This is a genomic window from Allobosea sp. WAO (assembly GCF_001509835.1).
Classification (GTDB): domain Bacteria; phylum Pseudomonadota; class Alphaproteobacteria; order Rhizobiales; family Beijerinckiaceae; genus Allobosea.
In genome coordinates this window covers 111,489-154,300 of the sequence record NZ_JXTJ01000011.1, presented here as the reverse complement: position 1 = coordinate 154,300, position 42,812 = coordinate 111,489, and the positions used below count along the sequence as shown (strand labels likewise).

Annotated in this window: 40 protein-coding genes (1 of these 40 only partly in view); 20 read left to right on the top strand and 20 right to left on the bottom strand. The window is 66.8% G+C overall.

Annotated elements, in window-relative coordinates:
• Positions 1-189: 189 nt before the first annotated feature.
• The 7 genes from DK26_RS21555 to DK26_RS21525 form a co-directional block, all read right to left on the bottom strand.
• Positions 190-1,005 carry an ABC transporter permease gene (locus DK26_RS21555; RefSeq protein WP_066476847.1) on the bottom strand — a complete coding sequence of 272 codons (816 nt, stop codon included), beginning with the start codon at positions 1,003-1,005 and terminating at the stop codon, positions 190-192.
• A 2-nt stretch (positions 1,006-1,007) separates the two neighbouring features.
• Positions 1,008-1,922, bottom strand: coding sequence for an ABC transporter permease (locus DK26_RS21550; protein WP_083533437.1), 915 nt, complete (start codon positions 1,920-1,922; stop codon positions 1,008-1,010).
• On the bottom strand, positions 1,919-3,010 hold the full coding sequence (locus DK26_RS21545; RefSeq protein ID WP_066476845.1) for an ABC transporter ATP-binding protein: 1,092 nt from the start codon (positions 3,008-3,010) through the stop codon (positions 1,919-1,921). Before DK26_RS21545 ends, DK26_RS21550 begins: the two co-directional genes overlap by 4 nt.
• A 44-nt stretch (positions 3,011-3,054) precedes the next feature.
• On the bottom strand, positions 3,055-4,110 hold the full coding sequence (locus tag DK26_RS21540; RefSeq protein ID WP_157089776.1) for an ABC transporter substrate-binding protein: 1,056 nt from the start codon (positions 4,108-4,110) through the stop codon (positions 3,055-3,057).
• 157 nt (positions 4,111-4,267) lie between these two features.
• Entirely contained in the window at positions 4,268-5,566 is a 1,299-nt protein-coding gene (locus DK26_RS21535; RefSeq protein ID WP_066476836.1) for an FAD-binding oxidoreductase, read from the bottom strand.
• A gap of 23 nt (positions 5,567-5,589) precedes the next feature.
• Complete coding sequence (locus tag DK26_RS21530) at positions 5,590-7,083, bottom strand: aldehyde dehydrogenase family protein (protein WP_083533436.1); 1,494 nt, start codon at positions 7,081-7,083, stop codon at positions 5,590-5,592.
• Complete coding sequence (locus tag DK26_RS21525) at positions 7,080-8,186, bottom strand: mandelate racemase/muconate lactonizing enzyme family protein (protein WP_066476829.1); 1,107 nt, start codon at positions 8,184-8,186, stop codon at positions 7,080-7,082. Before DK26_RS21525 ends, DK26_RS21530 begins: the two co-directional genes overlap by 4 nt.
• 169 nt (positions 8,187-8,355) lie before the next feature.
• Between DK26_RS21525 and DK26_RS21520 the strand changes: the two genes are divergently transcribed.
• The 6 genes from DK26_RS21520 to DK26_RS21495 all read left to right on the top strand — a co-directional run bounded on the left by DK26_RS21520 (position 8,356) and on the right by DK26_RS21495 (position 15,978).
• Positions 8,356-9,873: a PLP-dependent aminotransferase family protein gene (locus tag DK26_RS21520; protein ID WP_248310066.1), complete on the top strand. Its 1,518-nt coding sequence runs from the start codon at positions 8,356-8,358 to the stop codon at positions 9,871-9,873.
• A 62-nt stretch (positions 9,874-9,935) separates the two neighbouring features.
• Positions 9,936-11,546 carry a GMC family oxidoreductase N-terminal domain-containing protein gene (locus DK26_RS21515; protein ID WP_066476824.1) on the top strand — a complete coding sequence of 537 codons (1,611 nt, stop codon included), beginning with the start codon at positions 9,936-9,938 and terminating at the stop codon, positions 11,544-11,546.
• Between the two features lie 51 nt (positions 11,547-11,597).
• On the top strand, positions 11,598-11,942 hold the full coding sequence (locus DK26_RS21510) for a RidA family protein (RefSeq protein WP_066476822.1): 345 nt from the start codon (positions 11,598-11,600) through the stop codon (positions 11,940-11,942).
• 91 nt (positions 11,943-12,033) lie between these two features.
• Positions 12,034-13,404: a glutamine synthetase family protein gene (locus DK26_RS21505; RefSeq protein WP_066476818.1), complete on the top strand. Its 1,371-nt coding sequence runs from the start codon at positions 12,034-12,036 to the stop codon at positions 13,402-13,404.
• A 46-nt stretch (positions 13,405-13,450) separates the two neighbouring features.
• Entirely contained in the window at positions 13,451-14,833 is a 1,383-nt protein-coding gene (locus DK26_RS21500) for an aldehyde dehydrogenase family protein (RefSeq protein WP_066476815.1), read from the top strand.
• On the top strand, positions 14,833-15,978 hold the full coding sequence (locus DK26_RS21495; protein WP_066476808.1) for an iron-containing alcohol dehydrogenase: 1,146 nt from the start codon (positions 14,833-14,835) through the stop codon (positions 15,976-15,978). Before DK26_RS21500 ends, DK26_RS21495 begins: the two co-directional genes overlap by 1 nt.
• A 156-nt stretch (positions 15,979-16,134) precedes the next feature.
• Here DK26_RS21495 and DK26_RS21490 read toward each other — a convergent pair whose 3' ends face one another.
• Genes DK26_RS21490 through ccoN form a run of 9 tightly spaced genes read right to left on the bottom strand, consistent with a single transcriptional unit; the run spans position 16,135 to position 24,188 of the window.
• Positions 16,135-16,575 (bottom strand): hypothetical protein, encoded by a 441-nt coding sequence (locus tag DK26_RS21490; RefSeq protein WP_066476807.1) that lies wholly within the window; start codon positions 16,573-16,575, stop codon positions 16,135-16,137.
• Positions 16,565-16,729 (bottom strand): cbb3-type cytochrome oxidase assembly protein CcoS, encoded by a 165-nt coding sequence (gene ccoS / locus DK26_RS21485; RefSeq protein ID WP_066476805.1) that lies wholly within the window; start codon positions 16,727-16,729, stop codon positions 16,565-16,567. The genes DK26_RS21490 and ccoS overlap by 11 nt, the downstream gene beginning before the upstream one ends.
• Positions 16,726-18,948, bottom strand: a complete 2,223-nt coding sequence (locus DK26_RS21480; protein ID WP_066476803.1) for a cation-translocating P-type ATPase — start codon at positions 18,946-18,948, stop codon at positions 16,726-16,728. The genes ccoS and DK26_RS21480 overlap by 4 nt, the downstream gene beginning before the upstream one ends.
• On the bottom strand, positions 18,945-19,442 hold the full coding sequence (locus DK26_RS21475; RefSeq protein ID WP_066476800.1) for a FixH family protein: 498 nt from the start codon (positions 19,440-19,442) through the stop codon (positions 18,945-18,947). The genes DK26_RS21480 and DK26_RS21475 overlap by 4 nt, the downstream gene beginning before the upstream one ends.
• Complete coding sequence (gene ccoG, locus DK26_RS21470) at positions 19,439-20,884, bottom strand: cytochrome c oxidase accessory protein CcoG (protein WP_066476797.1); 1,446 nt, start codon at positions 20,882-20,884, stop codon at positions 19,439-19,441. Before ccoG ends, DK26_RS21475 begins: the two co-directional genes overlap by 4 nt.
• Positions 20,884-21,753: a cytochrome-c oxidase, cbb3-type subunit III gene (ccoP, locus tag DK26_RS21465; RefSeq protein WP_066476790.1), complete on the bottom strand. Its 870-nt coding sequence runs from the start codon at positions 21,751-21,753 to the stop codon at positions 20,884-20,886. Before ccoP ends, ccoG begins: the two co-directional genes overlap by 1 nt.
• Positions 21,750-21,908, bottom strand: a complete 159-nt coding sequence (locus DK26_RS28690) for a cbb3-type cytochrome c oxidase subunit 3 (protein WP_083533434.1) — start codon at positions 21,906-21,908, stop codon at positions 21,750-21,752. The genes ccoP and DK26_RS28690 overlap by 4 nt, the downstream gene beginning before the upstream one ends.
• A 3-nt stretch (positions 21,909-21,911) precedes the next feature.
• Positions 21,912-22,652 carry a cytochrome-c oxidase, cbb3-type subunit II gene (gene ccoO, locus DK26_RS21460; protein ID WP_066476788.1) on the bottom strand — a complete coding sequence of 247 codons (741 nt, stop codon included), beginning with the start codon at positions 22,650-22,652 and terminating at the stop codon, positions 21,912-21,914.
• Between the two features lie 39 nt (positions 22,653-22,691).
• A complete protein-coding gene (gene ccoN, locus DK26_RS21455; protein ID WP_066476786.1) occupies positions 22,692-24,188 on the bottom strand; it encodes a cytochrome-c oxidase, cbb3-type subunit I in 1,497 nt (498 codons plus the stop codon).
• Between the two features lie 361 nt (positions 24,189-24,549).
• Between ccoN and DK26_RS21450 the strand changes: the two genes are divergently transcribed.
• From DK26_RS21450 to DK26_RS21440, 3 genes are all read left to right on the top strand, one after another.
• Positions 24,550-26,007 carry an MFS transporter gene (locus DK26_RS21450; RefSeq protein ID WP_066476783.1) on the top strand — a complete coding sequence of 486 codons (1,458 nt, stop codon included), beginning with the start codon at positions 24,550-24,552 and terminating at the stop codon, positions 26,005-26,007.
• 167 nt (positions 26,008-26,174) lie between these two features.
• Complete coding sequence (locus DK26_RS21445; RefSeq protein WP_066476782.1) at positions 26,175-27,071, top strand: hypothetical protein; 897 nt, start codon at positions 26,175-26,177, stop codon at positions 27,069-27,071.
• 109 nt (positions 27,072-27,180) lie between these two features.
• On the top strand, positions 27,181-28,560 hold the full coding sequence (locus DK26_RS21440; protein WP_066476781.1) for a PLP-dependent aminotransferase family protein: 1,380 nt from the start codon (positions 27,181-27,183) through the stop codon (positions 28,558-28,560).
• A gap of 39 nt (positions 28,561-28,599) precedes the next feature.
• On the opposite strand, the gene DK26_RS21435 is transcribed toward DK26_RS21440, so the two are convergent.
• Positions 28,600-29,502: a LysR family transcriptional regulator gene (locus tag DK26_RS21435; RefSeq protein WP_066476778.1), complete on the bottom strand. Its 903-nt coding sequence runs from the start codon at positions 29,500-29,502 to the stop codon at positions 28,600-28,602.
• A 383-nt stretch (positions 29,503-29,885) separates the two neighbouring features.
• On the opposite strand from DK26_RS21435, the gene pcaD reads away from it, so the two are divergent.
• The 7 genes from pcaD (at position 29,886) to DK26_RS21400 (ending at position 36,554) form a co-directional block, all read left to right on the top strand.
• Complete coding sequence (gene pcaD, locus DK26_RS21430; RefSeq protein WP_066476776.1) at positions 29,886-30,671, top strand: 3-oxoadipate enol-lactonase; 786 nt, start codon at positions 29,886-29,888, stop codon at positions 30,669-30,671.
• Between the two features lie 33 nt (positions 30,672-30,704).
• Entirely contained in the window at positions 30,705-32,075 is a 1,371-nt protein-coding gene (locus DK26_RS21425; RefSeq protein WP_198162388.1) for an MFS transporter, read from the top strand.
• Positions 32,076-32,321: 246 nt separating this feature from the next.
• The gene (locus tag DK26_RS21420) at positions 32,322-33,494 is read left to right on the top strand and encodes a muconate/chloromuconate family cycloisomerase (protein WP_184231772.1); all 1,173 of its coding nucleotides are present in this window, start codon (positions 32,322-32,324) and stop codon (positions 33,492-33,494) included.
• Positions 33,495-33,498: 4 nt separating this feature from the next.
• Positions 33,499-33,789: a muconolactone Delta-isomerase gene (gene catC / locus DK26_RS21415; protein WP_066476770.1), complete on the top strand. Its 291-nt coding sequence runs from the start codon at positions 33,499-33,501 to the stop codon at positions 33,787-33,789.
• Positions 33,790-33,845: 56 nt separating this feature from the next.
• Positions 33,846-34,775, top strand: coding sequence for a dioxygenase (locus tag DK26_RS21410; RefSeq protein ID WP_066476768.1), 930 nt, complete (start codon positions 33,846-33,848; stop codon positions 34,773-34,775).
• A 130-nt stretch (positions 34,776-34,905) separates the two neighbouring features.
• A complete protein-coding gene (locus DK26_RS21405) occupies positions 34,906-35,709 on the top strand; it encodes a 1,6-dihydroxycyclohexa-2,4-diene-1-carboxylate dehydrogenase (protein ID WP_066476766.1) in 804 nt (267 codons plus the stop codon).
• Between the two features lie 8 nt (positions 35,710-35,717).
• Positions 35,718-36,554 (top strand): 3-keto-5-aminohexanoate cleavage protein, encoded by an 837-nt coding sequence (locus DK26_RS21400; RefSeq protein WP_066476899.1) that lies wholly within the window; start codon positions 35,718-35,720, stop codon positions 36,552-36,554.
• A 233-nt stretch (positions 36,555-36,787) separates the two neighbouring features.
• On the opposite strand, the gene DK26_RS21395 is transcribed toward DK26_RS21400, so the two are convergent.
• On the bottom strand, positions 36,788-37,180 hold the full coding sequence (locus tag DK26_RS21395) for a methylglyoxal synthase (protein ID WP_066476764.1): 393 nt from the start codon (positions 37,178-37,180) through the stop codon (positions 36,788-36,790).
• 566 nt (positions 37,181-37,746) lie between these two features.
• Between DK26_RS21395 and DK26_RS21385 the strand changes: the two genes are divergently transcribed.
• The 4 genes from DK26_RS21385 to pqqE all read left to right on the top strand — a co-directional run bounded on the left by DK26_RS21385 (position 37,747) and on the right by pqqE (position 41,338).
• A complete protein-coding gene (locus tag DK26_RS21385) occupies positions 37,747-39,021 on the top strand; it encodes a PQQ-dependent sugar dehydrogenase (protein WP_066476758.1) in 1,275 nt (424 codons plus the stop codon).
• Positions 39,022-39,134: 113 nt separating this feature from the next.
• Complete coding sequence (locus DK26_RS21380) at positions 39,135-39,446, top strand: c-type cytochrome (protein WP_066476753.1); 312 nt, start codon at positions 39,135-39,137, stop codon at positions 39,444-39,446.
• 471 nt (positions 39,447-39,917) lie between these two features.
• Positions 39,918-40,211 carry a pyrroloquinoline quinone biosynthesis peptide chaperone PqqD gene (gene pqqD, locus DK26_RS21375; protein WP_066476751.1) on the top strand — a complete coding sequence of 98 codons (294 nt, stop codon included), beginning with the start codon at positions 39,918-39,920 and terminating at the stop codon, positions 40,209-40,211.
• 56 nt (positions 40,212-40,267) lie between these two features.
• Positions 40,268-41,338 carry a pyrroloquinoline quinone biosynthesis protein PqqE gene (gene pqqE, locus DK26_RS21370; RefSeq protein WP_066476896.1) on the top strand — a complete coding sequence of 357 codons (1,071 nt, stop codon included), beginning with the start codon at positions 40,268-40,270 and terminating at the stop codon, positions 41,336-41,338.
• A 49-nt stretch (positions 41,339-41,387) separates the two neighbouring features.
• On the opposite strand, the gene pqqC is transcribed toward pqqE, so the two are convergent.
• Both pqqC and pqqB read right to left on the bottom strand, forming a co-directional pair.
• Complete coding sequence (gene pqqC, locus DK26_RS21365; RefSeq protein ID WP_066476742.1) at positions 41,388-42,110, bottom strand: pyrroloquinoline-quinone synthase PqqC; 723 nt, start codon at positions 42,108-42,110, stop codon at positions 41,388-41,390.
• Between the two features lie 5 nt (positions 42,111-42,115).
• Positions 42,116-42,812: the 3' portion of a pyrroloquinoline quinone biosynthesis protein PqqB gene (gene pqqB / locus DK26_RS21360; RefSeq protein WP_066476738.1), read on the bottom strand. It continues 191 nt past the right edge of the window; only the last 697 of its 888 coding nucleotides appear in the window; its start codon lies beyond the right edge, outside the window; the stop codon is at positions 42,116-42,118.

Sequence of the window (42,812 nt, the reverse complement as noted above, 5' to 3'; positions counted from 1 at the left end):
CTCAGCCAGATCCTGCACTGACACAGGCCATTTCCGGCGTCGCAGCCACAGGCTCTTGGCTTCGATCGCGATGGCTTCGGATGGGCATCCCGGTGGATGTCCATCCGGTCCTGCTCCAAAGGAGACGGAGGCTTTGCAGGCGGAGCTCGCCACTCGGGAATGCATGGACATTCCATCGAAAGCTGACGGCTAACTGTCCCGCGCGCCGAAGAGCTGCGAGATCGCCAGCAGCAGCGAGGTGATCACGATCATGATCGTCGAGATCGCGGCGATGGTCGGGTCGATCTGGTCGCGCAGGGCCATGAACATCATCCGCGTCAGCGTCGAGTTCTCGCCGCCGGAGATGAACAGGGCGATCACCACCTCGTCGAACGAAGTGAGGAAAGACAGCACAGCGGAGGTGACGATGGCGAAGCGGATCTGCGGGACCGTCACCTGCAGGAAGGCCTGCGTGCGTGTCGCGCCAAGGCTGCGGGCGACACGCTCCTGATCGAGATCGAAGCTCTTCAGCGCCGAACCGACGATCATCATCACGATCGGAACGGCCAGCATCGTATGCGCCAACACGATGCCGAGGAGCGAGTTCACCATCTTCAACTGCACGAAGACATAGAACAGCGCGATGCCGGCGAGGATGACGGGAACGATCGTCGGCGTCAGCAAAGCGAGGATCGCGACCCCGGTGAAGCGCAGCCGCGAAACATGTAGGCCGTAGGCGGCGAGCACGCCGAGCGGCGTCGCCAGCAGCGACGTCAGGAAGCCAGCCTTGAACGAGGTCGCTGTCGCCGCCATCCAGCCCGAGGAGGAGAAATAGGCCTCGTACCAGCGCAGCGACCACTGCCGCGGCGGGAATTCGAGATATTGCGAATGCGAGAACGACATCGGGATCACGATCAGCGTCGGCACGGCCAGGAAGGCCAGCACCAGCACGCCGAGCGCATAGAGCCAGAGCCGCGAGCGGTGGCTGATCTGCGTGTCGCTCGCGGGACGGTCGAGCCAGCTCATCGTCAATGCCCCGATCCGAACAGGCCGGCGCCGCGCGAGAGCTTCGCGGCCAGGACGAGCACGACCAGCGTGATCGCCAGCAGCACCACGCCGAGCGCGCTCGCCGCTCCCCAGTTGAAGAACAGCTCGATGTCGTTGGCGATCCGGTTGGAAACCATCGTGACCTTGCCGCCGCCGAGCATGGCCGGTGTCACGTAGAAACCGAGGCAAAGCACGAAGACCAGCGAGGCGCCGGCCGCAAGACCGGGCAACGACAGCGGAAAGAACACGGTCCAGAAGCCGTGCACCGGCGTCGAGCCGAGGCTCGAGGCGGCGCGCAGGAGATTGCCGTCGATGGCGCGCATCGTGCCGTAGAGCGGCAGCACCAGGAAGGGCAGCATGATGTGGACCATGCCGATCAGCGTGCCCCCGGCATTGTGCACGAGCTGCAGCGGCTCGTTCCACAATCCCAGTTTGATGCCCCATGTGTTGACCAGCCCGCTGCGCTGCAGGAGCACGAGCCAGGCATAGGTGCGCACCAGCAGCGAGGTCCAGAACGGCAGCAGTACGGCGATCATGCAGAGATTGGCGGCGCGCCGCGGCAGTTGTGACAGGAAATAGGCCAGCGGATAGCCGATCAGGATGCAGATGATCGTCGTCGCCAGGCTGATCTCGAAGGTCGTCCGAAAAGTGCGGCCATAGGACGGCTCGGCCAGCATGCGCCGATAGTGTTCGAGGCTGAGCGCGCCGGCATCGTCGCGGAAGGACAGGCCGAACAGCCAGGCCATCGGGATCAGCATGGCGACGATGACCAGCAGCAGCGCCGGTGCCGCGAGACCGGCGAGGCCGAGACGTTCGCGCCATTGGTCGCGCCGCAACGCCGCCTTGTGGAAATCCCCGTCAGGACCGGCGGCCGCGGCCACGCTTTCGGCGCTCACGGTGCCTCTCCGCTTTCGTCGGCGAGCAGGACGGTATCCTCGACTGCGAGGCCGATCCGCACGGGAGCGCCGACCAGCGGCGCGGCAGCTGCCCCGCCCCGTGTTGCGAGCCTGAGCGCGACGGGGCTGCCATCGCCCAGCACCGCCTGTACCAGCAGCGTATCGCCCTGATAGATCACGCCGGTGACGCGGGCTTCGAAGCAGTTCATGCCCTCGCCTTCTCCGGCGGCGAGGAGGTGCAGCCGCTCGGGCCGCAGCACCATCGTGCACCGCCCTCCCGAGACCGGCAGCTGACGCGCGTGGATGATCGAACCGGCCGCGCGGCAGACGCCGCCCGCAACCTCAGCCCGGATGAAAGAGGATTCGCCAATGAATTCGGCGACGAAGCGGCTGCCCGGCTCGTCATAGATCGCCCGCGGCGTATCGATGCGCGCGATCCGCCCGCGATTCAGCACCGCGATCCGGTCCGACATGGTCAGCGCCTCGCGCTGGTCGTGCGTGACGTAGACGGTAGTGGTGCCCAGCCGCTCATGAAGCTGGCGCAGCTCGATCTGCATGCGCTCGCGCAACTGCTTGTCGAGTGCCGAGAGCGGCTCGTCCATCAGGATGATGCGCGGCTCGAACACGATCGCCCTCGCAAGCGCGACGCGCTGGCGCTGGCCGCCGGAGAGCTGGTCGATCCGCCGGCTGCCGAAGCCGCCGAGCTGGACCGTCTCCATCGCCGCCTCGACGCGGCGCGCGATCTCCGTCGCGGCAACCCGGCGCAGCCGCAGCGGGAAGCCGACATTGCGCGCGACATCCATATGCGGAAACAGCGCGTAGTTCTGAAAGACCATGCCGATCTCGCGCTTGTGCGGCGCGAGCCTGACGACTTCGCGCTCGCCAAAGCGGATGCTGCCCTGATCCGGCCGAAGGAAGCCGGCGATCGCCATCAGCAGCGTGGTCTTGCCGGAGCCGGAAGGCCCGAGCAGGGTCAGGAATTCGCCGGGCCGGACATCGAGGTCGATCTCGTCGAGCACGGAGACCGCACCGTAAGCCTTGCTCAGGCGGCGGACCGTGATCGGCAGAGCCGTCACGGATCCAGCCATAGCAGCGGCCGCACCATGCGGCCGCTCGTGATCGCCGCTGGGCCTCATTCGGTCAGCATGTTCTGGTAGGCGGCCGAGGCCTGGGCTTCGAACTTGATGTACCAGTCGAGGTCGATCGGCAGCTGCTTGGCGGCATTGTCGGGATGCGACGGCAGGGTCTTGGCATAGGCCGCGTCGATCGCGCCGCCCTCATAGGCCTTCTTGTTGGTCGGCCCGTAGGTGATGTATTTCGTGAATTCCGCCTGGTATTGCGGCTTGCTGATCTCGGCGAGGAACTTCATCGCCAGATCCTTGTTGGGCGCGCCCTTCGGGATCGCGAAGCAGTCATAGTCGGCGAGCCCCTGGTTGAAGGTATAGGCGACCTTGGCGCCGTCCTTGGCGGCGACGTCGAAGCGGCCGTTCCAGCCGGTGATCATGTCGACCTCGCCGTCCTTCATCAGCTGGGCATGCTGCGCGCCGGAGCTCCACCAGACCGCGATATGCGGCTTCAGCTCGCGGATCTTCTTGATTGCGCGCTCGATGCCGCCGGGTTGGGACAGGACCTTGTAGACCTTATCGGCGGGAACCCCGTCGGCCATCAGGGCCGGCTCCAGCGCCCCGGCCACGCCCTTGCGGTAGGAGCGCTTGCCCGGGAACTTCTTCACGTCCCAGAAATCCGCCCAGCTCTGCGGGCCCTTGTCGCCATAGGTCTTGGTGTTCCAGGCCAGCACGGTCGAGAAGACGTCGCCGCCGACACAGTAATCCTGGGCGGTGCCGGGCAGGAAGCTCGAGGTGTCGATCACCTTGTAGTCGAGCTTCTCGAGGATGCCCTCGGAGCCCGCCCGCGCCGCGCTGCCCGAGCCGCTGGCGACCACATCCCAGGTCACGGCACCGGCCTTCACCTTCAGGCGGAGGTCGGCGATGCTGCTATAGGTCTCTTCCTTGATCTTGATGCCGAGCGCCTTGGCGGCGGGCTGGAAGAGCGCTTTGCTCTGCCCCTCCTGATAGGAGCCGCCGAAGGAGACGACGGTCAGTTCCTGCGCCAGGGCCGGCGCGGCACTGAGCAGCCCCATGACGAGGGCAAGGGCCGTTGTTGACTTCACGATCGGCTGGCGCGGCATGTCAGTTCTCCTGATCTGGACGGTGCTTTTCCATCGGTGGCGTCGGCGCGGGCGGCTTTGTAGCCGGCCTTCGCAGTTCTCCCCGCCTGCAGAGTTTGATGAAATTGGTCTGGCGATAAGGTCCACTCTGAGAATTCGGGGTGACCAATCGGAAGGCTCAGCGTGCCAGGCGATCGCGCCAGCGGTAGTAGAGGACCGAAGGCGCGAGGAACCAGGGATTGCCGGTGTAGAATGGCCGCGTCTGGAACGGCAGCTGGTCGAAGGCAGTCGCACCTTCGGGAAGGCCGAGCACCTGCTGGCCGAGGCGCATGCCGAGATAGCTCGCCATGCCGACGCCCGAGCCGCAATAGCCCATGGCGTAGTACATCCCGTCATGGCGGCCGATATGCATCAGCTCGTCGAAGGTGTAGGCGACGAAGCCGCACCAGGAATGGCTGATCTTCGTTTCCGCCAGTTCCGGGAAGATGCCGCTCATCGCGGCGTGCAGGTCGGGCCCGCTCCGGCGCGGATCGGTCTCGCTCAGCGAGACCCGCCCGCCGAACAGGATGCGCCGCCGGTCTGGTGAAGCACGATAGTAATAGACCACCTTGCGGGTGTCGCTGACGATGCGGTTGCGCGGGATCAGCTTGTCGACGAGCGCGGGATCGAGCGCCTCCGTCGCGATGACGTAGCTGCCGATGGAGATGACGCGGCGGCGCAGCCAGCCCGTCAGCGGGCCGGTATAGCCATTGGTGGCGATGACGACGTCCCGCGCCCGGATCGTGCCGCGCGGCGTCTCGACCAGAAAATCCTTGCCGAGCCGGCTGATCCCCTGCGCCGGGCAGAACGGCACGAGCTCGGCGCCGGCGGCGACCCCTTTTGCCAGCAGGCCCTGATGGTAGCGTGCCGGATCGATGGACGCGTGGCTCTCATAGACGACGCCGCCATGATAGAGGTCCGAGCCGATCTCGCTGCGCTGCTCGGAGCGCGGCACGACATGGCAGGCGACCTCTAGCCCTTTCGGCTGGCTGTCGACGCTGCGCGCCAGCTCCTCGTACTTGCCCGGCGAATGCGCGGCGTGGAAGCGGCCGACCACGCTGAAATCGCAATCGATCTCTTCCTCGCGTACGAAATCGCCGACGAAGCGCAGCGAGTTCCGGCCCTCCTGCTGGATCGCGAAGGCGCGCTCCTTGCCATGGCGCCGGGAGAGTTCGGCAAAGCTCGGCTTCACGCTGGTGGAGATCTGCCCGCCATTGCGCGTGCTGCAGCCGAAGCCCGCCGCCTCGGCATCGAGGACGACCGTATGGCGCCCGCCGCGCGCAGTCTGGAGCGCGGCGTGCAGGCCGGTGTATCCGGAGCCGACGACCACGACATCGGCCTGTTTCGGCGGCTCGGAGAGCGGCAGCTCCGGCCTGGGCACCGCGTCCCACCAATAAGGCGCAGCCTTGAAATCGCTGGCGAACAGCGCGCTCGACATCTTTGCGTCTTCCCCCCGGCGACTCAAATCCGCGCCACCACACTCTTGAGCTTGCAGTAGCTGCGCAAGCCCGCCATGCCCTTGGCCCGGCCAAAGCCGGATTTGCGGTTGCCGCCGAAAGGCATCGCCACGCCGCCGGCGAAGAACTCGTTGATGTAGACCTGGCCGGCATCGACCGTTCGGGCGAAGCGCCAGGCCCGGGCGTGGTCGCGCGTGTAGATGCCGGCGACGAGCGCGTAGCGGGTTGCGTTGGCGGCCGCGACTGCTTCCTCGAAATCGGAAACGATCTGGACCGTAAGGACCGGGCCGAAGATCTCCTCCTGTACCAGCGGATCGTCCGGCCCTTGCGCCTGCACGATGGTCGGTTGGTAGAACCAGCCGCCACCGCAGGCTTCAGGCGGCACGATCGCGCCTCCCGTCAGGATGCGGTTGCCGGCCGCGCGCGCCCGCTCGACATGGGCCGCGACGCGCGCGAGCTGCGCCGGCGAGTTGATCGGCCCGATCCCGGCATCGCTCAGGCCATGGCTCGGCCGCAACGCCTGCGCCCGCGCCACCAGACGATCGAGCAGCTGCTCGGCTATGGCCTCTTCGACGATCAGCCGCGAGCCGGCCGAGCAGATCTGGCCGGCATTCTCGAAGATCGCCTCGATCACTCCCTCGGTTGCCGCGTCCAGATCGCAATCGGCCAGCAGGACCACCGGCGATTTGCCGCCGAGTTCCAGCACCAGACGCGTCACATGCTCGGCTGCGGAACGCATCACGCGCTGTCCTGTCGCGACCGAGCCGGTGAAGGTGACGTGGTCGATGCCGGGATGCGCGACCAGGGCAGCGCCCGCATCGCCCCCCGTGCCGACGACGACGTTGAGGACGCCTTCGGGCAAGCCGGCCTCGTGCAGCAGTTCAGCCAGCATCAGCGTGGTGAAGGGGGTCTGCTCGGCCGGCTTGACGACGAGCGTGCAGCCGGCGGCGAGCGCTGGCGCGATGCCGCGCGCAGCCGTCGACAAGGGATAATTCCAGGGCACGATCTGCGCGGCGACGCCGACCGGCTCCTCGAAGGTGACGCCGACATGGTCGGACCCGAGCGGGACATTGTCGCCATGCAGCTTGTCGGCCGCGCCGGCATAATAGGCAAAGGCCCGCACCACGCCGGCGACGTCGCCCTCGGCCTCCGCCAGCCGCTTGCCGGAATCGAGGGTCTCGACCACGGCAAAGCGCGCCGCCCGCTCGGCGATCAGCCGGCTCGCCCGCATCAGGATCTCGCCGCGCGCCGCTGGGGAAAGCCGCGACCATGGACCGGCAAGCGCGGCGCGCGCGGCCGCGACGGCGCGGTCGACATCCTCGCCGTCCCCTGCCGCGAAGGAGGCGAAGGCCGCCCCTCGACCGGGATCGAAGCTCTCCATCTCGCGCCCGGAAACCGACGGGACGAAGTGGCTAGAGATGAAATGGCCGCGCGGCAGATTGGCGAGTGTGCCCGTTCGCTGCGCCTCTTCGACGAGCCGCGCCTTTTCCACGCTCACGCCTCCAGCTCGGTGACGCGATACTGCGCCCGCTCCAGCCAGGAAGGTTCGATCTCGACGCCCCAGCCCGGGCCGTCGGGGATCGCGACCATGCCGTCGCGCGCCTGCGGTGGATTGCGCAGCAGGCCCTGCTCCCAGGGATAGTAGTCGGGGCCCTCGATCGAGAACTCGACATAGGGCCCGGCATTGGCGAGCGCGCCCATCACATGCAGGGTGAACACCGTGACCAGCGACTGGTTGGCGGAATGCGGCGTCACCGGCAGGCCCGCTTCGGCCGCCCAGCGTGCCACGGTCAGCATGCGACCCACCCCGCCGATATAGCAGATGTCGGGCTGCACCACGTCGACAGCCCGCCCGTCGATCATGGCGCGCCAGACGGCAAGATCGCAGTCCTGCTCGCCGCCGGTGACGTCGAGATCGAGGGCATCGCGGACCTCGCGCGTCCAGGCGTGTTCCCAATAGGGGCAGGGCTCCTCGAAATGGACGATCCCGTTGTCCTGCAGCATGCGCCCGACGGCGATAGCCTTGGCCGGCGAATAGCCGCTGTTGGCGTCGACCAGAAGCGTCGCCCCATCGCCGAGCGCCGCCCGGATCTGCGGCACGATCGCCTCGGTCCGGCCCGGCCATTCATCCTGGTCGCGGCCGCATTCGCGCCCGACCCGGAACTTGAAGGCGCGATAGCCATGGGCGTCGCGCAGCCGCAGGAAGCGCTCGGCCTCCGCCTCCGGCGTGATCTCGCCGCGCTTCATGCTGGAGGCATAGACCGGGAAGGGCCGCGGCGTGCCGCCGAGCAGTTCGCAGACGCTTTTGCGCTCGCGCCGGCCGCGCAGGTCCCAGAGTGCCGTGTCGAGCCCGGTCAGGGCACGGCAGAGATAGGAGCCCGGAAACTTGTGCTCGCGCTCGCAGATCGTCGCGACGAGCTCGTCGATGGCGAAACCGTCCTCGCCGATCGCCCAGCGCGCCACCTGGCGATGGAAGACGGTCGCGGTGATGTCGGCATTGTAGGGCGAGAACTGCCCCCAGCCCTGGCTGCCATCCTCGCAGGTCGCGCGGACGAAGCCGACATCCTGGGTCGAGAAGCTTTCGAGCCTGGTGATCTTCATGGCCGCCGCTGCCGCATCCGAAAATCGCCTACCGGCGGGAGTGCGGGTCGGCGTCGGCGCAAGAAGGGGCTTGAATTGGCCTGAACCCAAGGGCCATTCTGGCCAAAACGGCAGTCCACTCATAACGGACGCCGATGGGGGATGAATGGTCAAACGCGAAGAGGGAGCCTTGCTCCAGTCGATCGTTCTCGATCGCAAGGGCGCGCACGGGCTCAGCGTGCAGATCTGCGCCGGCTTGCGGGAGCTCATTCTCGGCGGAGCCTTGAAGGTCGGCGAGCGCCTGCCGGCGACGCGGACGCTGGCGCAGGAATTCGGCGTCGCCCGCACCACCATCGTCGAGAGTTTCGAGCGGCTGGCTGCCGAGGGATTGATCGAGACCCGGATCGGCTCCGGCACCTTCGTCAGCCAGGCGCTCGCCAATGAGCGTCCGGCTCCGGCCGCCGCCGCGGTCGCGGTGCCGACTGCCCGTGTCAAGCTCGCCGAGGCGATGAACACCGCCTCGAAACTGTTCGGCACCCGGCTGCCGCACCAGCCGCGCGCCTTCACCACGGCGATGCCCGCGTTCGACGCCTTCCCAATGGCGCAATGGTCGAAGCTCTCCGGGCGGCATTGGCGCAAGGCCCGCCATCAGGTCCTCGGCTATCCCGATCCGCATGGCGAGCTCGTGCTGCGGCAGGCAATCGCGGCACATCTGCGCCTCAACCGGGGCATCGCCTGCGAATGGCAGCAGATCTTCGTAGTCGCCGGCGCCCAGCAGGCCTTCCAGCTCATCGCCGCGACCCTGCTCGATCCCGGTGACAAGGTCTGGTTCGAGGATCCCGGCGCTATCGGCGCCCGCAACAGCCTGATCCAGTCGGGTGCCGATCTGGTGCCGGTCCCGGTCGATGAATCCGGGCTCGTCGTCGAGGAGGGCCTACGCCGCGCGCCGGATTTCAGGCTAGCCTTCACGACGCCGGCGCATCAGCAGCCACTCGGCGCCAAGATGAGCCTGGAGCGCCGTCTCGCTTTGCTCGAGGCGGCGGAGGCGAGCGGCGCCTGGATCATCGAGGACGATTGGGACGGCGAGTTCTGCTTCCAGGGTGCCCCCATGGCGACGCTCGCCAGCATCGACCGCAGCGGCCGCGTGATCTATGTCGGGACGTTCTCGAAGACGCTGTTCCCGTCGCTGCGGCTCGGCTTCCTCGTCGCGCCGCCGCAGCTTTCCGAACAGATCGGCATCTGCCTCGACGCCTTCTCGCCCGGCGTTCCGACCGCGTTGCAAGGCATCGTCGCCGATTTCATCGTCGAGGGGCATTTCGCGACGCATGTCCGGCGCATGCGCAAGCTCTATCAGGAGCGCTATCAGGCGCTCTTCGACGCGGCGCAGGAACATCTGTCGCCGGATCTGGAGGTGGTGCCGACCCAGACCGGCATGCACACCATCGCCTTCCCGCGCAAAGGGCTGGAGGCCGTCGCGATCGCGCAGGCCGCCGCGCGCAGAGGTGTGACGGTCGCGCCGATCAGTCGCTTCTGCCTCGAACCGCTCGCGCGCGACGGGCTCGTGCTCGGCTTCAGCGGCTTCCCGCCCTCGGAAATCCGCGCCGGCGTCACCGGCCTGCGGCGCAGCATCGACGACCTCGTCACGCAGGGCGACTGGACTGGCGTTTCGGCGGGAATGGTCCTTAGCGGCAAGCCCAATTCCCCGTAGAGGCGCAGATGAGCGGGTCCGGTTCGGAGCCCGCCAGAAAAACTGTCGGCAGGATCAGAAGCTTGACCGAGTGGGACGTCATCATCATCGGCGCGGGCTCTGCCGGCTGCGTGCTGGCCGGGCGCCTCGCCGAGGCGAGTGTTGGCTCGATCCTGGTGATCGAGGCCGGGCCGCGCGATCTCAGCCCCTGGGTTCACCTGCCAATCGGCTACGGCAAGACCTTCTACCATCCTCGGCTGAACTGGATGTACCGGACGACGGCGCAGCCTGGGCTCGCCGGGCGCGAGATCTACCAGCCGCGCGGCAAGGTCGTGGGCGGTTCGAGCGCGATCAATGCGATGGTCTATGCCCGCGGCCAGGCCGAGGACTACGAGGAATGGGAGCGGCTCGGCAATCGCGGCTGGGGCTGGTCCGAGGTGCTCGCCGCCTATCGGCGCATGGAGGATCATGCACTCGGCAACTCCACCTGGCACGGCGTCGGCGGCCCGCTTCATGTCTCGGATATCGCAGGCGAGGTGCATCCGCTCACGGCCCACTTCGTCAAGGCGACGGGCGAGGTCGGCCTGCCCTTCAATCCTGACCTGAACGGCGCAACCAGCGAAGGCGCCGGCATCTACCAGATCACCACACGCGATGGCCGGCGCGAATCCGCGGCGCGCGCCTTCCTGCATCCAGCCCGCCGACAGGGCCGGCTCAAGCTTGAAACCGACGTGCTGGTGACACGCATCCTGTTCGAGGGGCGCCGCGCCGTCGGCGTCGAGGCCCGGCGCGGCGGCGAGACCCTGCGCTTCCGCGCACGGGGCGAGATCATCCTCGCTGGCGGCGCCTTCAACACGCCCCAGCTGCTGCAGCTTTCGGGCATCGGACCGGGGGAGCTGCTGAGCCGGCATGGCATCGCGCCCGTGCACGACCTGCCGGCGGTCGGGCGCAATCTGCAGGACCATCTCTGCTACGACCATGTTTTCCGCTCGCGGCTGCCGAGCCTGAACGACGCGCTCCTGTCCTGGCCGGGTCGGATCGGCCTGGCCGCGAACTACCTGCTGCGCCGGCGCGGCCCGCTCTCGCTCAGCGTCAACCAGGGCGGCGGCTTCTTCCGCACGAGGCCGGGCCTCGCCCGCCCGGACATGCAGCTCTATTTCTCGCCGATGAGCTACGAGCGCGCCGTGCCGGGCGTTCGAGCCCTGATGAAGCCCGATCCCTTCCCCGGCTTCAGCCTCAGTGTCTCGCCCTGCCGGCCGCGCAGCCGCGGCCATGTCGCGATCCGTTCGCCCGACCCCATGCAGGTCCCGGAGATCGCGCCGAACTATCTCGCCGATCCCGAAGACCTGATCGAACTCCTGGAGGGCGTGCGCTTCCTACGCCGTCTGGCCGCGACCCCGACCTTCTCATCCTTGATCGAGGCGGAGATCAGGCCCGGCCCCGCCGTGGTCGATGATGCCGGACATGTCGATGCGATCCGCCGCAACGCCTATTCGGTCTTCCATCCCTGCGGCAGTTGCCGAATGGGCCCCGATGCGCGGGAGGCGGTCGTCGATCCGCGCCTGCGGGTGCACGGCATCGAGGGGCTGCGCGTTGCGGACGCCTCGATCTTCCCGGTGATCCCCTCCGGCAACATCAACGCTCCCGCGATGATGGTCGGCCAACGCGCCGCCGAGCTGATGCTGTCCAACTGACCCGGCCCCCCAACCGGCGAAGGCCGGCCCTGCATAACTGGAGGAAAGACCATGATCACGCGGCACGAAGTGACCGGCAGGCTGAGCAAGGTGCTCGTCGCCAACGGCTTCGCCTTCCTCTCCGGGCTGACGGCGAACGACCGCAGCGGCGGCGTCGCCGAGCAGACGACCGACATCCTGCGCCAGATCGACGGCTATCTCGCCACCGCCGGCACCGACAAGACTCGCATCGTCGTCGCCAATATCTGGCTCAAGGACATCTCGACTTTCAGCCAGATGAACGCCGCCTGGGAGGCCTGGGTCGACCCGGCACAGCCGCCGGCGCGCGCCACTGTCGAATCGCGGCTGGCAGCCGAGAATATCCTCGTCGAGATCCAGGTTCAGGCGCTGGTCTGAATACGGCGCGGCTCGGCACTATTCTGCCGGGAACCCCTTTCGCCGGATAAGATTTCGTTGAAAGATCGCGCAGCGGAAACGGATGAGCAGTATGAGCCAGCCATACACGATGGATGATCTCGCTTCGGACGTTGCGGCAGGCCGGATCGATACAGTTTTGGTCTGCCAGGTCGACATGCAGGGGCGCCTGATGGGCAAGCGCTTCCATGCCGAGTTCTTCCTCGAAAGCGGCCATGCAGAGACCCATAGCTGCAATTATCTGCTGGCGACCGACATGGAGATGGAAACCGTTGCCGGCTATGCGGCGACGAGCTGGGCCGCCGGCTATGGCGACTACACGATGAAGCCGGATCTCTCGACCCTGTGCAGGATTCCCTGGCTGGAGGGAACGGCGCTCGTCCTCTGCGACGTGCTCGACCATCACGGGCACGATGAGGTCGCGCATTCGCCGCGGGCGGTCCTGAAGAAGCAGGTGAAGCGGCTCGAAGCCATGGGGCTCAAAGCCTACATGGCCTCCGAGCTCGAATTCTTCCTGTTCGACCAGAGCTATGACGCGGCCCGCGAGAGCGGCTACCGCAATCTCAGGACGGCCAGCGGCTACAACGAGGACTACCACATCTTCCAGACGACCAAGGAGGAGGATGTGATGCGGGCGATCCGCAACGGCCTGCACGGCGCCGGCATCCCGGTCGAGAACTCCAAGGGCGAGGCCTCGGCCGGCCAGGAGGAGATCAATGTCCGCTATGCCGACGCGCTGACGATGGCGGACCGGCACGCGATCATCAAGAACGCCTGCAAGGAGATCGCCTGGTCGCGCGGCAAGGCCATCACCTTCCTCGCCAAATGGGACTATGGCGCCGCCGGCTCCTCCTCGCATATCCACCAGTCGCTCTGGAGCGCCGACGGCAGGACGCCTCTTTTTCTCGACAAGGAGGCCAAGCACGGAATGTCCGCGCTGATGCGGAGCTATGTGGCGGGGCTGCTCGCCCATGCCTCCGAGATCACCTGCTTCCTCGCGCCCTATATCAACTCCTATAAGCGCTTCGTCGCCGGCACCTTCGCACCGACCAAGGCGATCTGGAGCCGCGACAACCGTACCGCCGGCTACCGGCTCTGCGGCGAAGGGACCAAGGGTGTGCGGATCGAATGCCGTGTCGGCGGCTCCGATCTCAACCCCTACCTCGCCATGGCTGCACTCATCGCCGCCGGGATTTCTGGCATCGAGCAGAAGCTCGAGCTGGAGGAGCCCTATGTCGGCGACGCCTATGGCGGGCGCGACATCCGCGAGATTCCGAAAACCCTGCGCGACGCCACCGCCGCCCTGTCAGGCTCGAAGATGCTGCGCGAGGCGTTCGGCGACAGCGTGATCGACCACTATGTCCGCGCCGCCGCCTGGGAGCAGGAGGAGTATGATCGCCGGATCACCGACTGGGAGGTGAGACGCGGCTTCGAGCGCGCCTGAGCCGCTCGATAACAACACGCCCCTCTCGGATAGCCGGAAGCAGACGATGACGATGATCCAGTGCATTTCGCCGGTGGATGGCTCGGTCTATGCCGAACGTCCGGCATCCTCCCTCGACGAGGCCCGCGCCGCGATCGCCCGGGCAAGGGCGGCGCAGAAGGCCTGGGCGAGGCGCCCGCTCGACGAGCGCGTCGCCCTCGTCCTAAAGGGCGTCGCGCGGCTCAACGAGATGGGTGAGGAGGTCGTCACCGAACTCGCCTGGCAGATGGGGCGCCCCGTCAAATACGGCGGCGAGTTCAAGGGCTTCAACGAGCGCTCGAACTACATGGCCGAGATCGCCGGAAGCGCGCTGGCGCCGCTGGTGGTCGAGAGCAGCGAAGCCTTCGAACGCCGCATCGCCCGCGAGCCGCATGGCGTCGTCTTCGTGATCGCGCCATGGAACTACCCCTATATGACCGCGATCAATTCGGTCGCCCCGGCGCTGATGGCCGGCAACACGGTCGTCCTGAAACATGCCAGCCAGACCCTGCTGGCGGGCGAGCGGCTGGCGCGGGCCTTCCACGAGGCCGGCGTGCCCGAGGAGGTATTCGTCAACCTCTTCCTCGATCATGAGACGACCGCGCGCCTGCTCGCCGAGCGGCAGTTCGACTTCGTCAACTTCACCGGCTCGGTCGCCGGCGGACGTGCGATCGAGCAGGCAGCCGCGGGAACCTTCACCGGCCTTGGCCTCGAACTCGGCGGCAAGGATCCCGGCTATGTCATGGAGGATGCCGATCTCGACGCCGCCGTCGACACGCTGATGGATGGCGCGACCTTCAATTCCGGGCAGTGCTGCTGCGGCATCGAACGCGTCTATGTGCATGAGAGCCTGTACGACGCCTTCGTCGAGAAATCGGTCGCCTGGGTTTCGAACTACCGCCTCGGCAATCCGCTCGACCCGCAGACCACGCTCGGGCCGATGGCGCATCGGCGTTTCGCCCGCACCGTGCGCGAGCAGATCGCGGAGGCCGTGGCGAAGGGCGCACGGGCGCTGGTCGATCCAAAGCTCTTTCCGCAGGACGATGGCGGGGCCTATCTCGCGCCGCAGATCCTGGTCGATGTCGATCATTCCATGGCTTTCATGCGCGAGGAGACCTTCGGCCCTGCCGTCGGCATCATGAAGGTCAGCGGAGACACCGAGGCCGTTAGCCTGATGAACGATTCCCGCTATGGCCTCACGGTGTCGCTCTGGACGCGCGACACCGAGCGCGCGGCCCGGCTCGGCCAGGAGCTCGAGACCGGCACCGTCTTCATGAATCGCGCCGACTATCTCGACCCGGCGCTGTGCTGGACCGGCGTGAAGGAAACCGGCCGCGGCGGCTCGCTCTCCGTGATCGGCTTCCACAATCTCACGCGTCCGAAATCCTACCATCTGAGGAAGTTGAGCTGATGCCGATCACCGCGAACTGGAGCTATCCGACCGCCGTCAAGCTCGGCGCCGGCCGGATCAGGGAGCTCGCCGAGCATTGCAAGGCGCTCGGCATGAAGCGGCCGCTGCTCGTCACCGATCGTGGCCTTGCGACCATGCCGATCACGCAGAACGCGCTGGAGATCCTCGATGCCGGCGGGCTCGGGCGGGCGATCTTCGCCGATGTCGATCCGAACCCGAACGAGCGCAACCTCGAAGCCGGCGTCAGGGCCTTCAAGGATGGCGGCCATGACGGCGTCGTCGCCTTCGGCGGCGGCTCCGGCCTCGATCTCGGCAAATGCGTCGCCTTCATGGCCGGCCAGAGCCGCCCGGTCTGGGATTTCGAGGATATCGGCGACTGGTGGACGCGCGCTTCGGTCGAGGGCATCGCGCCGATCGTCGCGGTGCCGACCACGGCCGGGACGGGCTCCGAAGTCGGGCGCGCCTCGGTGATCACCAACTCGCAGACCCAGACCAAGAAGATCATCTTCCACCCGAAATTCCTGCCGGGCGTGACGATCTGCGATCCCGAGCTCACCGTCGGCATGCCCAGGGCGATCACCGCCGGCACCGGCATGGACGCCTTCGCGCATTGCCTCGAGGCCTATTCCTCGCCCTTCTTCCATCCGATGAGCCAGGGCATCGCGCTCGAGGGCATGCGGCTGGTGAAGACCTATCTGCCGCGCGCCTATGCCGACGGCGGCGATATCGAGGCGCGGACGCAGATGATGGCAGCCGCCGCCATGGGCGCGGTCGCCTTCCAGAAGGGGCTGGGCGCGATCCACTCGCTGTCGCATCCGGTCGGCGCCGTCTACCACACCCATCACGGCACCACGAATGCGGTGGTGATGCCGCCGGTGCTGCGCTTCAACCGCCCGGCGATCGAAGAGAGGATAGCGGCCGCCGCCGCCTATCTCGGCATTCCCGGCGGCTTCGACGGCTTCTACGACTTCGTACTGAAGCTGCGCGCGGAGCTCGGCATTCCCGACAAGCTCGCCGCACTCGGCGTCGGCACCGACCGCATCGACGAACTGGCGGAGGCGGCGGTGGCCGATCCCTCCACCGGCGGAAACCCGGTCGAACTCACGGTCGACGCGGCGCGGCGATTGCTGATCGAGGCGATTTGAGGAGTGTCCGCATCCGCAAGCCCGTCCGGCGAAGCGGATAGCGGCAGGGTCTGCAGAAGCGCCTTCGAACACACGGCGCTTCTTGGGCATTGCAGTCGCCCTTTCAGCCGAAAGGCATGGTCAGGGGGCACCAGTTCAGCGGAGGCGGCGCGTATCTCACGCCGCCATCCGTTCCTGCTCAGGCTTGCGAACCGGCCCCTGACCTGCCGGCGCCGGCGCCAGAGCCGCTTCGGCCTCCGCGGCGGTATCGAGGTCGAGCGCGATCACAATCAGCGTCAGGACCACGATGGGCACGCCGATCAGTGCTGCGTAGAAGGCGACGTCGATGCCGTATTGCAGGCAGCCGATCAGGATCGCGAGGGTGAGGTTGATCATCGTCCAGGGCAGCTGCTCTGCCGTGAAGAAACTCGCGTAGAGAAAGCCGAAGAGCCTGACGCCCGCCGTACGCGGCAAGACGACGAAGACGATCCAGGCGGCGAACGCCCAGATCGCCCCGCCCTCGCCGGCATAGAGCCAGCCGAATACGGGAGCGAGCGCGCTCGTCAGTGCGAGCGCGATGCGCTGCCTTGCGGTCCGCAGCGTCTCCTCATGGGTCATGGCGTGTCTCCAGTCCGTCGTCATCGAGAAGGATTCGCTCGGCGGCGCCATCGAGATCGTCGTACTGGCCGGAGCGAAGGGTCCACAGGAACGCGAGGACGCCGAGAGCGCCGAGCGTCAATGCGATGGGGATGAGGAAGAGGAGCGGGCTCAACTTGCCGCTCCGATCCGGGGTGGCCGCCCCCGCAACGCATTCAGGGTGACGAGGATCGAGCTCGCCGACATGGCTGCAGCAGCGATCAGCGGCGAGGCGAGCCCCAGCACCGCGACCGGAATCAGCGCGAGATTGTACACGGCGGCAAAGCCGAGATTCTGCCGGACGATGCCGGCCGCCTTCACGGCCGTGCGATGCGCCAGGACGACCGAGGACAGCGCCTCGGCAGGGAGCACGAAATCGGCGGCGACCTGGGTCGCCGGCACGCCATGCCCGAAGCTCGCCGAAACATGCGCCGCGGCCAGGGCCGGTGCGTCGTTAAGGCCGTCGCCGACCATCAACGGCCTGCCGCCCTCCGCCCTCCAGCCCGACAAGAGCGCGGCCTTCTCTGCCGGCTTCAGGCCGGCCCGATGGTCGGCGATTCCCAGGCTGGCGGCGCAGCTTTCGACCGCCGGCCGACGATCTCCGGACAGTATGCTGAGCTCGACCCCCGCCCTGCGGAAGTAGCCGACCGCTTCCGGGGCATCGGATCTGGTCCTGTCGACGAAGGCGAAGCGCTGTGGCGGCACGGTCTCGCCCGAGACCCAGACTTCGCTTGCCGCGTCGTTGCCAGTGGCGACAACACCGCAGAACTCCGCGCTTCCAAGCCGTGCGGCTCTGCCGTCAACGAAACCGCTGATGCCCGCGCCAGAAGTTTCCGCAACGCCCTCGACCGCGACGCCCATTCCGAGCTTGCGTGTCAGCGCTCGCGTCAACGGATGCCGACTCGTGCCGGCCAGCGCCGCGGCGAGCCGCAGCGCCTGCGGGTCGGACGGCATTTCGACGAGCTCCGCCCGTCCCTCCGTCAGGGTCCCGGTCTTGTCGAAGACCACCCGGTCGATTGCGGCCAGCCGGTCGAGCGCATCGCCCGAGCGGACCAGCACGCCGCGCCTCAGCAAACCGCCGATGGCATTGACCTGCACGGCAGGCACGGCGAGGCCGATGGCGCAGGGGCAGGCGATGATCAGCACGGTGACCGCATAGAGCAGCGCCGTCGGCAGATCGGCCCCGCCGACGAGCCACCAGCCGAGCAGCGTCATGAGCGCGATCGCGTGGACCAGCGGCGTCCAGATGCCGACGACGCGGTCAGCCAGCGTGGCGGCGCGGCCCTTCTGCAGCTGCGCCTGCTCTACCAGACGCAGAATCTCGGAGAGATGGCTTTGCGCGACCGTTTTCTCGGCACGGAGGTGGAGGATGTCAGGGCCGTTGAGATAGCCGGCGAGCACCTCATCCCCGGGGTTGATCAATTCGGGCAGCGTTTCGCCGGTCACCGCCGACCGATCGAGTATCGTTTGCCCGCTCGTGACGCGACCATCGACCGGAACCGTTTCGCCCGGCGCCACGACGACCTGCATGCCGGGCTCGACCGCCGAGGCCGGGACGATCTCGGTGCGGCCATCGCCAAGCAGCACGGTGGCGTGCTCGGCCCGCATCATGGCGAGGCGCTCGATCGCCTCGCGCGAGCGGGCGCGCACGCGGAAATCGAGATAGCGCCCGACGAGCAGCACGAAGAGCAGCATGGTCGCGCTGTCGAAATAGACGTGCGCGCCGTGCCGGATGAGCTCCATCATGCTGATCGCGGTCGCCAGGATCAACGCGGCCGCGATCGGCACGTCGATATTGGTCCGCCCCGCCCTGAGCGCACCGAAGGCGGAGCGGAAAAACGGGCGTCCGGCGATGGCCAGTGCCGGAACCGCGACGAGCGCCGAGAGCCAGTTGAAGAAGGCCTGGGTGCTGGCCGGCATGTCCTGCGCCTGACCGGCCCAGACCGCCCAGGCGAGCATCATGACATTCGACGAAGCGAAGCCCGCAATGGCGAGGCAGCGCAGCAGCTCGCGGCCGGTCCGGTCCTGCGATGTGCCGATCGAGCCGGCATCATAGGGGGCGATCGCGTAGCCCAGGCTGCGAACCGTCTCGCCGATCACCTCGGCGTGGTCGGGGTTGCCGACCCATTCGACCGAAAGCCGCCGCAGGGTCAGGTTGACCCGCGCCCGAGTGATCGCGGGATCACTCGACAGGCGGGTCTCTATCTTCCGAATGCAGTTGGCGCAGTGCACGCCTTCGACGAGCAGCTCCAATTGCTGCGTGCGCCCCGGCGCAGAGGCGACGAACGCCGACAGAAGCGCCGGCGGCAAGACGAGCGGCGAGGCGTCGACGGCAATGTCCGACCGCTGCGTCATGGACGAACATACACCTCGTCGATGACCTGCAGCGACTGCCCACCGCGCGCGATCCTGACCCGGACGAACCAACGCCCGGCCAGAGGCACGGAAAAATCGGCCAGATACGCGCCGCCGGGCTGGCGAACGAAGCGGACGGCCTGGATCTGCGGGAAGCGCGTCATCCGCTCGGCGGTCGCCTGCACCTCGTCGGCGACGAGCGCCTGCCCGCCCGCATCACGGACTTGCAAGGTCAGCTCGCCGGCCAGGTCCTGCCCCTGCTCGAAGGTGAGCGCGGTGCTCCAGCCGAGGCGGCGTGCGGCTTCGCGCTGCGCCGCGCGCTCCTCCTCGTTCAGGCCGATGCTGTAGGCATCATCCGTGACAACGCCGGTGAAGCTGCGATTCGCCAGGGTCACGAACCAGACCTCCAGTGCGGCGAGGCAGACGAAGAACAGGATGAAGCAGCCGGGTATCCAGAGGTCCTTCCGGCCGGCGGCAGCTGCGTTCCCGTTCATCGCGCCGGCCCCCAGAAATAGGTCTCGACCTCGCCGAGGGTTGCGCCGCTCTCGGCATCTGTGACGATAACGCGGATGCTGGCGCGCCCCGAGGGTGCCTGTCCGGGTGCTGCCGTGATGAAGAGGCGGTCGCTGATCCGACGATTGCCGGGCATGGCGAGCGCGACCGTTTCCTGGCCAGTCTCGCCGGTGGCGAAGCGCAAGCTCGCTCCGGCAAGCCCTTCCGCACGGATCACGACACGATCGAGATGCGGCAGGCGATGCGCGAGGCGGAAGCTGAAATCGTTGCGGACCGAGCCGTCCGAGAGCTGGACGAAGGGTGGGTTGCGCTGCGGCTCGACATCGAGCAGCACGCTTTCCATCCGGGTGATGCCGACCGCCATCGAGCCGAAGGCGAACAGGCACAGCATGGCGTAGAGCAGGGTCTTGGGCCGAAGGAGGCGAACGGCCTCCTGCTTCAGCGAGCCGGCCCGGTCCGACCCCTCGACGTCGAAGCGAATGAGGCCGGCGGGGCGCTCGATCTTCGCCATCACCTCATTGCAGGCATCGACGCAAAGACCGCAGCCAATGCAGCCCATCTGCAGACCGTCGCGAATGTCGACGCCCGTCGGGCAGACATTGACGCAGCGCATGCAGTCGATGCAGTCCCCGCGCCCCGCCTCGAAGGAGGCGGCTTCGCGGATCAGGGCGGTGAGATCGTTGAGCTCAAGACGCAGCGCCGCCTTCTTCTTGCCGCGCGGCTCGCCGCGCCAGCGCTGATAGGTGACGACGAGGCTGTCCTTGTCGAGCAGCGCCGCCTGGAAGCGCGGCCAGGGGCACATGTGCAGGCAGATGCGCTCCTTGGCATAGGCGGCGAACAGCCAGGTTGTGAGCGACAGGATGCCGATCGCGAGATACGCGCCGAGTGGCGCGGCGCCGGTCACCAGGGCCGAAGGCAGGCTCGGGGCGTCGTTGAAGAAGGCCGCGAAGCCGAACGCCGTCAGCACGGCCAGGGCGATCTGGGCGATGGGCTTGGCGATGCGCGACAGCAAGGTGCCCTTGCCGAAGAGCCGCTCGCAGAAGCGCTCCACCGTGAAGAACAGGTCGGTCCACACCGTCTGCGGGCAGGTGAAGCCGCACCAGACGCGGCCAGCCAGGGCCGTGGCACCGAACAGGGCGAAGGCGCCGAGCACGAGCGCCCCGACGGCGATCGGCAGGTCCTGCGGCCAGAATTCGAGACCGAGGACGAAGAGCCGCCTGCCCGGCAGATCGAAGAGGACGGCCTGATCCGGCAGCGACGGACCGCGATCCCAGCGCAGCCAGGGGGTGATGAAGTAGAAGGCCAGCAGCGCCCAGGCGATTGCTGTCTTGATCGTGCGGTAGCGCCCGCGCACCGTCTGCGGGATCGGCAACCGAGCCGGCCGGCGCTGGGACACCGTGTCGATGACGGCCGTGGTCGCCATCACTTTTCCCCGCCGCCGAGGGTGTGGACATAGACGGTGAGCATCCTGATGGTCGCCTCGTCGAGGCGGCTCTGCCAGGCCGGCATCTGCCCCATCTTGGGATCGGCGACCTGGCGGATGACGGCCTCGCGGCTGCTGCCGTAGAGCCAGATCGCATCGTCGAGACGCGGCGCACCCCCATCGCGGCTCCCCTCGCCCTTCGCGCCATGGCAGGCTGCGCAATTGGTCTCGTAAAGCGCGGCTCCGGGCAGGCTCGCCCTCGTCGCGTCGCGGGACCGGTCCGAGAGGCTCAGCACGAAATCGGCGGTCGCCGCGATTTCCTCCGGCTTCAAGATCTCGCCGAAGGCCGGCATCGCGCTGAGGCGCGTCTCGTCGCCCCCGTCACGAATGCCGTGGCGGATCGTGGCGTGGATGTCGGTGACCTTGCCGCCCCAAAGCCAGTCATCGTCGATCAGGGACGGGAACTGGCCGATCTGCCCACCCGCGCCGACGCCATGGCAGCCGGCGCAGTTCTCGTTGAAGGCCGCCTGCCCGCCGGCCATGGCGAAGCGGCGGAGCTCCTCATTGGCCTCGATCTTCTCGAGTGGAGTCGCGAGGAGCTGCGTGCGCCAGGCGGATTGCTGGTCGCGCGCACGGCCGGTCGCCTCGGCGAGCTCCTTCGTGCTCGACCAGCCCAAGAGCCCGCGCGCATAATCCTTCGTCGTCGCGAAGGAGGGGTAGAGCACGAGATAGCCGATCGCGAAGACCCAGGTGACCACGAAGGTGATCAGCCACCAGTTCGGGATCGGGGTCCGGAGCTCCTTGATGCCGTCCCATTCATGGCCGGTGGTGAGCTGGCCGGTCAGCGGGTCGCGCTCCTGCTTGCTCATTGGTCGCCCCCCTTTCCTTCAAACGGAATCCGGGCATGGCGCTCCATGCGGGCCCGGGCGGAGGGGCGGAACGAGAGCCAGACGATCGCGACGAAGAAGACCGTGGCGACGACGAGCCAGGCATTGAGCAGCAGGCTGATCAGGGACTGGGACATGGGTTATTCCTTCTTCCCGTCGACGCGAACCTTGGAGAAATCGACCATCGTGCCGAGCACCTGCAGGTAGGCGATCAGCGCATCCATCTCGGTGATGCGGCCCGGCTGGCCATCGAAGTCGCCGATCCGCGCGCCGGGGTAGCGGGCGAGCAGCGCCTCGGTCTTCTCGCCGGTGGCCTGGGCGCGGACATCGTCGGCGGCGCTCAAGATCGCGACCCCGTCATAGGGCACGCCGACCTTGCTCAGCGCCTGCAGATGCTCGCCGATATCGTCGAACTTCAGCTCGCGCTCCTGCAGGAACGGATAGGCCGGCATGATCGAGACCGGCACGACATCGCGCGGGTTGATCATGTGAGCGACATGCCAGGCGTTCGAATATTTGCCGCCGAGGCGTGCCAGGTCCGGGCCAGTCCGCTTCGAGCCCCAGAGGAAGGGGTGGTCGTACATGCTCTCGGCGGCGATCGAGTAGTGCCCGTAGCGCTCGACCTCGTCGCGGAATGGCCGCACCTGCTGGCTGTGGCAGGTGTAGCAACCCTCCCTTGTGTAGATGTTCCGGCCGATCTGCTCGAGCGGCGTATAGGGGCGCACGCCCTCGACCGGCTTGATCGTCTCGTCGAGCCGGAACAGGGGCACGACCTCAACCAGCCCGCCGATCGCGACGACCAGGAAGCTGAGGACGAAGAGTAGCGTCGTCGAGCGTTCGATCGTCCCGTGGTTGACTCGTTCGTCAGATGATTTCGCCATGGCAATACAGGGCCTTTCGGCTCGAATTCGGTGAGTGGGCTAGCGCTTGGCGGCAAGGGCGGATTGGAGCGAAGGGTCGGCTCCACCCTGCTCCGTCGGCACGGACTCCCGGCGCCCGGCCTTCGAATCGCGGATGGTCATGACGACGTTGATCGTCATCAGCACCGCGCCGATCAGGTAGAGCAGGCCGCCGAGCGCGCGCACGAGATAGTAGGGGTGCAGCATCGCGACGCTGTCGGCGAAGGAGTACTGGAGGAAGCCGAACTGGTCGTAGGCCCGCCACATCAGGCCCTGGGCGATGCCCGCCACCCACATCGCGGTGATGTAGAGAACGATGGCGATCGTCGCGATCCAGAAATGCCATTCGACCAGGCGATGCGACCAGAGCGGCGCGCGCCAGAGCCGCGGCACGAGATAGTAGATCGCACCGAAGACCATGAAGGCGACCCAGCCGAGCGCGCCCGAATGGACGTGTCCGACCGTCCAGTCCGTGTAGTGGCTGAGCGCGTTGACCGCCTTGATCGACATCAGCGGCCCCTCGAAGGTCGCCATGCCGTAGAAGGCGACGGCGACGACGAGGAAGCGCAGGATCGGGTCGGTGCGCAGTTTCCCCCAGGCGCCCGACAGGGTCATGATCCCGTTGATCATGCCGCCCCAGGACGGAATCCAGAGCATGATCGAAAAGGCGGCGCCGAGCGTCTGCGCCCAGTCGGGCAGCGCGCTGTAGTGGAGATGGTGCGGGCCGGCCCAGATATAGAGGAAGATCAGCGCCCAGAAATGGACGATGGAGAGCCGGTAGGAATAGATCGGGCGCTCGGCCTGCTTGGGAACGAAATAGTACATCATCCCGATGAAGCCGGCGGTCAGGAAGAAGCCGATCATGTTGTGGCCGTACCACCACTGGATCAGTGCATCCTGGACGCCCGCGAATTGCGAATAGCTCTTGGTCCCGACGAAGGAGACCGGCATCGCCAGATTGTTGACGATGTGCAGGACCGCGACCGTGATGATGAATGCGAGATAGAACCAGTTCGCCACGTAGATATGCGGCTCGCGGCGACGGGCGAGCGTGCCCGTATAGATCGTGAGATAGACCAGCCAGACCGCGAGGAGCAGCAGGTCGGCATACCATTCAGGCTCGGCGTATTCCTTGCTCTGGGTGATACCCAGCGGATAGCCGGTCATCGCGAGGATCAGGAAGAGCTGGTAGCCGAAGAAGACCAGCATGGAGAGCTGGCGGCCACCCCATAGCCCGACATGACAGGTGCGCTGGACGACATAGAGCGATGTCGCGAAGAGCGCGTTGCCGGCGAAGGCCAGCACGACACCCGAGACGTGGATCGGCCGCAGGCGCCCGAAGGTCGCGTATTCCGAGAAGTTCAGCGACGGAAACGTCAGCTGCAGGGCGATGAACAGCCCCGCAGCCAGGCCGATGAGCGCCCAGACGATCGTCGCCAGCACGAACCAGCGGACGATCTGCTCGTCATAGCCCGGAATGGCGTCGCCCCGCCCTTCCTGAAGTGTCGCCGCGCCCATTGCCGAACCCATCCTGCTGACGCGCGCTGATGAGACAGCGCGATCGATCAATATGTATGGCTTATGCCCATACATATTATGGCAAGACAAAACCAGACAAATCCAGTACGAGGTCGCCAGAACGAGGCCTGTGCGACGAAATGCGCAAAGCACCCCGGGCAAACGCCGGGACAACCGGAGGCAGGGCGCGACAAAATGTATGGCTATAAATCAGAATGGCATACATCCCGGCATCGCCAGTGGGGTTCAGACGCCCATGCACGCTCAAGAGCGAGCAGCTCGCGCCGCGCGCGAACACCAAGCGTCGCCTCTCACGCGTACGCGCCAGCGCAGCCATCATTCGCCCGGAATGGTGCTCAGCATGCCGAATGACGCTGCGGCCCGCGCAAGCGCCGGCACCGCCCTGCTGCTGACGATGGCTGCCGGTTGCGCGATGGCGCTGGTCGACACGAACATCGTCGCGGTGGCAGTTCCCGCTATCGCCCGACAGCTCGGCGCCAGCGCCGCCGAGACGCAATGGATCGTCAGCGCCTTCTTCCTGAGCTTCGCCGCAATGCTGCTGCCCGCAGGAACGATCGCCGACCGCCTCGGGCGCCGCCGGACGTTGCTTTGCGGATTGGCCGGACTCGCCGCGGCTTCGTTGTCCAGCGGCCTCGCGCCGACAGCCTCGTGGCTTCATCTCGGCCGCAGCGCGCAAGGCGCAGCGACCGCTTTCGTTCTCGCACCCGCGCTCGCGATCATCGGGCACAGATTCCACGGCGAAGCCGAGCGCAACCGCGCCTGGGCCCTCTGGGGCGGCGTGATGGGCGCGACGATGGTCGTCGCCCCGATCGCCGGCGGGCTGATCGTCCAGTCGCTCGGCTGGCGCTGGGCCTTCTTCATCAATGTGCCGATCTGCGCCGTGCTTGCAGTCGCGACGACCGCCTATGCAGAGGAATCGCAGGATCCCTCGCGCGGGCGGCTCGATCCGCTCGGCATCATTCTCTTCGCCGGAGCAATGCTCGGCCTGACCTGGGGCCTGATCGACGGCCAGGTCCGGGGCTGGGGCAGCAGGACCGCCCTCACTGGCTTCGCGCTCGGCGCCGCTGCGCTGATCGGCTTCGTGGTTGCGCAGCGCGTTCAGGCCGATGCGATGCTCGATCTTGGCCTGTTCCGCAGCCGGCACTTCATCGGCGCGGTCTGGGCGATGTTCGCCTATGCCGCAGCCGCCCAGGTCATGGCCTCGCTGTTCCCGATCTTCCTGCAGAACGGAGCCGGGCTGTCCGCGACCTCATCAGGCTTTGCGATGCTGCCATTCGCCTTCGCGATGCTGGCCTTTCCCTATCTCGGCCGGCCGCTCGCCCGCCGCCTGCGATCGCCCACAATCCTCGCGCTCGGGCTGATGGTCGTCGCTGCCGGAAATGCCCTCGCCGGATGGGGCGCCTTGTCCGGCAACTGGCTGATCCTCCTGCCCGGCATGTTCGTCATCGGAAGCGGGGCCGGGCTGCTCAATGGCGAAACCCAGAAGGCGATCATGATCGCTGTTCCGCGCGAACGAGCCGGCGTAGCCTCGGGCATCAGCACGACGGCGCGCTTCTCCGGAATCCTCATCGGGTTCGCCGGGCTGAATGCGGTTCTGGCGAGCCAGATGCGCGCGCCTATCTCCAAGGCACCATGCAATCCTGCTGCCTCCTGCGATCTCGCGCCCTTCGCCCTGACGCAGGCCCAGCAGCTCTACGCGAGCGCATTCGCTGTGTCTCTCTTTGCCGCCGCACTAGTCGCCGCGCTCTCCGCCGGGCTTGTCTGGCGATTGATGCGCACAGGCAGGCCCGTCGCATGAGACATCGGCCTTTCAGCCGCCTTCGCGGCTTGACCCTCCCATGATGGGAAGCTTTAGGATCGATCGCAAATCCCCAGACAAGCGCGCCGGGCGCTCGATCCCCGCAAATCCGGTGCAGCCGGAGCCGATCCAAGTTGCACAGCCATGACCAACTGAGCCGGCAAGAGATGCTGGCTTCCCATTTCGCCGCATTCGCCTTCATCACGGCGATGGTCGCGGTTGCCGAATTCTTCGGCGACCGCGAGATCGTGCTTCCCGAGATCGCTGCGATGGCCGTGGCGATCTGGGCCTTCCGCGAGCAAAGCTGGATGAGGCAGCCCGAGAAGATCTTCCTCTGGCCGTCGATCACCGCGCTGATGGGCTTCGGCATCAACCTGCTCGCCCTGCCCTATACCGCCAAGCTCGCGCTCATTCTGGTCGGCATGCTCGGCCTCTTCGCACTGTTCCGCTACAGCCTTGCCCCAGCGCTCGCGACAGGCTTCCTGCCGGTCGTCACCAACGCGACCGAGTTCTCGTTCCTCGGCTCGATCGGCGTCACGACGCTGGTGCTTATGCTCGGCGTGATGCTCTTCCGTCTGCGCAAGGACGCGCCGCGCAGCGTCCCGCTCTCCCATCGCGCCATGCTGGCCTATCTGGCGATCATCGCTGCATGCATGGCGATCGCGTCAGCGGCCGGCTATCCGCATCTGGCGGTCCTCCCGCCGATCGCCGTCGTGGTCTACGAGTCGCTGCACATGAAGATGTACTCAGCGAAGATGGCCCTGAAGCAGACGGCCGTGCTGACCCTGTCGGCCGCGATCGGCGTGGGACTGTTCCTCGCGATCGATTCCTGGACGCTGATGACCGTGCTCGATCTGCTGCTGATGGCGGGCCTGCTCCGGCTGTTCGGCATGCGGGTGCCGGCGGTCTATGCTTTTCCGTTCCTGGCCTTCGTCTTCCCGGCCGCTTCGGTTCCCGTACTTCCCGTCGCCGCTCTGATCGTGTCGGCCGTGTCCTTCTCGCTGGTGCTGGCCTATCGGCACTGGTTCGCTGAACCGCAGCGCATCACGATGCCCGCAGAATAGGCCGCGCGGACCGGAGGGAGCGCCCGATAGCCGGCGCCTCCCTTTCATCGGAAAGCCATACATCATAGTGTCGATGCAGGCCGATCAGACATACAATAACGAGGGTGGAATGTGGCGACCGCGACTGATCGAGAGCGCCCGGATGAAATACCTCGGCATTGTCGAGGCGCTCGAGGCTGATATCCGCTCCGCAAAGGTCGCGCGGGGCGACAGGCTGCCGCCGCAACGGGCGATCGCCGAGGCCCTCGGCGTCGACCTGACCACGGTGACGCGGGCCTTCAACGAGGCGCGTCGGCGCGGCCTGGTCGAGGCGCAGGCCGGGCGCGGCACGTTCATCAGCGAGAAGCTCGACGGGAGCGCGGCGGCGGAACGGATCCAGCCGCTGCTCGATCTCAGCATGAACATTCCGCCGCAGCCTTCAGAGGTGGATTTCAGGAAGATCGTCCCCAGCGGCATCGCCGGCTTGCTTTCGAGCCCTCGCGGCCTGCTGAGCCTGCATTACCAGGAGAGCACCGGCGCCGAGGCCGACCGGCAGATCGCCGCGAGCCGGCTCGCGCAGTGGGTCGAAGGCGTCACGGCCGATCGCATCGTGATCGCCGGCGGCGCGCAGAGTGCGCTCTTTGCCTTGTGCGATCTCCTGCTCACGCGCGGCGACATGATCGCGGCGGGCGCGATGACCTATCCCGGGCTCAAGGCGGTCGCCTTCCAGAAGGGGCTCGTGCTCGAACCGCTGGAGATGGACGACAAGGGCATCATCCCCGACGCCTTCGAAAAGGCCTGCCGGGACCGAGCGCCAAAAGCCCTCTACGTCATTCCCAGCATCGACAATCCGACGACCGCGACGCTGCCGGAGGATCGCAGGCGGGCCCTGGCCGCGATCGCGCGCAAGCACGACGTCACCATCATCGAGGATGATCCTTATGCGCCGCTGAGGGCGGAACGCGCGCCCGCCCTGGCGGAGCTGGCGCCCGACATCACCTGGCACCTCGCGACGCTCTCGAAATGCGCGACCCCGGCCTTGCGGGTCGCCTATGTCGTCGCGCCCAGTGCCAAGAAGGCTCTGCGTCTGGCGGGCGTCCTGCGGGCGACGATCCTGATGGCGCCGCCGCTGATGTCGGCGCTCGCCAGCCGCTGGATAACGGACGGCACGCTTGAGCAAATCACCCGAGCAATCCGCGCCGAGAACGCGCAGAGGCAGAAACTGGCAGCCGCCATAATGAGCGATGTCGCGTTCGCGGCCGATCCCCAGGGGCATCATCTCTGGCTACGGTTGCCGGAGCATTGGCGCGCGTCCGACTTTGCCGAACATGCCGACCGTGCCGGCGTCTCGATCGTGCCGAGCTCGGCCTTCGCCGTGACGCCCCATCCGATCGAGGCCGTCAGGATATCGCTGGGTGTCGCGCCAGATCGAGGAGCCCTCGAAGACGGTCTGACGCTGCTCGCAGGTCTGATCGCCCAGCCCCCGCTCGGCTCGAAGGCCGTCGTGTAAGCTTCGAGGACCGGTCGCTCCGGCTCGCGTGATCAGAAATCAAACACGCGGGAGAGCCTGCGATGATGACTGCCCCAGACCTGCCAGGGCGATGATCTGACGCAGCAACGGCGCGGTGTCGTTCTTGCGGTAGCTGACGATGATCGGGCTGGAGAACGCCTCGTCGAGATCGAGGAAATGGACGTCGTCGCGCCCGAAGCGCCGCACCGATGCCGGAACGACGCAGATGCCGACACCGGAGGCCACGAGGCCAAGCGCAGTCTGGACGTCGCGCACCTCCATGCCGATGCGCGGCGTCACCCCAGCCTCGCGATAGAAGGCCAGGACCTGGTCGGCATAGCTCGGCCGCGGCGCCTTCGGATACAGGATCAGCGGCTCCGCCTCGAGATCGGCCAGCTTCGGCCTGCTGCCTCCTTTCAGCAGCGCATGAGACGAGCTGACCGCGACGCACAGCCCCTCCTCGCGCAACACGGCGCGCACCAGCGCCTCGTCGTCGAAGCGCAGGCGCCCGAAGCCGACATCGATGCGGCCATCTTTCAGCGCCGAGATCTGCTCCAGCGTCGTCATCTCGAGGAGCTGGACCTCGACATCCGGCGCCAGGATGCGGAAATCGCGGATCAGCTCGGGCAGCGTGTCGTAGAGTGTCGAGGCGACGAAGCCGATGTTGAACTGGAGCACCATGCGCTTGCCGATGCGCGTGGTCATGGCCCGCATCTCCTCGACGCGCTGCAGCACCTGCAGTCCCTGGTCGAAGAGATAACGCCCGGCCTCGGTCATCGTTATCGGCCGGCCGCGATCGAGCAGGCGCACGCCGAGCTCTTCCTCCAGCTGCTGGATCTGCCGGCTCAGCGGCGGCTGGGCGATGTTGAGCTTCTCGGCGGCCCGGCTGAACGAGCCCTCCGCCGCAACGGTGGTGAAATAGCGCAGATGGCGCAGATCCATCGCTGCCTGCTCCTGCTTCCTGCCTCCCCGATTATGCAGCTGCCTGCATTCCCGAGGGCCCGGCCCGGCGGTTGTCGAACGCTCCGGGCCAAACACCCCGGTTTGCGCGCCGCCTTTTGCATCGGCGCACCCGCTTCATACCGTGAGGGTATTAACTTACACCAAAACGATCCTGTCCAGCAGCAGCCTGGCTCCCTACCCTTCGAGCAGGGAAGAAGCGTCCGCGCGGGAGATCAAGCTCCGCCGCGGACTTGAACCGGCCGCCAGAGCCGTCGGAGGGCCATGTCTGACATCGAAATCCTGCGGTCCGCTCCGGCGCGGCTTCCGACAGGCATGCCCACGCCAGCGCTCATGCGCTGCGGCAAAAGCCCGAAGGCCTGATCATGCCCTATGTCGAAACCGGCTCGGGCGTGCGCCTGTTCTACACGGTCACCGGGCCGGGCAGTGCTCCCGCCGTCGTCTTCTCCAATTCGCTCGGCACCACTCACCGGATGTGGGACGCCGTCGTCGGCGAACTCTCCGCCGAGTATCGCTGCGTGCGCTACGATACGCGCGGCCATGGCGGCTCCAGCGGCGGCTCCAAGCCTTTCGAGATCGCCGACCTCGCCGATGATCTCGCCGCGCTGCTCGACCATCTCGATCTCGCGCGCGTTCATCTCGCCGGGCTCTCGCTAGGAGGCATGACCGGTCAGGCCTTCGCCATCCGGCACCCGGCGCGCCTCGCCGGCCTGACCCTGATGGCGACGGCAGCCTGCATGCCGACGCGCGAGGTCTGGGAGGAACGCGCCGCGCTGGTGCGGCGCGAGGGCACGCAGGCGATCCTCACAGCGACGATGCAGCGCTGGTTCACCGCGGGCTTCCGCGACAGCCGTCCCGAGGTCGCCGGCAAGGTGGCTGAAGAGTTCCGGACCATCGACCGTGACGGCTACGCGGCCTGCTGCGAGGCGATCGGCCGCATGGATCTGCGCCCGCTGCTGCACCGGATCGACACCCCGACGACCGTGATCGCCGGCCGCGAGGATCCCGCGACGCCCGTCGAAATGGCGCAGGCCCTGCACACCGGCATCGCCGGCTCCCGCCTCGTCGTGCTTTCGCCCGCCGCGCATCTGCTCGCCGTCGAGCAGCCCGAGCACGTCGTCGCCGAGCTGCGCCGCGATCTCACCGCCTAACTCCATCAAAAATCACAATCCTGAGGAGCGTCCATGTCCAGCCCACCCGCCAGCACCAGAGATATCAAGACCATCATCGACGAAGGCACGATGACCGGCCGCCGCTGGGCGGTCGTCGGTCTCTGCTTCATCATCGCCCTGCTCGACGGTTTCGATACCCAGTCGATCGCCTTCATCGGACCTGCGATCGCGCAGGATTTCGGCATGAAGCCCTCCGACATGACCTGGGTCATCACCGCCAGCACCATCGGCATGACGCTTGGCGCGATCGGCCTCGGCAGCTTCGGCGACCGCTATGGCCGTCGCAAGGCGATCCTGATCGCGATCTTCCTGTTCGGCGTGTTCTCGCTGATGGGCGCCTACGCCACCTCGCCGACGCAGATCATCGTGCTGCGCTTCCTGATCGGCCTCGGCATGGGCGGAGCGACGCCTTCGCTGCTGGCGCTGACCGGTGAATACAGCCCGGCCTCCAAGCGCGGCATGATGATCACCGGCGTGCTGCTCGGCCTGCCTGCCGGCGCCATGCTCGGCGGTCTGATCGCCGCGAGCTGGCTGCCCGTCATGGGCTGGCGCGGCATCTTCCTGATCGGCGGCATCCTGCCGCTCGCGCTGATGGTCGTGACCTATTTCCTGCTGCCGGAATCGCCCGCCTATCTCGTCTCGCGCAAGCAGAATGACGGCCAGGACGAGGCGCGCCGCCTGCTCCGCCAGATGACCGGCCAGGCGATCCCCGACCATGTGCGGCTCGTCAGCGCCGGCAAGGTCTCGAATGGCGGGTCGATCGCCGGCCTGTTCGAGTCCGGCTATCGCAATGTCACCATCGCGATCTCGGCGATCTATCTGTTCAACTGGATCGCCTGGTTCCTGCTGCTGCAGTGGCTGCCGACCGCGCTGACCACGCTCGGCCTCGAAAAGGCCCAGGCCGCCTACGGCACCGTCGTCGTCAACGCCGCCTTCATCACCATGGCCCTGCCGCTGTCGTCCTTCCTCCCGAAAGTCGACCCGCGCAAGCTCCTGATCGGCATGTTCGCCGTCGGAATCGCGGTCGCGCTCGGACTGGGCTTCGCGGGCGACCGCTGGCCGGTGGTCTTCGCCCTGATCGCGCTTGCCGGCTTCGGCATCGGCGGCCAGCAGCTCGTGCTGAACTACCTGATCTCGAACACCTATCCGACGCAGCTTCGCGCCACGGCGACCGGCTGGGGCATCGGCGTCGGGCGTTCGGGAGCGATCGTCGGCTCAGCGATCGGCGGGACGCTGCTTTCGACCGCCGGGCCGTCGGGCTACTTCATGACCCTGGCCATTCCGCTGGTGATCGCGGCGCTCGCGACACTGACGGTGCGGAGCACGGCCGGCGCTATCGCGACCGCAGCCGCGCCAGCGGCCGCCGCCCCGGCCGCCCGATAGGCTCCATAGTGCTGCGCGCGGCATAGACGCAGCGGCGACAACGATCACGGACGCGACCGCCCGAAAGGCCGGCCGCGTCCTTTTTCTTTGGCCGGGCGGCGACGTAACGCCTCATGCGATCGCGCCCGGACCAACTGGCCTGCCAGCCGCCTCCATACCCTTCGGGTATAAAAATACACCCAATCGATCCTGTCCTTCGCGGACCCTGCGCCCTAGCCTTTTCGGCAATGAATATGGGAGCGAAACGTGTCTGAAGGCCCGCGGATTCAACAGGTCGAGACGATTCTGGTCGATCTGCCGACCATCCGCCCGCACCAGCTGGCGATGACGACCATGCACCGCCAGACGCTGATGATCGTGCGGCTGCATATGTCGGACGGCCTCGTCGGCACCGGCGAAGGTACCACGATCGGCGGCCTCGCCTATGGCCCCGAGAGCCCCGAAGGCATGAAGCTCGCCATCGACGCCTATTTCGCGCCGATCCTACTCGCCAGCGATCCCAATCGCGTAGCCAGGACGATGGCGACCATCGCGACCTCGGTGCAGGGCAACCACTTCGCGAAATGCGCGGTCGAGACGGCACTGCTCGATGCTCTCGGCCAGCGTGTCGGCCTGCCGATTTCCGAGCTCCTCGGCGGCCGCCAGCACGACCGGCTGCCCGTGGCCTGGACCCTCGCCAGCGGCGATACCGGGCGCGACATCGAGGAAGCCGAGGAGATGCTGGCGCGCCGCCGCCACAACATCTTCAAGCTGAAAATCGGCAAGGGCGACCCGGCCGCGAATGTCGCCCATGTCGCCGCGATCAAGCGGGCGCTCGGCCACCGCGCCTCGGTGCGGGTCGACATCAACCAGGCCTGGTCGGAAGCGACTGCCTCGGCCATGCTGCCGGCGCTGGCCGCCGCCGGCGTCGAGCTGATCGAGCAGCCGGTCGCGCTGCGCAATCTTGGCGCCCTCGCCCGGCTGGCCCGCGAGACGCCGGTCGCGATCATGGCCGATGAGGCCCTGAACGGCCCCGAAACCGCATTCGCCATCGCGACCCAGGCGGGCGCCGATGTCTTCGCGCTGAAGATCGAGCAGTCCGGCGGCCTCTTCGCCGCGGCCAAAGTGGCGGCGATCGCCGAGGCGGCCGGCATCGGGCTCTATGGCGGGACCATGCTGGAAGGCGGCATCGGCACCGCTGCCTCGGCCCATCTGTTCTCGACCATCGGCAAGCTGGAATGGGGCACCGAGCTCTTCGGCCCCTTGCTGCTGACCGAAGAAATTCTCGAGACGCCGCTCGACTATGCCGATTTCGGCCTCGCCGTGCCGACCGGGCCGGGTCTCGGCGTCACTTTGTCCGAGACCCAGCTGAACCGGTTCCGGCGCGACCGCGCCGAGCCTTCGCTCCATGTGCTGCCGCGCGCCAAGATGGGATCCTGAACCGATGATCTTTCAAGTCGAAATGGATGTCCGGATCCCGCACGATCTGCCCGCGGAGACGGCGAATGCGCTGAAGGCGGCGGAGCGCGAGCGCGCCCAGGAGCTGCAGCGGGCCGGCATTTGGCGGCATCTCTGGCGTCATGCCGGGCGCTATGCCAACACCAGCGTCTTCGATGTCGAGAGCCCGCAGGCCCTGCACGACATCCTCTCCGGCCTGCCCCTCTTCCCCTTCATGGACGTGAAGGTCACGGCGCTTTGCCGCCACCCCTCATCCGTCCGCGACGACGACCGATAGGAACGCCGCGATCCCTTCGCGAATGCCCGCCAACAATCAAAGAACGAGGAAACGCCATGCCCACCAATCTGATCTCCGACGCGGACAAGAAGAATCTCGCCAACAGTGCGGCCGGCATCGACAGCGACAAGGGCGATGCCCGGACCAAGGAAGTCACCGCCCAGCTGCTCTACCGGCTCATGCAGGTGATCGATGAGTGCGACGTCTCGATGGACGAGTTCTGGGCCGCTGTCGCCTTCATCGGCAAGGCAGCGAAGAACGAGGAGCTCGGCCTGCTCGTCCCGGGCACCGCGCTCGAGCATTTCCTCGATCTGCGGCTCGATGAAGCCGAGCGGCTTGCCGGCCTCAACGGCGGCACGATGCGGACCATCGAAGGGCCGCTCTACGTGCCGGACGCACCGCTTTCCAAGGGCGAAGCGCGCATGGATGACGGCACCGACCCCGGCGAAGTCTTCATCATCGAGGGCCAGGTTTCGGATGAGGACGGCAAGCCGATAGCCGGCGCGATCGTCGACATCTGGCACGCCAACTCCAAGGGCGGCTATTCCTTCATCGACGGCGAGCAGGCGCCCTACAATCTGCGCCGCCGCATCGAGACGGACGAGCAGGGCCGCTACCGCGCCCAGACCATCGTTCCCAACGGCTATGGCTGCCCGCCCGAGAGCGCGACGCGCCAGCTGATGACAGCCCTCGGCCGGCACGCGGAACGCCCGGCCCATGTCCATTACTTCATCTCGGCACCCGGACACCGCCAGCTGACGACGCAGTTCAACTTCACCGGCGACAAGTATCTCTACACGGACTTCGCCTTCGGCACGCGTGAGGAACTCGTCGTCACGCTCGACCGTGTCGTCGACGCCGATGCCATCCGCAATGCCGGGCTCAACCGCCCGTTCGCCCGCACGACCTTCGATGTCGTGCTGACGAAGGAGCGCGCGGACGTGCCGCAGACCGTGGTCAGCCGCGCCCACGTCACGGCCGGCTGACGCCTTCGCCTTCAGAGGCCGCGACGGAAGACGCCAGCGGTGCGAGGGGCCAGCCCCTTTGCGCCGCCGGCCGCATGAATAGCCTCGCCAGATACTTGCCTTCACGGCAGCCATTTTCCGGAGATACGCCATGGCTTTGCAATCCTCCCGCGCCGGCCGGTTCGAAGGACGCAGCCTCATCGTCACCGGTGCCGCGCAGGGCGTCGGCAAGCAGGTGGCGCTCGACGCGGCGGCCGAGGGAGCCAGGCTGACGATCGTCGATCGCTCGGCGATCATCCAGGAGGTCGCGCAGGAGATCGCCTCGGCCTACGGCGCCGAACGCGTCGTCGCGCTCGAAGAGGATCTTGAGACCTTCGCCGGGAACGAAAAGGTGATGGCACGCGCCAAGGAGAATTTTGGCGCCATCGACGTGCTGGTGACGAATATCGGCGGCGCGATCTGGATGCGGCCTTTCCAGGAATTCGACGAACGCCAGATCGTCGCGGAGATCAACCGCTCGCTGTTCCCGACGCTGTGGGGCTGCCGGGCGGTGCTGCCCTATATGCAGACCCAGGGCCGCGGCGCCATCGTCAACGTCTCCTCGATCGCGACCAAAGGGATTAACCGCATTCCCTATTCGGCGGCCAAGGGCGGCGTGAACGCGCTGACGGCATCGCTCGCCTTCGAGCTCGCCGGAACGAACATCCGCGTCAATGCCGTCGCTCCGGGCGGCGTGACAGCGCCGCCGCGCCGGATCCCGCGGGGGACCGACGCTCAGACCGAAGCGGACAAGCAGTGGATGCAGGAGGTCGTCGACCAGACCCTGCGTGCCTCACATCTCGGTCGCTATGGCGAGCTGAAGGAGATCGCCGCAGCGATCCTGTTCCTGGCTTCCGACGATGCGTCCTATATCAATGGAACGGTGCTGCCGGCCGGCGGCGGCGACCAGGGGTGACAGTGATCATGAGCAAGCGTCCCGTCGTGGTGGCCGTCGCCATCACCGGCTCCGTGCCGCGCAAGAAGGACAATCCCAACCTGCCCGTGCTGCCGGCCGAGCAGATCGCCTCGACCCGCGCGGCCTTCGAGGCAGGCGCCAGCCTCGTCCACATCCATGTCCGCAATGACGACGAGACACCCTCCTCCGATCCGGACCGCTTTGCCGAGGTCCAGGCCGGGATTCGCGAAGCCTGCCCGGGGATGATCATCCAGTTCTCGACCGGCGGCCGGGGACGCGATCCGGCGGCGCGTGGCCTCTCCCTGGTGCACCGCCCCGACATGGCCTCGCTCTCGACCGGCTCGGTGAATTTCCCGACCATCGTCTACGAGAACCCGACGAGCCTGGTGAGCGATCTGGCGGCGCGGATGCAGGAGCACGGTATCGCCCCCGAGATCGAGATCTTCGACCTGTCGCATATCCACGCAGCGCGCCGCCTCGTCGATGAGGGGCTGATCGGACCGCGTCCACACATCCAGTTCGTGATGGGCGTCAAGAACGCGATGCCGGCCGATGAGGTGCTGCTCGACATCCTGCTCGCCGAGACGAAGCGGGTCATTCCCGGCGCGAGCTGGACCGCCGCCGGCATCGGGCGCGAGCAGATGCGGGTGATGGAGTGGGCGCTGGCCCGCGGAGCAAGTGCCGTCCGGACCGGGATGGAGGACAATATCCGCGCCGCCAAGGACCGGCTGGCCTCCGGCAATGCCGAACTGGTCGAGATGGCCGTCGAGGCGATCGGCCGGCATGGCGCGCGCGCCGCGACGCCGGCAGAGGCGCGGGCAATGCTGGGGCTCGCACCTGTCTAAGGCAAAGCGGCCTCACTCGGGGCCGACGTGCTCATCCCTCGCTTTTGGTGCGGTCCGGCGCACTCCGGGCATTGCCGCAGAGCGGGCCCGGCACGGACCTGCCCGCCAAGGCGCGTTACATGGCCGCCATCACAGGCACCGGCCGCGCCCACTCGAACCGAAATCGATTGAGGTCGCGAACCGTGGCTATGACCGAGATGCTCCGGCTACGCCCGAGCTCGACCTGCACCAGATCAGGCGGTGGGCTGTCGATCAAAAAGACCTGACCGAGCCAGAGCACTCGCCGTGCTGGGGCTGAACGCTGCGGGGACATCATACACCAGCACCAGCCTGAGCAGCGCTTTGACATCGACGTCGTGAGGCTGGGCGGCGAGTGGATCGGGAAAGAACAGGAGCGCGTCCAGCTCTCCTTGGGCAATCATGGCGCCGATCTGCTGGTCGCCACCGAGCGGCCCGCTCTTGACGAGGCGAATGGCAAGATTGGGCAAGGCGGATCTGAGAATACCTCCGGTCGTCGCGGTCGCGACGATGGTGTGATGTTCGATCAAGTCAGCGTGCTGTTCGGCCCAGGCAGCCAGGTCGGCCTTCTTCCTGTCATGGGCCACCATACCGATCGTGAGAGTCATGGCACTCGGCCCCCGAAGATGCGTTGAATTCCCGGCTTCCGATCGGGCCGTGGCGGTTGACGCGGCGACCGTAACAGTGATCCCGGAGCCTTGCAGTCTCTTCAAGCCCTTCGTCCACGCTGTTCTGCCGAGAGACATACTGAGGGAGGGGCGGATCGATCAGTTCGGGGATCAGGGCGCGATCATGCCGCCGCCGGAGCCAACCGCGAAGACAGCCATACGGCCGGCAAACACGTCTCCGAGATCGCAAAGGCCTCAGCCACCTATCAGCTGTCAGCCGACCTCATCGGTCCTCTTCGCGCTTCATCCAGAAGTCGATCCTGTTGCTGGACGTCTTCTCGCCATCATCAACAATGATCTGAATACCAGGCGACCTAAACAGATTATGACCTAAAGGCATGCAGATCTTCTCCATGCAATCGTCGATCGAGATCGCGACGAAACGATGTTGCGCATACTTGGGCAGTCGCATAATAATCGTTCGGCCGAACAACGATTTCGGCCCAGGCCAGCCGATTGCGGGCCTTTTTTCCAGGGAGACGCTCACTAGCTCGGAGGAAGCATCGATGACTCGACGTGTTCGCTTCGTGTTGCCCTACGCCTTACTGGCCTCAGTCGCCCTGCCCGGAATGGCAGCAGCCCAAAGCGGCGGAACTCCCGGTCTCACCAGCACTACCGTGATGTCCGGCCGCGACCTGACCTGGGACATGGCCTTCCTGCCCGACGGCACGATGTTCTTCACCGAGAAGTGCAGTGGACTCTCGGTCCGGCTACCATCCGGCAAGATCAACGCCTTGCTCGGCATCAAGGATTCCAAAAACTACCCCGACACAGCATCCGACCTCTTCTGCGGTGGTCAGGCTGGAATGTACGGTGTCGCGATCGACCCGGAATTCGCTACCAACCGCTTCATCTACGTGGCCTCGGCGTCGAACATGACCGCGCCGGGAACCAATCGGGTGCTGCGGCTGACGGTCAGTCCCGATCTGACCAAGGTTTCGAACCGGCAGGATATCGTCACCGACATCGCCTACAAGCCCCTGCCCAGCAACCATCCCTTCGGCGATCCCGGCGCGCATAATGGCGGGCGCCTGCGCTTCGGCCCCGGGGACGGCTTTCTCTATGTGACGACGGGCGACACCCATAATGGCGAGGTGCCGCAAAGCCCGACCCGCATGGGTGGCAAGGTCCTGCGTATCGACCGGGACGGCAAGGCCGCGCCCGGCAACAATGCGCCGCAGGGCTTCGATGCCCGCATCTTCACCTATGGCCATCGCAACCCGCAGGGCATCTGCTTCCGCCCGGGCACCAACCAGCCGTACACCGCGGAGAACGGCCCCTGGCACAGCGACGAGGTGACGGCGCTGACCGCCGGCGGCAATGCCGGCTGGGATCCGCGCCCCAACATGGCGGGACGCGCCGACTGTCCCGACAACTACTGCGGCTACTCGCCGAACCAGATGGGCGCGGTCGATCCGAAGGATCGCTCGGCGTTCATGCCGATGACCGACACCAAGACCTACCCCAATGCGATGAAGCCGGCCTGGAACAACGAAATGCTCTCGCAGGGCATGTCGTCGTGCGTGTTCCTGAACGGCCCGCAGTGGAAGGACTGGAACGGCCGGATGGTGGTGACCTTCATGGGTATCGGCATCCATGGAACACCGGTCGGCAACCGTCTCGACGTGCTCGACATCACGCCCGACGGCTCGTCCGCCAAGCGCACCACGATCTCCCTGCCTATGCCGGCCGGGCGCTTCCGCTCCGTCGTGCAGGCGCCTGACGGCAGCATGTACGTGGCGACCGACCAGGGTGACGTCTACCAGCTCAAGCCCAACTGAGGGCATCCGCCAGCCGCGCCGCAGAAGCCGGCGGCGCGGCTGGCCTCTCCTGTCCTGAGGTACCGCCCCTGCGATCCCGCCCGGCCCGGATCGCATATGAGGGAACTCTGCCCATGCCTGACTTTCGCCGCTGCGCGACAGCCTTCTTCGTCGTGCTTTTGACCTCGTCGAGCGCCGTCGCGAGCCCCGAGCTGGCGCGGAGCAAGAACTGCGTGGCCTGCCACCATCTCGAACGCAAGATGATCGGCCCGGCCTTCAAGGCCGTCGCCGAGCGCTATGGCAAGGACGAGGCCGCGATCAAGACGTTGAGCGAGAAGGTCGTGAAAGGCGGTGGTGGCGTTTGGGGACAAACGCCGATGCCGCCGCAACCGGCCGTTTCGCCGGAGGACGCCGAAATTCTCGTGAAGTGGATTCTCGCCCAGTAGCGAAACCTGAGTGTCGGTCCCGCGAGGAGGTGACGCGGGCCGATTTCGAAGGACGGCTCGTTCTTCGTCGACACAGCGAGATGACGCCGCCCGGCCGTCGGCCTCGTTTGCAACACGCTGGAGCCGGGTGTAACCTTCGCCTGCTTTCCGGAGCGAAAGCTGGCGACGATCTGGAGATACCGATCATGCGCAAGTGGAAAAAGCCCACGATCATCGAAGTGACGGTCGGCTGCGAAGTGACGTCCTACGCTCCCGCCAAGCTCTGACGTTTCAGTTCAGCGGCAAAGCTATTGTCCCAGGCGGGACGCAGAGGCGCCTTCTCGGATTGGCGCCGAGCAATGAGTGTTGCGGCATGACGATCGACCTCCCGTCCGCGAGGCTGGCGGGAGGTCGATCCTCGCGCTTTTGTGCGATGCGTTCCGCATCGTCGCCTGATCTGCTGCTTGACGAGTTCGCGCGAGCCGCCGCCCCATGAACGCCGACGCCACGCAAATCGATAGCGCAGCCATTGTCCCGGCCCTGCCTCGCGGGGTTCGCCTGCGTTTCGACGAGAGCCGCCAGCAATGGTTCCTTCTCGGCCCTGAGCGCGTCTTCGAGCCCGACGAGATCGCGCTCGAAATCCTGAAGCGTGTCGATGGCGCGCGCAGTGTCGAAGCGATAGCGCAGGAACTGGCGACGGCGTTCGAGGCGGACCGCGACGAGATCGCCGGCGACATCATGGCGTTTCTGCGCGGCCTCGCCGATCAGAGGATGGTCGATCTGTGAGCGATGTCGAGACGCTCCCGCAAGCCACGCCCGCCCGCCCGACCTTGCCGCCGCCCATGGGCCTGCTGGCGGAGCTGACCCATCGCTGCTCCCTGCGCTGCCCCTATTGCTCCAACCCGATCGAGCTCGACCGGCGCTCGCAGGAACTCTCGACTGCTGAGTGGAAGCGGCTGATCGATGAGGCTGCCGCCCTCGGCGTCCTGCATATCTACTTTTCCGGCGGCGAACCGATGCTGCGGCGCGATATCGCCGAGCTTGTCGCGCATGCGCGTCATGCCGGCCTCTACACCAACATGATCACCTCCGGCGTCGGCTTTCAGCCAGCCGTGCTGGACGCGGTGGCCGAGGCCGGCCTCGACCATATCCAACTCTCGGTACAGGCGATCGACGCCAAGACCTGCGATCGTGTCGCCGGCTATGAGGGCGCTGCGGAGCGCAAGCACGCCGTCGCCGCCGCCATCGCCCGGCTCGGCCTGCGCCTCACCGTCAACGCTGTCATCCATCGCGAGAACGTGCACGAGATCCCTGCCTTTGTTGAGCTTGCCGAAGCCTGGGGCGCAGCGCGGATCGAGATTGCCCATGTGCAGTACTACGGCTGGGGCCTGGTCAACCGCGCCAGGCTGATGCCGACGCGCCGGCAGGTCGAAACCGCGATGCTGCAGGTCGAGGAGGCACGAAACCGCACGGCCGGGCGCCTCGTCATAGATAGCGTGCTGCCCGACTACTATGCCCGCTATCCTAAGGCCTGCATGGGCGGCTGGGGCGCACGGCTGATGAATGTGACGCCCTCGGGGCGCGCCTTGCCCTGCCACGCCGCCGAGACGATCGCGGGGCTAGCCTTCGACAATGTGCGCGACGCCAGCCTGTCGGAGATCTGGTATCGCGGCGCGGCGTTCAACGCCTTCCGGGGCACGGACTGGATGAAGGAGCCGTGCCGCAGCTGTGCGCGTAAGGAACAGGATTTCGGGGGTTGCCGTTGCCAGGCCATGGCGCTCGCGGGGGACCCGGCGGCGACCGACCCCGCCTGCTCCCTGTCACCGCTGCACGACAAGCTGGTTGCGCTGGCGGAAGCCGAAGCGGCCTCGGAGCGCAGCGATTTCATCTACCGGGGCTATCAGGGCGTTTGACGAAAGCCGCCATTCGCGCCGGAGTAGCTTGCCTCCCTCTGAAACTCCGCTAAGGCCCCGGCACGAAAGCGCCCGGCGGAACATGGCCGGGCGCGACATAGGCGTGATGCAGCGCGTCCAGCATCGCCCAGAGCACGTCGCATTTGAACTCCAGCGCCGCGATCACCGCGTGCTGCTCCGCCGGCGTGCGGGCATGGACTGTCACATAGCCGAGGGCGGTCTCGACATCGCGCCGCGCCTGCTCCGGGCGGGCGGTGAAATAGCTCAGGCTTTCCGGGCTGACGAAATCGTAATGCGCCAGCATGCCTTCGACGCGGTTGCGGATGATTTTTGGCGAGAACAGCTCGGTCAGCGAGGAAGCGACGGCTTCGAGCAGAGGCCGCTCGCGCACGAAATTGACATAGGCCTCGACCGCGAAGCGGGTCGCCGGCAGGACGCCACGATGGGCCTGCACATCCGCCCGCGCCAGTCCCAGGCTTTCGCAGAGCCGCAGCCAACGCTCGATCCCGCCTTCGCCATCATGGTCGCCGTCATGGTCGACGAGGCGCTGGCGCCAGGCTCGCCGGAGCGCGGGATCATTGGTCCGGGCGATGAGATAGGCATCCTTCACCGGGATATGGGCCTGGTAGGTGAAGCGGTTCAGCGCCCAGGCCTGGACCTCGCCTTTGCTGCATTGGCCGGAATGCAGGCGCGCATGGAAGGGATGCTTGTCGTGATAGCGGGCCTCGCCGACCTCGCGCAGGCGCCGTTCCAGTTCCTCGGGCGATAGCATAGCGCTCACAGCGTCATCTCCATGCCGTCATGGGCCACCGCGACACCGGCGGATTCGATCATCAGACGCTCTGGCGATCCCTCGATCAACGCCGGATTGGTGTTGTTGAGGTGGATGTAGACCTTTCGCGCGACCGGGAGCCCGGCAAGCCAGGCCAGCGAGCCATCGTCACCGGAGATCGGCAGGTGCCCCATGCGGCGGCCAGTTTTCTGGCCGACGCCAGCCCGGATCATCTCGTCATCGGTGAACAAGGTGCCGTCGAAGAACAGCAAATCCGCGCCGTCCACCTTGGCGCGCAGATCGTCGGACAGGGCGGCGCAGCCCGGAATGTAGACGATGGAGCGCCCGTTTCCGCTAATCCGGACGCCCGCCGTTTCTCCGGCCTCGGATTCGAGCTTCGGGTCGTTGTCCTCGAGATAGAGCGGCGCCTTGCCGGGAACGGGAAAGAGCTCTGCCTCGAGGCCGCCAGCCAGCATGATTGGCACCGAGGCGCTCGCTGCCACGCGGCGCGCCGGCACCGCGGCGAAGATCGGATTGGCGGCGATCGCATCGAGGACCGGCGGCAGCGCGACCAGATCGAACGCATGCCGCTCGCGCAGGCTGAGCAGTCCGGCGACATGGTCGATCTCGGCGCTGCTCAGGATGACCGCGCCGATCGGAGAATGTCGCTCCCCGCGCGGCCACAGCGCCGGCGTCGCGCGG

Bases quoted from the DNA above. Each gene is read 5' to 3' on its own strand.
- DK26_RS21555 (WP_066476847.1), bottom strand. From the start codon at position 1,005: ATGAGCTGGCTCGACCGTCCCGCGAGCGACACGCAGATCAGCCACCGC.
- DK26_RS21545 (WP_066476845.1), bottom strand. From the start codon at position 3,010: ATGGCTGGATCCGTGACGGCTCTGCCGATCACGGTCCGCCGCCTGAGC.
- DK26_RS21540 (WP_157089776.1), bottom strand. From the start codon at position 4,110: ATGCCGCGCCAGCCGATCGTGAAGTCAACAACGGCCCTTGCCCTCGTC.
- DK26_RS21535 (WP_066476836.1), bottom strand. From the start codon at position 5,566: ATGTCGAGCGCGCTGTTCGCCAGCGATTTCAAGGCTGCGCCTTATTGG.
- DK26_RS21525 (WP_066476829.1), bottom strand. From the start codon at position 8,186: ATGAAGATCACCAGGCTCGAAAGCTTCTCGACCCAGGATGTCGGCTTC.
- DK26_RS21510 (WP_066476822.1), top strand. From the start codon at position 11,598: ATGATCACGCGGCACGAAGTGACCGGCAGGCTGAGCAAGGTGCTCGTC.
- DK26_RS21505 (WP_066476818.1), top strand. From the start codon at position 12,034: ATGAGCCAGCCATACACGATGGATGATCTCGCTTCGGACGTTGCGGCA.
- DK26_RS21500 (WP_066476815.1), top strand. From the start codon at position 13,451: ATGACGATGATCCAGTGCATTTCGCCGGTGGATGGCTCGGTCTATGCC.
- DK26_RS21495 (WP_066476808.1), top strand. From the start codon at position 14,833: ATGCCGATCACCGCGAACTGGAGCTATCCGACCGCCGTCAAGCTCGGC.
- DK26_RS21490 (WP_066476807.1), bottom strand. From the start codon at position 16,575: ATGACCCATGAGGAGACGCTGCGGACCGCAAGGCAGCGCATCGCGCTC.
- DK26_RS21480 (WP_066476803.1), bottom strand. From the start codon at position 18,948: ATGACGCAGCGGTCGGACATTGCCGTCGACGCCTCGCCGCTCGTCTTG.
- DK26_RS21475 (WP_066476800.1), bottom strand. From the start codon at position 19,442: ATGAACGGGAACGCAGCTGCCGCCGGCCGGAAGGACCTCTGGATACCC.
- ccoG (WP_066476797.1), bottom strand. From the start codon at position 20,884: ATGGCGACCACGGCCGTCATCGACACGGTGTCCCAGCGCCGGCCGGCT.
- ccoP (WP_066476790.1), bottom strand. From the start codon at position 21,753: ATGAGCAAGCAGGAGCGCGACCCGCTGACCGGCCAGCTCACCACCGGC.
- DK26_RS28690 (WP_083533434.1), bottom strand. From the start codon at position 21,908: ATGTCCCAGTCCCTGATCAGCCTGCTGCTCAATGCCTGGCTCGTCGTC.
- ccoO (WP_066476788.1), bottom strand. From the start codon at position 22,652: ATGGCGAAATCATCTGACGAACGAGTCAACCACGGGACGATCGAACGC.
- ccoN (WP_066476786.1), bottom strand. From the start codon at position 24,188: ATGGGCGCGGCGACACTTCAGGAAGGGCGGGGCGACGCCATTCCGGGC.
- DK26_RS21450 (WP_066476783.1), top strand. From the start codon at position 24,550: ATGCCGAATGACGCTGCGGCCCGCGCAAGCGCCGGCACCGCCCTGCTG.
- DK26_RS21445 (WP_066476782.1), top strand. From the start codon at position 26,175: ATGCTGGCTTCCCATTTCGCCGCATTCGCCTTCATCACGGCGATGGTC.
- DK26_RS21440 (WP_066476781.1), top strand. From the start codon at position 27,181: ATGTGGCGACCGCGACTGATCGAGAGCGCCCGGATGAAATACCTCGGC.
- DK26_RS21435 (WP_066476778.1), bottom strand. From the start codon at position 29,502: ATGGATCTGCGCCATCTGCGCTATTTCACCACCGTTGCGGCGGAGGGC.
- pcaD (WP_066476776.1), top strand. From the start codon at position 29,886: ATGCCCTATGTCGAAACCGGCTCGGGCGTGCGCCTGTTCTACACGGTC.
- DK26_RS21425 (WP_198162388.1), top strand. From the start codon at position 30,705: ATGTCCAGCCCACCCGCCAGCACCAGAGATATCAAGACCATCATCGAC.
- catC (WP_066476770.1), top strand. From the start codon at position 33,499: ATGATCTTTCAAGTCGAAATGGATGTCCGGATCCCGCACGATCTGCCC.
- DK26_RS21410 (WP_066476768.1), top strand. From the start codon at position 33,846: ATGCCCACCAATCTGATCTCCGACGCGGACAAGAAGAATCTCGCCAAC.
- DK26_RS21405 (WP_066476766.1), top strand. From the start codon at position 34,906: ATGGCTTTGCAATCCTCCCGCGCCGGCCGGTTCGAAGGACGCAGCCTC.
- DK26_RS21400 (WP_066476899.1), top strand. From the start codon at position 35,718: ATGAGCAAGCGTCCCGTCGTGGTGGCCGTCGCCATCACCGGCTCCGTG.
- DK26_RS21395 (WP_066476764.1), bottom strand. From the start codon at position 37,180: ATGACTCTCACGATCGGTATGGTGGCCCATGACAGGAAGAAGGCCGAC.
- DK26_RS21385 (WP_066476758.1), top strand. From the start codon at position 37,747: ATGACTCGACGTGTTCGCTTCGTGTTGCCCTACGCCTTACTGGCCTCA.
- DK26_RS21380 (WP_066476753.1), top strand. From the start codon at position 39,135: ATGCCTGACTTTCGCCGCTGCGCGACAGCCTTCTTCGTCGTGCTTTTG.
- pqqD (WP_066476751.1), top strand. From the start codon at position 39,918: ATGAACGCCGACGCCACGCAAATCGATAGCGCAGCCATTGTCCCGGCC.
- pqqE (WP_066476896.1), top strand. From the start codon at position 40,268: ATGGGCCTGCTGGCGGAGCTGACCCATCGCTGCTCCCTGCGCTGCCCC.
- pqqC (WP_066476742.1), bottom strand. From the start codon at position 42,110: ATGCTATCGCCCGAGGAACTGGAACGGCGCCTGCGCGAGGTCGGCGAG.